Below are 55844 nucleotides of genomic sequence, written 5' to 3' on the forward strand. Positions count from 1 at the left end.
CACTGATAGACCAGTGTGAAGATCAGTATGGCGGTGGTCGAGAAGCCCAACGCGAAGACCGGCAGGAACGAGGCCGATTTGGTCAGGATCTGGTCGACAGGATGGACGCGGTGCGCGGCCAGCCAATCCATCTCCTCGATGCTGTGGTGGATCGAATGGAAGCGCCACAGGAACGGAACGGCGTGAAAAGCGCCATGCGCCAGGTAGAAGCCGGTATCGGCCAGCACGAGAACCTCGATCGCCTGCAGCCAGACCGGTGCGACTGCACCGCTTGGTCAGCGCTGCCGGAACAAACCGGTGCAGCACCAGCATCGCTGTGCCGATCAAGGCGAGCAGGCCGATCTTGATGATGATGCCGTTGAACAAGAGGTAGACGACGTCGTTCAACCAATGCCGGCGCGTCGACGATTGCTCCGCATGCAGCGGCAACAGCCTCTCCAGCGGAATGAAGATAAGCGCGATGGCCAGCACCGCCTTGAGGTCTACGAGATCGGACACCCCTGCCCTCGTTGAAGCCGAAGATTGGTTCGGCAGAGATTAATGGCCAAGGGATGAACGGATTGTTGACGGTGGCTTGCCGCTACCGATCACCCAATTTTTAGAAAATCGAGATTCAATCCGTATAGCGATATTTTTGGCTCCATTTTTCTTTAATATCGCATCGAGTGCGGAGTTGATCTCAGAAACGATAGTTTTTTAAGAGCAACCAAAAACAAATATATTGGTCGGTGACCGCAACCAAAAATTGTACCCGTCCTCGATTTTAGCTTAGCGAAAGCTCTCATTCCAAGTATGTCGATTCATGATGTACATAACTCTCCAATGCGTATTGTGTGATCAAGCTTTGGGGTTTAACGTGCCTTTGTGAACCGGGAGGACGACCAAGCGACCTGTGCGCTGGACACGCTATTAAACGCAAATCCATAAGTATATCAGCGTATGAATGGGTGGGACCTTGCAGAATACACAAGGAATATTGACGTCTCGACTGGGCAACTTTTGGAATAGAAACAATCTTGGCTCTCTGGTCACGGTAGCCCGCCGGCTCGGCTTTCAACAGCTTTTTGCGCTTCGAAAACAACCTGCCCTGGACATATCCAACTCACTGCCTTCCGCGGCGCCGCCTCCCGAAGCACCGCCGTCCGCAGTACCGCCTCCCGAAGCACCGCTTGCCGGAAAATTTGTCCATATGATCGACAATCTCTGGTGCGATACATATGGCGTGTTCGTGAAAGGCTGGGCTCATGCTTGGGAACTCCCCATCACTGCGATGCGGTTGAGGAGCGGGGATTTTCAGGTAGAGGTTTTGGACTTCCACGACCGATCCGATCTGGCGCCCTTCTTCCCATCGCTAAATTCAATGAAATGCGGCTTCTCCGCCTACCTGGCCTGCAGTCCTTTCCGGCCGGTGGTTCTGGAAATCGAGACGCTCGATGGCTCAGCGGAGTTCGAAATCTCCGCACTTTCGGCCAATCACCCTGTCAATACTGCCCTTCCCGAGCCGGAGCTCGCGCACCAGCGTTTTGTCGAAGAGATGAAGAGGACCGGCGGTGTCGTTGTGGAAATCGGGGCGCGTGTCGTGGGACCGTCGTCTTCGCTACAGGCACGGCGGTTCGAGCCCGAGTGCAAATTCATCGGTGTCGACATCCATGAAGCGCCGGGCGTCGACGTTGTGGCGGACGCACATTTCCTGAGCGAGCATTTCGAACCCGGTTCAATAGACGGAATATTCTCTTACGCTGTGATGGAGCATCTTAGTTGTCCGTGGCTGCTGGCGGCCCAGATCAACAAGGTGCTGAAGGCAGGAGGCTTGACCCTGCACTCAGTGCCGCAAGCCTTCCCGATCCATGAAATGCCCAACGATTTCTGGCGGATTTCGAGCGAAGGCTTGAAAATCCTGTTCGCGCCCGAGATGGGCTTCGAGATCCTCGAAGTCGGAATGACGACGCCGGTGAAAATGTATGTGCACCCAACCTTCCGGAAAGGTCCCATGCTCGAATTTGCGCTCCATGATGGCATGGCGGCGTCCTATGTCCTGGCGCGCAAGACTTTCGATCTTCCGGATGGTGCGGTTTCCTGGCCCCTCAAGCGCAGCAAATCCATGGAACACAGCAAAGCTTATCCGAAGCACTGAGCACAACGATGCCAGAGAAGAAATTCATAAACTTCGACTGCCCGCCGGCCCCGGCGGAATTCGTTTGTCCAGCGTGTGGTGGCGCCAATGCCAAGGCGAAAGTTCTTAGTGCCGGAACGATGTCGCTTTACCGATGCGATCAATGTGCGTCGCTGATTTATCACCCGTTTCCGTCAATCGATTACACGGAACACACTGACCCGCTGGGTATCCGCAACTACGTCGAAATGAACGCCTCGATCGATACGGTCGCGCGGAACATCCTCAGGGTTGTTCCAGAAGGTCGCGCGGGCCGAATCGTCGATATCGGCTGCGGTTTCGGCTTTGCCTTGGATGCCGTTCGCACCATTGCCGGCTGGGAGGTCAAGGGTTTCGAGCCTTCCCAGTATGGCGGCGCGGGGCGAGATCAACTCGGCCTCGATATCCTCCGCGATTTTGCGCCGCTTAACGCCAACCCCCAATATCTGTATGATGTGGTGCATTGCTCGGAGGTGATCGAGCACATTCACGATGCGGCCGCCTTTCTGACAATCCTGACATCGTATTTGGCCGAGGACGGCGTAATCGTCCTGACCACGCCCAACCCCGAGCGGATCAATCCAGCCACCGAACGAAGCACCCTTTTGGCGCTGCTGTCACCTGGAGCTCACACGATCCTCTTCAGCGCTGAAGCGCTGATACGGCTGTTCAATGAAGCGGGATTGCCATTCGTGTCCGTCGACAAAAGCTCAGACAGCACCTTGTTCTATGCGTCGCGCAAACCGATCAAATTCCAACCCACCGAAAATTGGGAGAGTAAGGTTCTAGGGTATCTCGAGAATGCGCTTGCCCGCGCCATCCCTGGTTCCTCGTTGGCAATCGGCTTGCGCTATCGCCTTTTTCGTGGAGCCATCGACCACGGCAAGTACGGACTGGCCGAAGAGAACTTCGCTTCAATTCTTGCGGATGCCCGACCCAAACTGGATGACATAAATACCTTGGCCGAGTTTGCCGACCGGTGGCCGCTTTGCATAGCGGCTTCGACCTACTATCGCGGAATGCTGCTGCTCATCCACAAGGGCGACTATCTGAGCGCGGCCGAGCATCTCCATGCGGCACATCTGCTGTGCCGGAAGAAGCTCTCAATCGATTCCTCGGTAGCGGGCGTCGAAGCCGATTTGATCTGGCGGGCGAAGTACCACGAAGCGCTTTCGCTAAAATATGCAGGCCAGAACCGTCGAGCCCTCTCGGTTCTTGACGCATTGGAGAATAAGGATCTCATGGTGAAAGTACCGTCGAACCTTGTTCAGGACGTTATAAACCTTCGATCCTATCTCACAAATTTACTTCCTCAATATGAAAGACTCAATGCTTGATGTCTTTTGTCCACGGACCGGAATGAAGGTTTAATTTGATGGAACGATCGATCGTTGCCTGCATACCGCTCTATAATGGTCGGGATTTCATTGGAGCGTCACTGAAAAGTGTCCTCGAGCAGACTCGTCCGCCAGATGAGGTGATCATCGTCGACGATGGCTCCACCGACGATGGTGCCGAAGTCGCACGGGACATAGCCAAGGGCGACAATCGGGTTTGTATCCTGACAAAACAGAATGGCGGCCAATCGTCGGCCCGCAACATGGGCGTCCGCAACTCCAAGAGCGACCTGATCGCCTTTCTTGATCAGGACGACTGGTGGTACCCAAAACATCTGGAGACTCTGGAAGCTGCGGCAAGGCCTGAACCTCAGATAGGTCCATTCGGATGGGTCTACAGTGACCTCGACGAATACGATCGGGATGGAAATCTCGTGGTTCGGCAGATGCTCAAGCGACTTGGTTCAGAACATCCGAAACGGACCATCTACAACTGCCTGTCCCAGAACATGTACGTTCTCCCATCTGCCTCCCTAATCTCTCGCGAAGCGTTCGAGGCGGTAGGTGGATTTGACGAGCGGCTTTCCGGTTACGAGGACGACGATCTTTTCCTGCGCCTGTTCAGGGCGGGCTACACCAACAGGTTTCTGAGAGAGGCCTTGTCGGCGTGGCGCATTCATGGTGAGTCCGCGTCATACAGCGCAAGAATGGCAAGGTCGGCTCTAATCTACGCAGACAAGCTTCTGGAGACATTTCCAGACGACGTTTCTTTGCGACGCTACTACGCCAGAGACTTGATAACGCCGCGTTTCTTTCGAAGTGCGGCTGGCACCTACCGGATTGCAGGTCGGTGCGGAAGCTCGGAACTGATGACGCCAGCACTTGCGCTTATCGACAGGATCACGCCTACAATGAGGATCAGGCGATGGCTGATCATGCGCGCGATACGGCCTTTCCTCGGCAGTCATTTGGTTGCGAAACTGGCATCTTTGGAATTCACACGTGGCTTTGTAAGCCGGGTCCTCGCAATTTAGGGGCGTCACGCAATTAGTTTGTCGGACTATGCAAGCCTGTTTCAGCGCATTCTTTGCGCGATGGCCAGGAGGTAGATAGTTCCTCCCCGCTCCGGTGTTCCTGTAGCACCGCGCACGCATACAGGCTCGCCGCTCAGTGAAACGTCGTATCCCCTGCCAGCAGGCCGCGCGGCCCGGTTGTCTCGAAACTGACCTGGTCGCGGCCATTCGATTTGGCCTTGTAGAGGTGCCGGTCGGCCGTCAGGAACATGTCGGCATAGGTGGTGGGTCCGTTGAACGCGACGCCGCCGATGCTCACCGAGAGCGGACAAGGGCGGCCGCCCGGGGCAAATTCGACCTCGCGGATTCTGCGCCTTATCCCCTCGGCGACCAGCCAGGACTGCGACGGGTCGGCGCCAGGCAGGAAGATGGCAAATTCCTCGCCGCCTATGCGCCCGACGATATCGGCGCCGCGCAGCTGAGCCTTGATCGTCTGAGCGATCAGCTTGAGCGCCTGATCGCCGCAATCATGGCCGAGACGGTCGTTGATAGTCTTGAAATGATCGGCATCGACGATCAGCAGGGCGCCGGCATCGACGACGGCCTGGCTGCGGGCCTGTTCGAGATAGGCTTCGACCAGCATCGAAAACGCGCCGCGGTTGAACACCGCCGTCAGGCTGTCGGTCGCCGCGACGATGGCCAAGTTCTTCTGGGCAATTGCCAGCTGGCGCATCTTGTACATCAGGAAAGAGAAGAACGATCCACCCAGCACGAGCGGCAGCAAAAGGTCGGTGAGTTGCGCCCAGCGCAGCGCTTCAGGCGACAGCGACGGAAAATTGTAGGAATCGACAAAGAAGGCAGCCGCGATACAGATCGCTGTGCCGACAACTGTAACCGCTATGACCCTGCCCCAGCTCGTGGGCGACAGATCGATCCGCATTCCATTCTCCCACCGTGTCCGCCATTTTGCAGTGGGAACACAAATGAAACCCTAAAACCTTGCCTTCAATTGTAATGTGGTTAACAGCCCGTAGAAAGCACGGCCGGTCGCCGTGAAGATGCCGGCGGTCGCAAAAAGCCCGCCACTTGCGTAGCGGGCTTTCCGACTGGCCGGAGGCTTCTCGTCAGCATATGTCCCTCGGGGCATGCGGTAGGAGAGTGCCGTAAAGCCTCACGGCTGGTTTCGACACTCCCGCGAAACCCGTCTCAGCGACGGGAGATCAGCAGGCAGAGCTGCCGTAGATCGCTGTCGTAGGTGCCCTCGCTGCTGAGCACATCGATGCAGCGCTTCTTCATGCGTGCGATCTGGCTGCTCGACATGTCGGCGACGACGCCGGGGATACCCCGAGTGCCGGGGGTCCCCGGAGTGCCAGGCGTTCCAACGCCGACTCCGACATTGACGCCGTTGTTGGTACCAACCGATACGTTGGCAGTGGTGCCGTTTGTGCCGATGGAAGCCGTGGCACCGCCACCGCCAATGGTGGCGTTCGCACCTGCGCCGCCAGCGCCGCCGATCGAAGCGTTGGCACTGGTGCTGTTACCACCAAACGACACACTGCCGTTGGCCCCGTTGGCGCCGCCCACATTCGCGCTGGCTCCGCTATTGCCAACGGAAGCGCTCCCGATGCCACCAATGCCAACATTTTGGGCGTTTGCGGGAATGGCAAAAATAACGACAATCACGCCGCTTGCAAGTGTTCTGGCGAGTTTCTTTCCAATACTAGTCATGACACTCTCCTTTGTGACACTTCTATTTATTGCACTGCAACAATCCGGGATCGGTCCCGCGTTTTTGTTTGTGCAGCTTAAGTACGCGCGCGAAGTTCTCAAAGTTTCTTAATTTTTTCCAACTTACTTCATCGTAGTTTGCAACTGTTGCACTGTTGTTCTAAAAATAAATACGAGTCTTCTTAAAGATTTAAATTTTATCAAATCGGCCAACAAAAAATCCATGCTAAAACCGGTGTTGCGAACTTCTCTTCCCACAAGCGGCTACGAGCGACCCGGAATCGTCAATGACGGAAGCTCCAGCGTGGCGCGAAAACGGGCACTATGGGGATGTCGTCACGGGCCACGCCGCTTGCGGCGTGGCCATAAAGCGAAAGCCGTTTTCTCAGACGCGCGGCAAGGCACACCCGTCGCCAGGCCGGCGACTGCCGCGCGCACCTGTCGTCAGGCGTAGGCGCGGCCTTCGTCAGTGCGCTGAAAAAACGCCAGGTCGAGCGGCACCGAAGGCCGCCCGAGAATGGTCAGAATGGCGTGCGCCTGACCGCGGTGATGGGTCTGGTGGTTGAAGACGTGACCCAGCGCCGGCGCCAGCCGCTGCGAGACGGTGCGCATGTCGGAAACGGTCATATAGGAGAAACGTCCGGACAAGGCCCTTTCGCTCAAGGTCCCGACCCAGTCGACGATCCGCCTGTCCTCGGCCTCGCGCGCCAGCTTCAAGCCAGGCAAAGCGCGGTGCAGAATTGCGTCAAGCTTTGCCGGTGCATCGCCCTCGCCGGTGAAGCGTTTCATCCAGATGCGGTCGGCGGCAAGCAGATGGTTGAGGGTGCCCATCATCGAGCCGAAAAACACGCCGACGTCGCGGTTGAACTCTTCCTCGTCAAGTTCGGCGACGGCACCGTAGATGCGGCCATTGGCCCATTGATTGTAGGCCGCAAACATCATGAAATGCTGTTTCATCTTTTCTTCCCGCCGACGAGTTCCGCTTCAACCGCAGGCGCCTAATTAGACCGCGAGGACGCAGCCGCCAATGACCATTCTGTTCTATGAACTCGTCGGACGCGACACGACCCGTCCGTTCAGCCCGCATTGCTGGAAGATTGCCATGGCGCTTGCGCATAAAGGGCTGGACAGATCCAGCCTGCCGACGCGCTTCCTCGACGTACCCGGGGTCGAAGGCGGCATCTCGAAGACCGTGCCGGTGATCCGCGACGGCGATCGTGTGGTGGCCGATTCCTTCGCCATCGCGCTTTACCTGGACGAGACCTATCCCGAGCGGCCGACGCTGTTTGCCGGCGACGGCGGCAAGGCGATGGCGCGTTTCATCGAGCGCTGGTCGCAGCTCACCATCCATCCTTATGTCACCACGGCCGCGCTGCTCGACATCCACGCCATGCAGGACGACGAGAACGCCGCCTATTTCCGCGCCAGCCGCGAGCAGCGCTTCGGCAAGCCGCTGGAAGCGGTGACGGCCGGACGCGATGCCGGACTCTCAGGTTTCCATGCCGCGCTGGAACCGCTGCGTTCGATGCTCGGCTATCAGCCGTTTATCGGCGGCGCCTCGCCGCTCTTTGCCGACTATATCGTCTTTGGCGCGCTGCAATGGGCGCGCATCACCTCGCCCTACCGCTTGCTCGACGACAGCGACATCGTTGCGCAATGGTTCGAACGCTGCCTCGACCTTCATGGCAGCCTCGGCCGCACGGTGGAGGCGGCAGCCGCCTAGGGATCAGGGAATAGGCAGTAGGCAATAAGGTCTCCGCGCTGTATGCCTGCTGCCTATTCCCAACAAAAGCCTCCCAATCGCCATGCCACCACCCCCCGATTTCACCGACGATTTTCGCGCCGGGCTTGTCACGCTGCTGCGCTGGCGCAGGGATGTGCGGCGCTTCGAGCGGACGGCTTTGCCCGAAGGGACACTCGAGCGGCTGCTGGAGCTTGCCAGCATCGCTCCGTCCGTCGGGCTGAGCCAGCCGTGGCGCTTCGTGGTGGTCGAGAGCGCCGAACGGCGCGCGGCCGTGAGAGACTCTTTCGAGCGCTGCAATGCCGAGGCGCTGTCCTGCTTTTCGGGCGAGCGCGCAGCGCTCTATGCCCGGCTGAAGCTTGCCGGCCTCAATGAAGCACCCTGCCAGTTCGCGGTTTTCGCCGACCGCACGACCGAACAGGGCCACGGGCTCGGCCGCATGACCATGCCGGCGACCATCGACTACTCGGCCGTCATGGCGGTGCATACGCTGTGGCTGGCGGCGCGGGCGGAGGGCATCGGAATGGGTTGGGTGTCGATCCTCGATGCGGCCGAGATGGCCGCAATCCTCGACACGCCGCCCGAATGGACGCTGATCGGCTATTTCTGCCTCGGCTATCCCAGCGAGGAACATGATGTGCCGACGCTGGAACGCGAGGGCTGGGAACGGCGGCGGCCGCCGGTGACGATCAGGCGGTAGTGCCGGTCACTTTCTGGCTAAAAGTCATTTGGCCTCATCCCCAGGGATGAGCTTGACACAGATCGGGTCGCCCTTCGCAATCGGGGTACACTGCCATTCCGGACCGAAGCCGAAGTCCGTGTTCTTGCCGAGGCCGAGCAGCATCGCAGCGACCAGGCCGCCGAAGACGGCAAGCATCAGCAGGATTGCCTTGATGTCTCCAGGCCTGCGATCGTGCCAGCTCATTTTCCGCCAACCGACCTCCTTCGGAGATAGTACCTCAACCCGGAGAGCCGTCCAACGTCTCGCCGCGGCCGAACAGCGCTGCCAAGCGCATCGTTGGCGCCTCCCCTTGGCAATGGGCCGGGCGGCTTGTATAGAGCCCGCCACTCCCAATTCCACTCTTATTCCTCTCTTCATCACAAGGACGACCAATGGCGATCGAACGCACCTTTTCCATGATCAAGCCGGACGCGACGCGGCGCAACCTCACCGGCGCCATCACCAGGATGCTGGAAGAGGCCGGCCTGCGCGTCATCGCTTCGCGCCGTGTGTGGATGAGCCGCCGTGAGGCCGAAGGCTTTTACGCCGTCCACAAGGATCGCCCGTTCTTCGGCGAACTGGTGGAGTTCATGTCGTCGGCACCGACCATCGTGCAGGTGCTGGAAGGCGAAAACGCCATCGCCCGGAACCGCGAAGTGATGGGCGCCACCAACCCGGCCAACGCCGCCGAAGGCACTATCCGCAAGGTGCATGCGCTGTCGATCGGCGAAAATTCGGTGCACGGCTCCGATGCGCCGGAAACCGCCGCCGAAGAGATCAAATACTGGTTCTCCGACACCGAGATCGTCGGCTGAGCCGACGCGAACGGAATTCATGCAAAAGGCCGGCGTTTCGCCGGCCTTTTTCTTTGGCGTCGGACCTCGCTGCACTCCCCCCGAAGATCGGCCTCAGCTAAGGTCGGTCCAGGCACCAGCGGATCCGACCCGACCATGACCAGCGCCATCCCCGGCTTCTTCCAGGGCACCGAGATGCCGTCGAGCGGCTGGTGGGAGGCGCTGTGGCCGGATCCCGCCGGCGTGCTTGCGGCAACCGGGCTGAAGCCGGGCATGGCGGTGGTCGACCTGTGCTGCGGCGACGGCTGGTTCACGCTGCCGCTCGCCACCGTCGCCCGCCATGTCATCGCCATCGACATCGACGCCGACCAGCTGGAGGCCGCGCAGCGCCGGCTGACCGGCGCCGGCGCGACCAATTGCGAATTCGTCACCGGCGACGCCTACGAACTGGCCAGCCTAGTGTCCCGGCCCATCGACTTCGTCTTCATGGCCAACGCCTTCCACGGCGTGCCGGACCGGCCGCGCCTGGTACGTGCGGTGCGCGAAGCGCTCGCCCCCGACGGCCATTTTGCCATCGTCAACTGGCACCAGCAGCCGCGCGAGACGACGACAGTGCTTGGCGAGCCGCGCGGCCCACGAACCGAACTCAGGCTGTCGCCGAAACAGACCATCGCGGATGCCGAAGCCGGCGGCCTGAAGCTTGTCAAACTGGTCGAGGTGCCGCCCTATCACTATGGGGCGATGTTCGGCTCGGCGAAGCCGGTCTGAGCTCAACGGATGAGCGGTGTGTCCCAGAGGTCTCCGAGCAGCGTTTTCAGTTCGGTGAACCGCTTCTCGCCCAGCTCCTCGGCCCATTCCCGCTCGACGTCGAGCAATATGTCGGCCATCTTCTGGTAGGCGGCGCGGCCACGGTCGGTGAAGTGGACGATGGTCCCGCCGCTTTCATCGGGTGCCGCCGAGCGGGTGATGTAACCCATCGCTTCCAACGTCTTGAGCAACTGGTTCATGGCCTGCTTGCTGATCGCGGCGCGCTCGGCGAGCGCGCTCGGACGCATTCCATCCGGGCCGGGATACTGAATGACCGCCATGTGCGGCGGGCTGATATCGTCGAAGCCCGCTGCTCTGAGTTCCCGGATCAGCTTGCGGTGGATGGCCATGGCCGGCACGCGCAGCAGCGCTCCGATCAGCGGCGGCTTCCTGGGCGGATCTTCCGGTGGCGATGGCATTGACACCTTGGTAAATTTAGTTTACTCATTTTGGTAAATTCGATTTACCACATAGGAGGATGAAATGCTAGACAAAGCCAGCCAGGTTCGCGTCAATCCTGCGGACGAGACGATCAGCCACGGCGGTCTTGCCGTGCGCTTCCTGCTCACCGGCGAGCAGTCGAACGGCAGCATCGCAACCTTCGAGCTCACGGTCCCCGGCTCGCAGAGCCTGCTCGCCCCGGCGCACAGCCACGACCACTACGAAGAGACGATGTACGGGATCGAGGGCGTGCTGACGCTGACTATCGACGGACACCGCCACGATATCGGCCCCGGCCAGGCGCTGTGCATTCCGCGCGGCGCGGTTCACCGCTTCGACAACGACACCGCCGAGACCGCCAAGGTGCTGTGCGTGGTGACGCCGGCGGCGATCGGTCCGGACTATTTTCGCGAAGCCTTCGCCATCTTCAGTGCCGGCGGCCCGCCCGACCGTGCCAGGCTGATGGACCTGATGCGCCGGTTCGGCCTGACGCCGGCACCGCCGCCGCAGGCGTGATTCTCAACTCGCGGCGTTGAACCGCAAAATGTCGCGGCCATCCTTGTCGGCGATGATCAGCTTGCCGCCGTCGATCTTGTAGGACGCCGCCTTGGCCAGCGCCTCGAACAACGCCTTCTCCTCAGCCATCACCTTAGGCTCACAGGCCATGCGGGTCGAACCGATGTCGCCAATGGCGATCGCCTGGCCATCAACGCTGACGGTGGCGAAATAGGTGTTGCACGGGCCTTTGCCGCCGGCCTTGCCGGCCTCGCTCACCCTGAATGTTGCTTTCGGTTGCGCGATCACACCGATGCCGTCGATATATTCGACCAGCCAGCTCTGTTCGAACAGGGAGGCCGAGGTCGGCTTGTCGCTCGGCGCTACCATCTTCAGCACGATGGTCTGCGGCACGTCGCTCAGCGGATCGACCTGATAGCGTGTGTCGGTGATGAACAGCAGCTTGTCGTCGGCGGTAATGCGCGCCTGTAACGCGTAGCTCATGTTGGCCCGGATCACCGTTGGGTCGAAGCTGATCTCGAACTTGATCGGCACCTGGCCGGCCGGCGCCACCTTGCGTTCCCCGACAATGGCGGCCGGCGCATCGGCCAGCGACACATCGGCCAGCTGAACCGACAGCACGGCGTTGGGCGGCAACGCGATACGCTCACGATACATCACCTCGCCCTTCAGGGTTCTCTCGGCGGCAACAGACATTTCGGGAACGGCCAGCATGCCGACGACCAGCGGCACGAAACCGAAGACGAAGAATTCGGCGATCCTGTCCAGCATGCCCTTGCTCCCTTTTGCCGAAGGCGATTTGGCCAAGGGATTGCGGTCGTTACATGGCTACGCAGAGATTATTCAGACCGCGCCTTCCAGCGTGCCGCAGCCTGATCATCGGCGTCCTTAGCCTCAACCCAGCCGCCGTCGGTGCCGTCCGCGCGGTGTTCCTTCTTCCAGAAGGGGGCGCGCGATTTCAGGAAATCCATCAGGAAATTCGCCGCTTCGAACGCCGCCTGCCGGTGCGCGGACGCCGCCACCACCAGCACGATGTTTTCGCCCGGTGTTATTTTGCCGTGGCGATGGATTACGGTCAGCCCTTGCAGCGGCCAGCGCTGAACCGCCTCGGCGGCAATGCGGGCGATTTCGGCTTCGGCCATGCCGGGGTAATGTTCGAGTTCGAGTGCCGACAATTGGCCCTGCTCGTCGCGGCAGAGGCCCTGGAAAGACACCACGGCGCCGATGTCCGCGCGACCCTCTGTCAGTTTCGCGATCTCGGCGGCAACGTCGAAATCCTCGCGCTGGATGCGCACCATTGGCGCGATCGCCATGGTGTCAGCCCCCGGTCATCGGCGGAAATAGCGCGATCTCGCGCGCGCCGGCTATCTTTTCCCGATGCTCGACATGTTCCTGGTTGATGGCGACGCGGATCACGTCAGGATATTGCAGCGCGTGCTCATACTCCTCGCCGCGCGATTTCAGCCAGCGCAAGAGGTCGGCCACCGTCTCGATGCCGGCGGGCAGATCGACATCCTCTTGCGGCTTGCCGATCCGTTCGCGCACCCAGGCAAAATAGATAAGCCGCATCTCACTCGTCCATGATGTGCTTGAGGCCGGCGCGAAAATAGTCGTAGCCGGTGTAAAGCGTGACCAGTGCGGCGATCCACAGCAGCACCAGCCCGGTCTGCGTGGTGAGCGGGAAGATCCTGTCGCCGGCAGGTCCCGCAAGCAGGAAGGCGATGGCGACCATCTGGATGGCGGTCTTCCATTTGGCCAGCTGCGTCACCGGCACAGAGACCTTCAGCGCCGCCAGATATTCGCGCAAGCCCGAAACCAGGATCTCGCGGCACAGGATTATGATTGCCGCCCACAGCGACCAGCCGGCAATGCCGGCGTGGCGATCGGTGTCTGCGGCGAGCAGCAGCAGGCAGGTGGCGACCAGCAATTTGTCGGCTATCGGATCGAGCATCTTGCCGATGTTGGAAGTCTGCTGCCAGGCGCGCGCCAGATAGCCGTCGAGATAATCGGTGATCGAGGCCAGCAGAAAGATGATCAGCGCCGACCAGCGGGCGAAGTCGCTCGATTTCAGATGCCCTTCGAGAAAAAAGCACAGCACCACCAGCGGCACCGCGATGATGCGGGCGTAGGTGAGCATATTGGGCAGGTTGAACGCGCGCTTGGCCATATCTCAGGGACTCTTTCTGCCTGCGTACTCAAATCAGAAGCGGATGTAGGGGGTCAACAGCCGAGATTCGATTGGCCAGACGAAAATAGCGTGCTCTGTTTGAGGTGACACATGTCGTTGTCGCAAAACCGCTCCACACTTTTGGTCGACATGCGTCAGCTCTCGTGGAAATGGTTGTAGACCAGTTTCGCCACCTGCTCGGAAATGCCGTCGACCTTGACCAGATCCTCGACTGCCGCGCGGCTGACCGCCTTGGCGGTGCCGAAGGCAAGCAAAAGGGCCCGCTTGCGGCCGGGGCCGATGCCGGCGATCTCGTCCAGCGGGCTCTTGACCAGTTCCTTCTTGCGCCGTGCGCGGTGCGAACCGATGGCGAAACGGTGCACCTCGTCGCGCAGCCGCTGCACGAAATAGAGCACGGGGTCACGGACGGGGAGCGAAAACGAGTCCCTGCCCCTGACGAAGAAACGCTCACGGCCGGCATCGCGGTCCTGCCCCTTGGCAATGCCGATCGCCACGACACGGTCCTCGATGCCGAGATCGGCGAGGATCTTTCGCACCGCACTCATCTGGCCCTGGCCGCCGTCGATCAGGATGACGTCGGGCCAGGCCGGGAAGCTGCCGGAAATGTCGTCCTCGACGTCGTCGGCCGCCTCGCCTGCCGCCGCATCGTCGGCCACGGCGACATCCCCATGTTCCCTAAGCAGCCGCGAAAAGCGCCGTTCCATCACCTCGCGCATCATGCCGAAATCGTCGCCGGGCGTGATGTCGGTCGAGCGGATGTTGAACTTCCGGTACTGGTTCTTCACGAACCCTTCCGGGCCGGCGACCACCATGGCGCCGACGGCGTTGGTGCCCATGATGTGCGAATTGTCGTAGACCTCGATGCGCACGGGCGGCTTCGGCAAGCCAAAGGTCTCGGCAAAACCGGCAAGCAGCCGGCCTTGCGTCGAGGTTTCGGCCAGCCGCCGGCCGAGCGCCTCGCGGGCATTTTGCAGCGCGTTGTCGGTCAAATCCTTCTTCTCGCCGCGCTGCGGCACCGAGATCGACACTTTGCGGCCGGCGCGGGTGGACAGCGCCTCGGCCAGCAGGTCCTGGTCCTGGACGCCTCGTGACAGAAGAATGTTCCGTGGCGTCGGCTTGTCGTCATAGAATTGCGCCAGGAATGAGCCCAGCACCTCCGACCCTTCCAGGGCCGGATCGGCCTTGGGGAAATAGGCGCGGTTGCCCCAGTTCTGGCCGGTGCGGAAGAAGAACACCTGGATGCAGACCTGGCCGCCCTCCAGGTGGATGGCGAAGACATCGGCCTCGTCGACCGTGGCCGGATTGATGCCTTGGTGGCTTTGCACATGCGACAGTGCGGCCAGCCGGTCGCGATAAATGGCGGCGCGCTCGAAATCCAGCTCCTGTGACGCCTGCTGCATGCCTTCAGAGATTTCGGTCTTCACCTTCTGGCTGCGGCCGGACAGAAAATCCTTCGCCTCGGCGACCAGCTCGGCATAGTCACCATGCGAGATCTCGCCGGTGCAGGGACCGGCGCAGCGCTTGATCTGGTAGAGCAGGCACGGCCGCGTGCGGTTTTCGTAGAAGGAGTTGGTGCAGCTCCTGAGCAGGAAGGCGCGCTGCAGCGAATTGATGGTGCGCCCGACCGCACCGGCGGAGGCAAACGGGCCGAAATAGTCGCCCTTGCGCGAGCGCGCACCGCGGTGCTTGTAGATGCCGGGCGAGACGTGATCGCCGGTCAACAGGATGTAGGGGAACGATTTGTCGTCCCGCATTAACACATTGAATCGCGGCCGCAAGCGCTTGATAAGATTGGCCTCAAGCAGCAGCGCTTCGATCTCGGTGCGGGTGACGACGAACTCCATCGTCGAGGTCTCGCGCACCATGCGGCCGATGCGGGCGGTGTGGAACCGGCCTTGTGCGTAGTTGGTCACCCGCTTCTTCAGGCTGCGTGCCTTGCCGACATAAAGCACGTCGCCGGCGGCGTTCATCATGCGGTAGACGCCCGGCGCATTGGGCAGCCGCTTGACCAGCGTCTGGATGACCTCGGCGCCGACCATGCCGTCGGCGTCGCCGGCATGAGGCGCCCAGTCGATGGTGGTGAAGGCGACATCGGGGCCTGCGGTCTCCGGCTCGACGATCTCCTCTGCCGCCTCATCCTCGAGGTCGATGTCGGGCGGCATATCGTCAGCGGCGCCGGCGCGCGTCTTGTGTTTCTGGTCTGCGGAACTCATTCCACCATGCCTGTCACATCCGGCGTCTGCCATGCAAGATGCTGGCCGCCGTCGAGCGCGATCATCTGGCCGGTCACCGAGCGCGCATCCCAGAGATAGCGGATGGTGGCGCCGAATTCGGCCAGGTGCGGGCCACGCTGCAGGATCAGGCCATCGACCTGCTTTTGGAAGTCATGATCTTCCTGGCTCGCATTCTTCAGCGTCGGGCCTGGGCCAATGGCGTTGACGCGGATGCGCGGACCGAGTGCCTGCGCCAGCATCTGCGTCTGCGTCCACAAGGCCGACTTCGACAGCGCGTAGGAGAAATAGCGCGGAGTCGGCCGCCAGACACGCTGGTCGATGACGTTGACGATCAGTCCCTCCTGGCCTTGCGGCAAGGCGCGGGCGAAGTTCTGCGCCAACAGCGCCGGCGTCTTCACATGGATGGCGAAGTGGCGGTCCCACGCCGCCCAATCGAAATCCTCGACGCTGTCGTCGACGAACAGCGACGCATTGTTGACCAGAAGGGTGATCGGGCCGAGCGCTGCCTCGGCGCAGCCGACCAGATCGCCAACGGCGTCCATGTCGGTCAGGTCGGCGGCGACGACGGCTGCGCGGCCGCCCTCGCCCCTGATGCGCGCGGCCTGCGCGTCGGCTTCGGCGCCTGAGCGGTTGGCATGGATGGCGACGGCAAAACCGTGCGCGGCCAGATCCTCGACGATCGCCTTGCCGATCCGCTTTGCCCCGCCCGTCACCAGCGCCGTTCCGGCGGCTTCGATCATCTGTCAATCCTCAATCTGCGCCTCAATTCCGCTAGCCGGCACATTGTGACGGGTCCAGGTGTTACATGCCGTTTCCACCTGGGGCAGGAATGTGGCGAAACGGCTTTTTCGGCACTTGGCTCCGCCCCGGACTCGGGTCGGCAGGTCCGCAATATAGGACGCTGGACTCCTTGCACCAAGCCGAGTGCAGTGCAGCATCGCAAGCGTGCTGACATTTCGCTGTTGCGAAGATGCAACGTCAAGCTTCGGCCTCATTCGCGCCGGGGAATGACCCAGTTTCAGGTTCGCTGCCGCCGCATTTTGACACGACATTCGGAACCGTTGAGTGCCAGATCCGTTTCATCCCCCGGACGGGTTGATGGCGTTCAAGACAAACAAGCCTACGTGTCTTGTGGCTTAAGGAGTAAACAACAATGCAAGCCAATCTCAAATTCGCGCCGCTCGCGGTCGCGCTCGGGCTTTTCGCCCTCAGCGGTACCGCTTTTGCTGCCGATGTCGTCTCGGAAGAGCCCCCGGCACCGGCGCCGATCGCCGAACTCCCCGTCGCTTCCTGGGCCGGCCCCTATGCCGGTATCAGCGCAGGCTACGGTTTCAGCGGTCATGCCAAAGTCCATGACGGCGGCCCCGACATCAAGACCAAGGGCTTCGTCGGCGGCGTCTTCGGCGGCTACCAGTGGCAGCAGGAGAACTTCGTGTACGGTGCTGAAGCCGATCTCGGCTACAACGGCGTCAAGGGTGACAGCGGCGGCGTCAATTCCAAGGGCGGCTTCGAAGGCTCGCTGCGCGCTCGTCTGGGCTACGCTGTGACCCCGGAAATCCTGCTCTACGGCACCGGCGGTGGCGCCCTGAAGAACCAGAAGATCTCGGTTCCGGGCGACAGCGACAGCAATACCATGCTCGGCTGGACGGCCGGTGTCGGCACCGACATCAAGATCACCGACAATGTGTTCGGCCGTGTCGAGTATCGCTACACCGACTTCGGTTCGAAGAGCTTCGACAGCGTCGGCACCAAGGTCAAGGAGAGCGACAACCGCGTCACCTTCGGCGTCGGTATGAAGTTCTAACTGTCGTTCAAGCCACGACACAAGAAAGCCGGGCCTCGCGCCCGGCTTTTTTTGTTCTTGCCCTCAAGCCGGCACGGCCCCCTTCAGCTCCGGGAACTTCTCGTCGAAGCGCGCTGCCCAGCGGGTCAGCCGGCTGCGGCCCTTTTCCCATTTGCCGGCGAATCGCAGCGAGAGATAGCCAAGGCAGGCGCGCAGCGCCAGCTGGCCAAGCGTGATCTTCTTCGGCAGTTTCGGCGGATTGGCATTGAGGAGGTCGAGTGCGGCGGTGATCTTCGTCCACTGGCGATCGAGCCAGGGCTGATAGACCATCTCCTCGGGCCGCGTGCGCCGCTCATAGACCATCGACAGCGCGCAGTCGCAAATGCCGTCGGCCAGCGCTTCCAGCACTTCGGCCTCGAGGCGCTTGTCGGGATTGCGCGGCAACAACATATTCTTCGACGCGCGGTTGAGATGCTGGGTGATGGCCCGGCTGTCGTGGATCGAGCGGCCGTCGTCGAGCACCAGCACCGGGATCTTGCCCAGCGGATTGGCCGTTAGCAGTTCGGCCGGCTTGTCCTCGGTCTTGACCGGCACCAGCTCGACGGCGATGCCGGCATAGAGTGCTGCCATGCGCACCTTGGAGCTGTAGGGAGATGAGGACGCGTAGAGCAGCTTCGGCATGATCGGTTCCTGTTTCGCAGACAGTGAGTTTCTACCGATCGACGTCTACAGGCAAATGCCAGCAGAAGAAAAACTGACCGCCAGAACAACCGGCAATCGAGAGCTGTGCGGTCTGCTCAGGGCAACAAAAAAGCCCCCACCGGACTTCGCCGTGAGGCGAAGTCCTGGGAGCTGCGAAAGATAGAATACGTTCGCCCCTCTTTTCGTGCGCCTTAACACCAGATCGGAGGGCGCGGCGTATCCAAGGCGCCCGCCCTCATATGTCCCGGCATCGTCCCCGGCGCGCGAAGAAACGCGACTACTTTTTCGCGGCCTTCGCAGGCGCTGCCTTCTTGGCAGGCGCTGCTTTCTTCACGGCTGCCGTAGACTTCGCAGCAGCAAGTTTGGCCGGAGCCTTGGCGGGTGCCTTCTTCGCAGCGGGTTTTGCCGCAACCTTGGCAGCCGGCTTCTTGGCAGGCGCCGCCTTCTTTGCCGGCGCAGCCTTGGCCTTGGCCGGTGCTGCTTTCTTCACTGCCGGCTTGGCAGCGGCTTTCGCAGCCGGCTTCTTAGCCGGTGCTGCCTTTGCCTTGGGCGCTGCCGCCTTCGGCTTGGCAGCAGGTGCTGCCTTCTTCACTGCAGTTGCCGCTTTCGCCGCCGCTGCCTTTACTGGTGCTTTCTTTGCCGGTGCCTTGGATGCCGGCGCTTTGGATGACGTCTTAGCCATGCGATGCCCCTTGCGTTTGTGCCGTTGGCCGTTAGTGACCCGGCGAGCCTATGCATATCTGACTCGCGCGTGTCTAGCCAGCGAAGCATTACACTGAATTTTGCAGATTAAATTTCGGTTACACCGGGAGCATATTGGCGCTGATCGACAGCGAAATCGGCAAAGAATCTTCGCGCGACAGAGCGAACTTTTGCAGCAGAATTTCTGGGCGTTGCGACTCATGCGTTCTTCTCGTCAAGCTCACAATCTCTTGCGGCGGCGTCGATCGCGCGTGGTCATCAGCGGCTTATCGGGTCGCAGAAAAGCACCGCATCACAGAGCCTGATCTTGCTTCATCTTGGCAGCGGTAGAAACAGCACCAAATTTAATGTGAGCTTTTTACTCGTATAGTGACAAAGGTTGGATGGGAGCAATGAAAGACGGCATTTGAGGGGACTGTATCCACGCCGTTGTGTGCCGGTCATCTTCCAGACGAGAAGGGAGAGTGCCCGCGTCAGTGCCGGAGATGCCCAGCGAACAAAGAGACGTGAAGGATCGCGGCAATCCTCATCCTTGTTAAGCCGCGCAGCCCTTGGCAACCAAGGGGTACAGCACTACACCCCAACAGGCTCACGCATCACCTGCAGCCGGCGCGAAGGCTCGGTCTGATGCAGATGTACGGCAAATGTATCCCATGGCGGCGTGACACCGACCTGCATCAGGATCCGCCCGATCTCACCGCGATGGTAACCGCTGTGGGTGACGACATGCGTCAGCATTTCCCGGCGCGACATCATCGCCTTGTCACCGTCAGTGAAGACGAAGGGCACCGACTCCGACAGGAGCTTTGGCGACACGGTTTGCAGATAGTCGAGATACCAGCGATCCATGGCGGCGACATCGGCGCTGAGTTCATCGAGTGCCGGCGTGTCCTCGGAATTGTCGGACGCGTATTCATGACGCGTGCCGGAAAGATGCGCCGAAAATATTTTCGACACGACGAGATTGTGGTTGAGCAGACGGATCGCCGCATGACGCTCGTCCGCATGCTTCCGCTGGTCGAGACCCGCGAGCTTCTCCAGCAATTCGCCATTGGCCCAGGCTTGATAGACGAAGAGACTGCGAAGCAGATCCAGCGCGCTCATGGTCTGTACCCTCTCCACAAAATGTGAGTATGTTGTCCATATTCTTGGCTGATGGAGCGGACATGTCTACTCGCATTGCAAAGCCGCGCTCGCGCATGCGCAAGCAGCCGCGCCAGGCGCGTTCGCGCGCAACGGTCGAGGCGATCATCGAAGCCGGTGCTCATGTTCTGAGCGCGCTCGGCTGGGCCGGCTTCACCACCAACAAGGTGGCCGATGCCGCCGGCGTCAGCATCGGCTCGCTCTATCAATATTTTCCCGACAAGCTGTCGCTGGTCGAGGCAATCCGGCGGCGACATTTCGATCAGGTGCTGTCGGTGATCGCCGAATCAGCAGAAGGCGACAAGCCGCTCAAGCGGTTCGCGCAAGAGCTGGTTCGCGGCATGATCGATGCGCACAGCATCCATCCGACTCTGCATCAGGTGCTGCTCGACGAGGCGCCAGGCGATCGCAGCTCACGCGCCGCCCATGCCTCGTTCCAATCGCGTTATCTCGACCACTACACGGCGGCGGTGGCGCAGTTTCGCAGGCGCAGGAAGGACAATGAGACCGTGGCGCGCGTGCTGTCCTCGGCGGTCGAGGGCGTCATCCACAATGCCGCAAGGCGAGACATGCTTGAGGCGCCGGAGCTGCAGAAGCAACTCGTCGAGCTGATCTGCGCTTACCTCTCAGGCGCGGGCCGCATCGCGTGAGCAGGATGGCGCGATCGGGATCCCTCGCCGCTCACGGCTGATAGCCGAGGCAGATGGCGCCAAGCGCGACGACGGCGCAGGCGCCGACGCGCCGCGGTGTCAGTTGCTCGCCGAGGAAGAACCGGCCGATGAAGGCGGCAAAGACAACGCTGGTTTCGCGGATGGCGGTGATGGGGCCGGCCGGGCCGAGTGCGAAAGCGGCGACCACGACGGCATAAGCAAGCAGTGCGAACAAGCCACCGGCGAGAGCCTTACGGGTTTCGGGCGCGCTGAAGTTGACGACGAGCCTGCCGCGCAGGGCGACGAAGGTCGCCGGCAGCAAGGCGCCGTAGATCAGCAGCACCCAGGCGGTGTAGGCGCCGCTGTCGCCCGCCACACTCACGCCGATGGCGTCGACCGTCGCGTAGGCCGCGATGATCGCGCCGGTCGCCAGCGCGTAAAGGATCGAGGTCGTCGATGCCCTGCCCCTGCCAAGCGACAGGCCCATGATGCCGCAGGCGACCAGCGTGACGCCGACGATCTCGGGCATTGTGAGCTGCTGGCCGGCCAGCGCGAAACCACTCAGTGTAACCAGCAGCGGCACGCTGCCGCGCACGATCGGATAGACCTGCCCCAGTTCGCCATAGCGGTAGGCGGCGACCAGGAACACGCTGTAGCCGACCTGGAGGCCGGCAGAGAGCGCGACATAGAGCCAGGCGCCGGTCGCGGGAAGCGCGTGGAAAAGCGCCATTGGAATGGCGATAAGCGTGCTTGAAAAGCTCATGACGGTGACCGTCCACAGCCTGTCGGCACCAGTCCGCAGGAAGGCGTTCCAGCTGGCGTGCAGAATGGCCGCGAACAGCGCGAGCGCAATGACCGTCGCGCTCATTGCGCTTTACGCGCGCTGGCTATGACGGCGTCGGCCGCCTTGCGGGCGCTATCGATGGCGGCTTCAGCCTCGCCCATCTGCGCCATCAGCGTCGCGCCCTCGATCAGCATCAGCAGCGCCGCCGCAGCACCCTCAGCCTGCTTCGGAGGCATTATGTCCTCGAGGATTGCCTGCATGCGCCGCTTGAGACCATTTTTCTGTCGGGCGACGGCCTGGAACACCGGATGGGTGGGATCGCCGAACTCGGCCAACGCATGCGCGAACAGGCAGCCGTGGAAATCAGGGCTGCCGAACCATCGCTCGTGCCAGTCGATGATTTTTGCGATCTTCCGCTCCGGCGTGGCGGCCTCTTGCGCAAGCTGGTCGAGCTGACGCTCGAAGCGCCGGGCGCGATAGTCGAGTACCTCGACGATCAGTTCGTCCTTGCTGGGAAAGTGGCGATACATCGTCATCTTGGCCACCTCGGCCTCGGCGATGATCCGGTCGATACCGGTGGCATGGAACCCGGCGCGCTTGAACAGGGCGTAGGCCGTTTCGACGACGTGCTGGCGTTTGTCTGTTGTGGGCGACGATGCCATGGCCTTACCGGTGATGAGACAGGTCTGTCTCATATCTATGCGACCAATCAGCGTCGTCTGTCAACATCCCAAATGAAAACGCCTGCGGCCGATGTCGCCGCAGGCGCGAAAATAGAAGAAAGTGATGCGCTCAGCGCAGGACGCGGCAGCGGCCGTTGTAGACCATCCAGCGGTCGAAGCCTGCAACGCAGAACTCGACATTGTCGCCGATCGAGGCAAAACCCTGGCCTTCCTCGATGAGGTACCAGATGGTGCGGGCACGGCCATCGGAGAGGCTGACGGTGGCGCCGCAATAGCGGCGGCCGATCGGCCATTCTTCGCTCGCCGGCAGATAGCGATGCTGGTGAATGCGCTGGAAATCGGTGATCGAGACATCAGGCAGATGCGGCACGTGATGCACCTGATAGGAGAAGCGGCTGGAGATCTTGTTCAGCACCCACGCCTGCCCGCAGACACCGCTGTCCTCGTCGGAATAGACGGAAAGGTCGGCAGCCTGCGCCGCCTGGGTGATGCCAAGGGGTGCGGCCAGCGGCGTGCAAAGCGAAATCAGGGCAGCAAGAGCGGATTTGGCAAAGCGAGTCATGGCAGCCTCTCAAAGGTCGACTGCGCGCACTGTGCGGATTCGGCGGCGCGCGGTCAAGCGGTCGCGCGGAGGAAAGGTTTACGGCTTCGCAGTTGGTTTTGCCGGTGCGAAGCTGTCAAACTGCTGCCCTGAGCCTTTGACGAACCCGCCTTCCCTATGTCTGGGAAAGCGACCTGCTGTCAAATGTTTAGCTACTTTGCATCGCTGCTGCGGCCGAGGACGCGGTCGCGAACTAACCGTTCCTTTGAACGACCTAGAGCTGCTCCCCGGCCAGCCATTCCAGCGACCAGTGCGCGGGTTTCTCGACCGCCAGCAATCTGTGCAGAGCCGGCAGCACGATGCACAGGTCACGCTCCAAGGTGAAGGGCGGATTGACCACCACCATGCCGCTGCCGTCGAGGCTCGGCTCGCGCGATGCAGGCCGGATCTCGAACTCGATGTCGAGCAGCTTCGGGACACCGGATTGCTTGAGGGCCTTGCGGAAGGCGATGATCGCCTTGCGGTCCTTGATCGGATACCACAGCGCATAGATGCCGCCCGGCCAGCGCTTGTGCGCTTTTTGCATCCCCTCGACGAGGCGGTCGAATTCGCCGGCTTCCTCGAACGGCGGATCGATAAGAACCACGCCGCGCTTTTCCTTCGGCGGCAAATGCGCGCCGAGCGCCAGCCAGCCGTCGAGCTCGATCACCCTCGTCTGGAAATCGCCGGCAAACAGCGTTTTCAGCCTGGCGGCATCATCGCCATGCAGTTCGATCGCCGACAGCCGGTCCTGCTTGCGCATGAGATGGCGGGCGATGAGCGGCGAGCCAGGATATTTCTTCACGCCGCCATCGGCATTGAGCGAACGCACCACTTCGAGATAGGGAGCAAGCAGCGCGGCCGCCGATTTGTCCAACGGGGCGCCGATCAGGCGGCCGATGCCGCCTTGCCATTCGCCGGTCTTTTGCGCCTCCGCCGACGACAGGTCGTAGCGGCCGATGCCGGCATGGGTGTCGATGACACGGAACGCCTTGTCCTTCTGCTTCAGATAGTCGAGCAGAAGGCTGAGCACGACATGCTTGACGACATCGGCGAAATTTCCAGCGTGATAGGCGTGACGGTAATTCATGCCGCACTCACGTCGAGGAGCCCCTGCCCCAGCGCGGCGGTGGCGGCTTCGAGTTCGGGTTTTCCGGCCGGCTGCCGCCGAAACGCAACGAGAGCAGAAAACCGACTAGGCCGACGGCCATCAGCCCATAGCCGACCGGCCGGGCGCGGCTGTCGATCTCACCGGCGCCGGAGCGCAGCACCAGCTCCACCGCCCGCATCGGGATATCATCGGCATCGCCCGGGCCGACGGTGAAGAGATAGGCGCCGGGGCTGACGGTCGCGATCACGCCCGCCTCGTCGCGAAAGATCTTGTCGGGCAGCTGCGGGCTGACCTGGCGCGGATTGTCTGAATGGTTGAATTGCAGCGCCGACGCGAGCACCGTCTTGCCGGTAGTAGCCGCGGTCAAGGTCAAGACGGTGCGCTGCTGCGAGACGATGCGCTCGGCCCGCGCCGTCAGGTCGACCAGCACCCTGACCGGCGCATCGCTTGACGAGAGCGCCACTGTCACCGGCTTGAAGCGGCCCTGCTCGTAGACCCTGTAGCTGCCGATCTCGTGGCCGGAGAAATTCGTCATCGCCCAGGGATAAACGACGCCGACGGCGATACCGGCGAGCAGGATCAGGAAGAACAGAAAGCGCATTGAGAATAACCTGTGTGTTCTACCAATTGCCAATAACGCTCCAGGGATCAAAAGGCGATGGCTTGCGCAGCGGTCCTCGTCTGTCCACGACAAAGGATGATCGCCAAATGGATGTTTGTGCGGATTTGGCCAAAGCGAACTGCCGCCGTCCAACCGTATCGGCGTTATGTCCGCGTCACAACGCCGACGGATTTCTACCTATGCGCTCAAAAGCTATAGCTAAATTAGTAAAGTCTACATAAGTGGATGAACGCTGAATCTTTCCGCATAAGAATTTATCGACAAAGCGCGATGTAACAATATTCTCGATATTTCTAAAACTAAATTACTTTTAAATGTACTCTGATACGCGTGCGACTATTATTGGCTATCAGCTAGCCATTTCCACCTATATCTGAGGTTATCCCGCTGAATCTCTGGGCTTTGGTGTAAAAAACTCCTGAGTATTCCTATTTTTTGTTGATATATTTCCAATTTCGCGATCAGCCCTCGGGATGCAGCGACGGACGCTGCGACCCCATGATTAACCACTCCCAAATGATGACGGTTAACGATTCGCTAATTTAGTTGACTATGTTCCGCGCAGGTATATTTTCGATACGTTGGGATGTGCAATTTGGGCGAGTAGTGGGCGATGGTGGCACCAGACGCGTAACCGCGATTTCGGGGCGTATCGAATGCTGAACGGCAGCTAATAAGCCGCATAGCGTCGACCAACGAACCCAAAAAGCAATCGACAGACATCAGGAGTGACGATTCCGCAGAAGCGGAAGGTTTGTGACGTTCTCAGGAACGTCGCCGGGCAACGCTATGTCCCGGTCCGGCGGTAGCGTGCGCAGTGCGTAAGGGCGAAGGGGTTGGCGTATGGGTAGGACTGTCAATGTTCTGAAACTCGAGTCCGGGAACAGCCGAAGGGGCGGCAAGTCCAATCGGGGCCGGGCCCTGGTTGCCGGTGGGGCAGGATTTCTGGGTTCGCATCTGTGCGAGCGTCTGGTGCTGGATGGATACGAGGTTGTCGCACTGGACAATTTCCACACCGGCAAAAGATACAATCTCCATGCCCTCCTGCGCGATCCGCGATTTACGTGCATCGAGCACGACATTGTCGACGCACTGCCTTCGGATCTTCAGGTCGATGAAATCTACAATCTCGCCTGCCCCGCCTCCCCGCCGCATTACCAGGCAGATCCGATCCATACGTTCAAGACAAGCGTGCTTGGTTCGCTGAACCTGCTCGAGCTCGCGCGGCGGAACAATGCCAAGATATTTCAGGCTTCGACGTCCGAGGTCTATGGTGACCCCTTGGTTCATCCGCAGCCGGAAGGCTACTTCGGCAACGTCAACCCGCATGGTCCGCGATCCTGCTATGACGAGGGCAAGCGTTCGGCCGAGACGCTGTTCTTCGATTATTCGAGAATGTATGGCCTCGATATCCGCGTCGCGCGGATCTTCAACACCTATGGCCGCCGCATGCAACCAGACGATGGCCGCGTCGTGTCGAACTTCATCGTCCAGGCTTTGCACGGTGACGACCTGACCGTCTACGGCAGCGGCCAGCAGACACGTTCATTCTGCTACGCGGACGACCTGATCGAGGGCTTCATCCGGCTGATGAACGCACCGAGCGCACCGCAGCACCCGGTCAATCTCGGCAACCCTACCGAATTCACCATTCTGGAGTTGGCAACACAGGTGATCGAATACACCAACTCGCGGTCGAAGATCGTGCATCGGCCGCTGCCCGTCGACGATCCCAAGCAGCGCAAGCCCGACATCTCCTTCGCCCGGAAAAATCTTGGCTGGGAGCCAAAAATCAGCCTGAGCCAGGGGCTCGCCCATACCACGGCGTATTTTGACGCCCTGCTCTACTCGAGCCGGCCCGTCAAAGAAGCTGCGATGTAAATGAGCCGGCCGGCAATCCTGGTGACGGGCGGAGCCGGATACATCGGCAGCCACACCTGCAAGCTGTTGTCAGCTGCCGGCTACCTGCCCGTCGTCTTCGACAATCTGAGCCGCGGCAACGAGAGATCCGTTGCCTGGGGGCCGCTTGTCGTTGGCGATATCCGGGACCTGAACGCGCTGCAGCAGGCGATAAGGACCTATCAGCCGAAAGCGATAATCCACTTTGCAGCGCTGGCCTATGTCGGCGAGTCTGTTCATGAGCCCGCGGGGTATTATTCGACCAATGTGTCGGGCACCATCGCGGTGCTTGATGCGGCGCGCGCCAGCTTGATCGAAAACATCATCTTTTCAAGCAGCTGCGCGACATACGGTGTGCCCGAAACACTGCCCATTCGCGAGACCTCGGCGCAAAATCCAATCAGCCCCTATGGACGGACCAAGCTGATGGGCGAGCAAATCATCAGGGACTATGCCTCCGCCTACGGAATGAAATATGCGATCCTGCGCTATTTCAACGCTTGCGGCGCCGATCCGGAGGGCGAACTCGGCGAATGGCACACGCCGGAAACGCACCTGATCCCGCGAGTGCTCATGGCTGCATCCGGCACGATCGACGAGATCGAGGTTTTCGGCACGGACTATGACACTCCGGATGGCACCTGCGTGCGCGACTACATTCATGTCAGCGATCTGGCGCGCGCGCATCTGAGGGCTCTGATGCATCTGGAGGCGGGAGGCGAAAGCCTGTCAGTCAATCTCGGCACCGGACGCGGGGTGTCTATCAAGGAGATTCTCCAGGCGGTCACCCGGATGACGTCAAAATCGGTTCCGGCCGTCTTCAGGTCCCGGCGGCCGGGAGACCCGGCAGAGCTCTACGCCGACCCGGCCAGCGCACGCGAACATCTCGATTTCATGCCGGAACTTTCCGACATCGATACGATCGTCAGGACAGCCGCACCATTCTTCGGACTGGAGGCTGCCGCGTCCACAATTCCGATGCCGACGCCGAAGCGCCGGCGGGCAACTGCGCCAGGCACGCCAAATGCATCGGAAAGCAATACCAGCTCGCAAAGCTGGTAGCAGTCGTCCCGTTTGTCGTGTGTCGGGACGTGGGCTCGCTGAGGTGAGTGAGGGCTTCTCAGCGAACCTTTGATACGGCTCAGAACCTGAAACCAAAGCACGTCAACGCGCTTATCCTGTTCTTCATGCATGCCGTTGTCCCAAAATCGCTGCGCGCTTTGGGCCGCATGCATCAACTCCTGGAATCGATCAGGCTACGGATCTGGTCAAACTGCGCGCCCTTGGTGTCGCCTTCCTCGAATTTCCGTTGCTCGTCGGAAGGGTCGTCCGGAGAGTGCCTGAAACTGTACCAGGCACCGTCCGGATCCCTGCGCTGCTGGAGAGTCCCACCCCGGATGCGGTGGCTGAAACACGTGCGAATCGGCGCCGCGTAGCCCTTGGACCGCCAGACGAGATCCATGCACATCTTGCCATCGTTGCTCAGATGCCATCTGCCTTCGCCGACAGAAGCCGTGTCCTGCCCTGAGGTCCAGGCCCGGACCGGTCGATCCTTCTGTCCGAAATAGGCCGCTCCGTTATCCCATATCCACGTGCGGTCGGCATAAACAAGCTGAAGTTCGAAAGCCGTCGGGACGGTAACGGCAGGTCCGCTGTCTTCGGCACCAGTTGCGTGCGCGGCTCCGCAAAGCGCCATCTGGCACCAAATGGCCAGGAGGGGCGCAAGCGGGACACGCCAGGCGAGTCGATGGCGCCTCGCCCCGCTCACTGATTCAGATGGCAATCCGGTCTGGGTCGTCATGCCGAGCGATCGCATTCTATGTTCGCTTCCCAAGCGGGCGCAGACCAGCCGAGTATACCGCAAGAACGGGCCCGGTCCGTCCTGCGCTGACAAGTGGCTCCATGCCACAACCATCAGTATTTCGCATGCTATTGACTGCCGCGCGAAGATGTCAACCGGAAGCGCCGACAGTATCTGTCACGGCGCGCACGGGCTGTAAATCGAGGACGACGGTCAGGCACGCGGCACGCTATACGCATCCCTCGACGAAGGGACCGCTGACCCATAGCGAGCCGTTGCTGTACATAGCAGTCCCGTTGTCGTCGGTGTAGCCATGAGACTGCTCGTCGACATGCAGCCTGGCGTTTGGCACCAGCTGACCGTTCACCTTGACGCTCTTGATGAACAGGTTGCGATCACCTGGCTTGCCCTCTCCGCCCCACAGGTCGTTGATATAGCGAAGCTCGATTGTCTTCGGGTTCGGCACGCTGCTGAGATCGATGTGGAACGGCTTGGACTCGGTTGACGCCTGCATTAGCTCCGCCACGGCGGCTTCGGGCGTCGATGCGACGCTTTCCTTGCCCGGGACGTCGATCTCGGCGACGGTCTTTCCGTCGACCAGCACGTCGAACCGAGGCGCGCCCTGGAGATTAATGCCGGCAGCGTCGACCTCCAGACTGGTGATGGTGCAACGTCCTGTGTCTTTCGCCGCCGCGGCCACCAGGTCGGCCACGCGCTGCCTCTGCGATTGCACCCATCCGGCGATGGGCTGCAGCAGCGCGTTTCGGTCGCCGGTATCGACCTTGAAGAGGTTGGTTCGTTCACCGGAATCGGCCTTGAGGTCGTATTCCTCCACCTTGCCGGTGGTCGCGTTGAAGATGACCTTTCGATCGTTCTCGCGATAGCCGAACAGGAAACCGGCCCAGGGATTGAAGAAGAAGGTCTTGTTTGGCCGTTGCTCGCTGAACAGGCTGCGCCCCTGCCACTGCTTCGGCAGCGGGAGTCCGAGTATGTCGAAGATCGTCGGGGCGATATCGACGATGCCGCCGACCGGGTGCGCAACGTCGTCATGAAAGAGATACTTGTTGATCATGATGAGCGGGATGTGGATGTTTTCCTCGTAGATCGCGCTGGCATGAATGTAGTCGCCATGCTCCCCGAACGCCTCGCCATGATCGCCCAATATCACCACGAGCGTCGAATCGAGCTTGCCGGACTGCTTGAGCGATTCAAGGATTTCGCCAAGCGCCGCATCGCCGACCTTCAGGGCGTTGAGATAAGCATTGAATTTCTGGTCATCCGAGTAGTGGATCAGCGTGTTGCCATCGGAGGACGGCGCCATCTTCGAAAACATCGGGCTGTCGGTGATGTAGGGATAATGGGTCATCGCCGTGAACATTATGCCGAAGAAAGGTTTTCCCGCGTCCTTGTTCATCCAGTCGATGATCGACTGCGCCGTGCAAAGATCACTGTTGTAGTCCATGTTCTTCCACTGCTCGGAGCTGAGCTTGAAGGTCGGGGTACCGCATTTCTGCCCCCGGTAGTCCTGGATCACATCCAGTCCCTTGTTGAGGAAAAACTCATCGACCCGCTGGAATCGGGAATCCGCGCTCCAGAAAAACCCTGTACGGAAATTGTTCCTGGACAGGACGTTTGAGATCGAGTCCAGTGGCAGATAAGGATACCTGGTGGTCATGCCATAGTATGAAATGTCGTTGTACATAGAGGTGAGCAGAGAGAATATCGAGTAATGCGTGGACGGTGCGTGCGCATATACGTTGTCGAATCGTATGGAGTCCTTCGCATAATTCTTGATATTCGGTGTGACCGGATACTTGCCGCCAAACGTCTCGATGTATTTGGTTGGCACCGACTCCATCATGAAAATCAGCACGTTCTTGACCGGGTTTGGCGTCGGCGCCTTGAAGGTCGACGTTTCCGGCGGACGCTCGCCGACGCTCGCGACATCCGGGTCATTGGTATTGGCATTCATTGTCAGCACGACCGGCGTTGGACTGAGCACAGCCGATTCAACAAAATACAGGATCGGATTGACGATCTCGGCCGCCGGCAACGCCTGCGCACGCACGTGGTATCCGGTGCCGGCGATGGCCGCGCCGACACAGACAACGAGCACGCCCAGAAAGGCCCCGTAGCCAGCGGCGCTCATCAGCCGCTGGCACAAGCTGGCCGCGGCATAGCCAAGGATGAGCACCAGGATGACGGACCCGGAAAGGGTCGCGAAGTCCTTGATATTGAGCGCGTCGCCCATCGCGTTCCTGGCATCGGCATTCTGCAAGAAGTCGCCATAGACCAGCCACTGGAACGTGAACGGTTCGCCCAGCATCTTGACGAGATTGATGTTGGCAAACCCCCAGCCCAGAGAGACCAGGACAGCAACATAGAAGAGGAAGACAACGATTGCCGAGCCGAGACGGCTGGCCTTTGCCAGGAAAAGCAGGATCAGAGTCACCACGGTCAGGGACGCAACGACAATCAGGTCGTAGTAGCTTGACGCCAATCCTTGGGGGATGGCCCCCAAAAGACCTGGAAAAGTCGTTTGCGGATCAACGATTGCGCTGCGGTAGACACCCAAAAGCAGCCAGGACAACAGGCCCGTGCAAATGATCCGCAGGCTCCTGCGCCGAAAGCGCAAATCCTTCGACGAAGCCGTCCCCGCCTTCGATTCCATAAGGCCGCTCTCAGGTCGGCTCGCCGACCCCGTACCGCCGCCGATGCTCATACAACTACCCGCCGCCAGTTTGCGTTTCGGCCCAAACCACGGCCGATAGCCTTCAAACCCCCACCCGCAGAATCGGCTGGCGCTAAAAAAGAGTCAACAAAATCAAGTTTGCGTTAACCAAGCCTCTTGAGAACTGGTTAACCGAACGCATTGAACGGCGATGTGTTTGGCCAAGTGAGCTGTTCAAACAACTGTGCACCCGCCGTATGAATCGGCGACGGCGGGCGCTGTGGAGCACCCGCCGTCGTGATGTTTCAGTACCGCGTCAGCAATCAGCCGCCACGCAGACGCGTCGGGCTCAGGCTCGCGACGGTCATGCCCCGCTGCTCGGAAGGACACGTCGGCAGAAATCGGCTCGCATCCGCGTAAGTCATGGTCGCGATGGAGCTCTTCAGCCCCCCACGCTTTGCGATCCAGCCGCGAACCCAGCCAGGGTAGTTTTTCATCATGAAATTGGCGGCCACCTGATTGCCCCGCGCGGAAACGCCATATGGCAGGTGGAAGCCGAACGACGCGCTCTGCGTGATGCACACCTTGCTCCTGGGCATCGACAGATAAAGCGTGCAGGCCGAGTCGCACGAACCGTTGAACCGCACAAAAGTGCCGCTGCGGCGCATTTTCAGCGCACGGATGGCATAGTCGATCACATAGCCGCCGCGGTCGCCACTGATGGTCTTAACGTTGGCCGTGCCAAGGCTGATGCGCGGTCGCAGCAATTCTCCTGCGGAGCTTGCCGAGACCAGAGCGCCCATCAAACCGAGCGCACCCAGAAACTTCATTATCGTTTTCATTTGCGCCTCCTGCTATGCGTCAATGACTAGCTGGGAGGCGTAAAGATTGAATATTCCGCGTCGCTAAAGTTGTATCAGTCGATTGATTGTGCAGCCGTTTCAGGACCTGATTGACGATTGGGTTTACCAATGGCGCAGAAGGATGATCACTAAAAAGTAAACCCGGCGCGGGCATCGTTGCGGATCGACTGTGCTGCGGAGCGCACTCGGCGGAATTGGATCAGAGGAAGTCGAATGGCCGTTGGTGGCAAGGAGCGGAGGCCGGCAAAGGAAGGCAAGCCTCGCCGCGTCTGCGTCGTGACAAATGTAATCGATTCCGGTGGCGAGGACGGCGCCATGGTCGAACTGGCCCGGCTTTTCGCCGAAGATGGCGACGACGTCACCCTGCTATGGGTTCCAGGCAGGATTGCTCCAGCGCAGGAGGCAGCGCACCACCGCGACCTGGAGGCGGCCTCGGTGCGACTGGAAATTCTCGACAAGTCCGATCAGTTGCTTCCTTCGCTGGCGACGCCCGAGAGCCGGTCCGCCGCTGTGCTGCATTATCTCGAACGTTCCGGCCACGATTTGGTCTACGCGCCGCTTGAGGGCGGGTTGCCTTACTACACGCTGTTGGCGGTCGAGACTGCGGCCTTTGCCGCGCCGCCGATCGTGGTCGTCGCCCACGCTCCGGAAGAATGGGAACATGAAGCCGACAAGGCCTTCATGGACAGCACCGAGGCGATTGCCGTCGCCTACATGGAGAAATACTGCGCCGAGATGGCGAACAGGACGATCTGTGTGTCGGCAGCCTTGCGACAGTGGATGTTGTCGAAGGGCTGGAAGGTGAAGAAGGCGATCGTGACGCCGATGTTGCTGTTGCAGGATCGTCTCGCTTCAGCCGGAGCGCGGCCGCCGATTGCGACGAGAAGCGCCAGAGAACTTGCCGTCTTGGCCGGATGGCGCTTCCGCGATGGCCTGACGCTGCTTTGCGACGCGCTCGACATCATCGCGCCAACAGCGCCAAAAGAGCTGACGGTCACCGCATTCGGTCCATTCGGAAAGATCATGGGCGAGCACAGCGGTGGACTGCTTCTCAGACGCGCCGAGCGGTGGCCGTTCAAGCTCAACCTGTTGGCGCACGCAAGCCCCGCCGCAAAGCTCGACTACGTCGCGCGGAGCGGCGCGCTTGCCGTCATTCCCGCCCGCGCCGCATCGACGGGTGGCACTGTTGCCGCATGTATCGAGGCGGGACTGCCTTTCGTTGCGACCAATGTCGACGCGAACGCCGAGATCTGGAATGCGCAGGCGGGGCAACCGCGGCTGGTCGATCCTGACGCCGTCGCATTGGCGCTGGCGATTTTAGCGGCGCTCAATGACCCGCCTTGCCCGCAGCCCGCCGACAGGCTGAGCCAATGTCGGCAGTCCTGGCTGGATACGCGCAATTTGCCGACGCCGGCCAAGCGCAGACGCGTCCACAAAAGTGCCGGGCCATCACCCCTGGTCTCTGTTGTCATGGCCCATCGCAACCGGCCACTCTATCTGAAACAGGCAATCGCGGCGATCGAAGCGCAGACCTACGATCACCTGGAACTGGTTCTGGTCGACGACGGAAGCGACCTCGACGAAGCAAGGCGATTGCTGGATACGCTGGAGCCGACCTTCCGTCAGCGCGGATGGAATATCCTGCGCCGACCGCACAAGCATCTCGGCGCGGCGCGAAATGCCGGCATCCGCGCTTCGCATGGCGAGTTGATCCTGTTCGCCGACGATGACAACGCGCTGTTTGCGGAGGCCGTCGATCATTTCGTGCGTGCGATGGCTACATCGGATGCCGACATCTGCACTGCGTTCCAACTGATCTTCTACGAGGATTTCGTGCCGGAGGATCGCGCCGACGGGCTGATCCAGTACCTGCCTCTGGGTGGTCCCGACGCGCTCGGCCTGATCCATAACGTCTACGGTGACGCGAATGCGATGATACGCCGATCTGTGTTCTCGCAGATCGGGTTCTTGATCGAGAAGCCCGACTACGCCATGCACGACTGGGAATTCTTTGCGCGAGCCTCTCTGGCAGGTCTCAAGATCAGGACGATTCCAAAGCCGCTATATTGGTATCGCTCGAAACCGGATGGAATGTTCCGGCAGTCGAATTGGTACGACAACCGGCTTCCCGTCCTGGAGGCGTTCAGGTCGAGCCAATCCGATGACGTCCGCCTGCTGCATCATCTGGCCATCGCCCAGAACACGCACCGGTCCGAAATTGAGAGTGGCCGCGAAAATCTGAAATACACCCCCGGCAATCGAAAATATCTGGAGCTGTGCGACATCGAACCGAACAGCAATACAGCCGTAGAGAAACTTGCGAGCATTGCTGGGTCGATCGGCCGTCCCGATACGGCTGCAACCTTGCTTGGACGCCCCGCCGTCACATACCCCAATGCCCCGGATTGTCCTGATGCTAGCGGCAGTTCGATCATCCTCGACCACGACATACTGAGGAGCGCACGGTTGCTTACCCCACGCGTCTCGGCTCTCCCGCTGCTGCTTGTCGCACCGGATGACGGCGGGGTGTTCTTGCGTCCGCATGCGGACGGCGCGGTCGCTGCATCGCTTGATCATCAATTTCCAGCCTTCTTCCGCAAGGTGGAAGCAACCGTTGAAATCGCTCATGCCGATGCGCCGGCGATGGATTTCGGTCTGGCCCTTGCTCGCCCCGACCAAACCATAGATTGGCAACAGGACATTGGCGCGCAAACGATTGCCTTTTCGGGCTGGATGAGCATCGATGACAGATTTGTGCGTCATTCCTTGGTGGCAGCGCTTCGCACACGACGGAAGATGCCGCTTTCGATCGTTCTCGCCGTTCGCTTCACCGGAACGTTCAATGGTTTTCCGACCAATGCGTTTTTCCGCAAGCTGACCCTGTTCAGCGACTAAAGCTATTCCAGGAAAAGTGTGAAACCGTTTTCCCGGGAAAAGCGCATAGCGCTTTCCCTTGGGAATTGCGTCAAAACAAGAGCGGTTTGCCGTTTCCGTGAAACGGTGAACTGCTCCAGCGGCGATCCAACCAAGCAAATGAAATTCCCGAGCTCCAGCGAAGCCCGGTCCGGTCAACTGCGCGCGTTAACCATGTTGGCCGAACCTTGCCAGAATGGTTGACAAAACGTTAACAGATGCTAATATTTTCAGTGGGTTGTTTTGTGTGTGGGGTGTGTTATGCGCAAGGTTCATTCGTTGCTTTTGGGCGGACTTAGTCTGCTTGGGTTGAGTGTCGCTTTCACCGGCGCGGCACAGGCGAAAATCGACGTTGGCGTCCAGGAAGCCGAGCTTGCCTGCGAGCAGGCCCTCAAAATCGGCACCATCGAGGCGCTTGAGGATTATCTGCACCGTTACCCAGATGCTCCGTCAGCCTGCAAGGCGCTTGCGCTCAACAGTTTGGGCCAGTTTGGGCCAGAAGGTGGGGACCCGAAGGGTGGTGACGGTGGCCACCGCTACGGCGGATAAGCACGGGTCGGATTTTTCACTTCAACAATTCGGGCACATCAGGTGGCCTTGTCACTGCGCTGATGCGATGTGGCCACGGTTGATACGAATCCGGCATAGCGCTCCGAGGTTTTCATCCAACCAAGCTCCACGAGTTGCGCGGCGTCACCGCGATAGCGGACAGACCTCTGGTTTCGGAGCGCCAGTTTTGGATCGCGCTCCAGGGCTTCCATGTAGGCGGCGCGCTCTTCGAGCGTCTTTTCCTTGAGTTGCGCATTTTCACTCAGAGACGACGCCGATTTCTGGCGGAAGCCCCAGACGAATTTGAAGTGCAGCAATGCGACGCGGAGTTCGCTGAACCGCACCTTGCTGATTGTGTGCTGTGCGACGTGATAGTGCGTGCCCCGCCCCCATTTTACGATCGGCACCTTTGTCAAGCACGGGGGAAAGGTTTGCTTGAACCGGCCGTGCCAGAAGACCCGTTCCCTCACGCCACCGAACATCTGCTCCGGTGGATACATTCCGTCGCGGGCGCGCAGCCACCCTGGCTCCGGGTCGAAGTAGGGTGAAGCTTCAACAAGCGAGATCGTGCCGTCATAGCTGTATTCGGCCAACGGGCCGTCGGCATACATGTCGATCATCGAGCCTATCACGGCGTCCGCGCCGGTCGAATCGAGATAGCTGCAAAGCTGCCCCAGGTTGACCCGTTCAAAATCGGGATAGACGAGAAGCTCGTCAGCGTCGATCGAAAGGCACCAATGGCCGGTGCCGAACACATTCATGAGCGTGTTGATCCATCGCGGCGGATCGATGTTTTCAGCGAAATGCGATCCTTCCGTGTGGAAGCAGTGGCTGTCCGGCTGCTCTAGGATCAGTTCGCGCGTCCCGTCCGTGGAACCATTGTCCAGGAAGAAAAACCGATCGACGCCAAGGCCGCGGTAATGGTCGAGAAGTTGCGCTAGCAGCTTCGCTTCGTTGCGCAGCCCGACAAAGCACAAGATCTCGCCATCGCTCACGTCGATCGGCCGGTCGTCCAGTCGCGCGAGATGTTTTGGGGATCGAAGTTCAACCATCCGAACGTCATCAAACCAGTTTGCGCGAAAGGCAGGTGCCCGCGAGACGATTATCAAAGTATTATCCAACTGTTGGCAAGACTGTTTCGAACGAAGCGGACTGACAAGGGGGGACTCGTTGAGCGTTGGTTCCAAGGCAGGCGCTATGCCTAGGGGCAAGCGACAGGCAAGCCAGAAGCCTCGCAATGTGTGTGTCGTTTCGGAGGTTGAGTTCGGCTCGACGGTGACTGGCGATCACGGGTCGGTGACCTACGCGCTGGCGCAGCATCTGGCGGGAACCGGTGACACCGTGACCCTGCTTTGGGCGCCGAGCCCGCTCGGCAGCCAGCCCGATGATCAGGAAATCGCCAGGCTGGGCAAATGGTGCTTCGACAATTTCCTTGTGCGGCTCGAATTGTTGCCGCAGTCGCCCGAGTTGCTGCGCGGCATGGATTCCAGCGACAAGAACTCATTGGCCGTCTACCACTACCTCAAGCAGAATGCATTCGACGTCGTCTATTTTGCACTTGAAGGCGGACTGGCGCATTTCTCTGCCCTTGCGAAGCGCACAGGCGTCTTTCCCGACCCTCCTGCGATCGTCGTGCTCGCGCATGAGCCGCTTATGTGGAAGCTGGAAGCCAATTCCCGGGCGGTCGAACGAAAAGAGCAGATGACCGTCGCACACATGGAAAAGATGTCGGCCGAGACGTGCGACCACCTTGTCATCGCTGGCCAGTCGCTGCTCGACTGGATGGCCAAGGCGGCATGGAAGCTGCCCACCAGCCGTCACATTGCTGCGCCCTTGGAGCCGGAGGAGTGGCGTTCGAACTTCGCTGTCGATCACTACAGGCCGCGGGAGCGGCCCGCCGCCGAAGTGGTTCATTTCTCAGGCACCGAGGCGCGTGATGGCCTGACGCTGTTCTGCGATGCGCTCGATCGTCTGGCCGACAGCGGTGTCACCGATCTGACAGTGACGGTTGTCGGCGCGTTTGGTCATGTCCTGGGCGAGCATTCGGGCGGCATGATCGTTCGGCGTGCACGGCAATGGCCGTTCAAATTGAAGCTCCTGCCCATTCGAGATGAGCCTGATATCTACAGATACCTGCGGCAGAGTCATGCTCTGGTGGCGATGACGCACTCGGCGGCTCAGCTCCCGCTGGAAGTGATGACGTGCCTCGACGAAGAGATTCCGTTCGTCGCCACGGATGTCGGCAGCATTCGTGACGTGCTCCATCCGAAGTCAGCTGATGCCGTCCTGATGGCGGCGTCAGCTTCCGCAATCGCGGCCAAGATTGCGTCTGCGTTGGAAAGCCGATCGTTCGGTCCGGCAAAGCCCCTGCAAAAACGGGAAGCGCGCGAGAAAGCCTGGAGCAGGCTGCACGCAATATTCGCCGGTGATCCCGCTAAGGTCTCCAGCCGCAGCCGGAGCCGGCCACCGCTCGTTTCGATCATAACGGCGCACTACAACCGGGCGCGCCTGTTGCCGCAGGCGATTGCCTCGGTTCGACGCCAGGACTATCCCAACATCGAATTGATCGTCGTCGATGACGGCAGCACCGATCCCGATGCAATTAATCTGTTGGCGGAGCTCGAACCGGAGTTCGAGCAGCGAGGCTGGCGGATCATCCGGCAGAAGAACGGCTTTCTCGGCAAGGCGCGCAACACGGGAATCCGCGCCGCCAAGGGTTCGCTGATCCTGTTCCTGGACGACGACAACGTTCTGTTCCCAAACGCCGTCAGTACGTTCGTCGCCGGCATGCAAAACTCCGGCGCCGACATCTGCACAACCTTCGCCAAGTGGCTCAACGAGCCCTTCGTGCCGCCGGACACCAAGAGCGGCTACATGCTTTACTTTCCGGTCGGCGGACCTACGGACATCGCCTTGCTCAACAATCCGTATGGCGATGCCAATGCGATGTTCCGGCGTGAGGTGTTCGACAAGATAGGTTACCTGAACGAAGAGCGGGGGTTTTCCGCAAGCGATTGGGAGTTTTTCCTTCGCGCAGACCTGGCAGGTCTGGAGATCGTCCCCGTCCCGGAGCCGCTCTATTGGTACCGGTCGGCACCGACGGGGATGAATCGCAATGCCGAGTGGCTGAGGAACCGCAAGCCGATCATCGCTGTCTTTCGAAAGCATAGATTCGCGAAAACGGACATGTTCGTGCAGCTCGGCATCAGCTCGAACACCGACAATCATGAGAAGGAGCTCAACCTCTGGAATTTGGAACTGCGCGTCAACGACGAGCGGTATCTCAGGTTGAGTACGGGTCCCGCCAATACCCCGGACGCAATGCAGTTGCTGGCCGAGATCGCGGCACGCGAAGGCAGGGCTGATACCGCAATTTCGCTTCTCGCCCATGCCGGGCGAACCGACTTCGCCCTGGGTGTGGTCGAAATACTCAACGCGGCGACCGAAGAGACCGTGCCGGAGCTGCATTCCTCCCTTTACCGCGAGCAGTATCTTTCCGCCGAGCCCATGCGCCTGGCTCATGTCAGTTCGTATCCGGATGCCGATCCGGACCTGCTGAGCTATGTCGAACAATCGCCGGACCAATTGTTCCTCGAAGCCAAGGGCAGCAATGTCACCATGGCTGTGCTGAAAGGCGCCTGCCCGCCGGGCGCCATAGGCGCGAGTTGTTGGGTTTACCTCGACGAGGAGCTGACGGGCTCTGCGCAGTTTCAGCTCGCGATCGTGGACGCAGAAAACCAGACCACAAGCGATCTCGCGCAGCTGCTTGAGGAAGGGAGCGGGAGCGGTTGGGCTGATGTAAGCCGACGGCACGAGGCGCGTGAGATAACGGCGACCGTTAGTTCGCCATCAACCGGCCGACGCGATTTGTTGTTTGCAGTCAAATGCGGCGGCAGCCGCCCGGACGCGCGCGTCCTCGGCGGCTTTTCGAGCGTCCAGATACGCCATGTCGTTTCGACCGATGCGAGGCGCCCGCGCCTCAACGCACCGCAACAGCGCCAACGCACGCGTCGAATGACCAATGATGAACTGAAGCGTGCGACGCTTGTGACCAACTATCCGTCCGAGCTGCCGACGCTGCTCATCGCCGCTGACAATGGCGGCATATTCCTGCGGCCGAACACGCATGGCCCGGTTGTTGCCGCCCTCAATTCGGCTTTCCCGGCCTTTGCCAGAAGTGTCATCGCGACGGTGGAGATCGCTCACGATGACGCATCCCCGTTCGAGTTCGCCATGGCGCTGGGCAGGCAGGAAGAAAAACTCGTGTGGAAACACGATGCTCCTGTCGGCGCCTTGTCCTTCTCCGGATGGACGCGCGTTTCGAGACCTTTCGAACTGCATGACTTGAAAGTTTCGATCCGGGAGATAGATCGCAAGTGGCTGACGATCTATCTGGCAATCCGATTGCCGCGCGGGTCGAAGCCGATGCCGTCCAATGCTTTCTGGCGCAAGTTGTTGTTGCTGTGGGACTGACATGCAGGCGTCGTCGGTCGCGAGAACGTTACCTTGTCGAAGCACTGAATGCGATACTAAACTGAGCAAGTCCAGGAGGTGCCAAGAAGATGAAGAAGTCATTCAGTCTTGTTCTGGCCCTTATTATCCTTGTCGGCAGCGCAGTATTTTTCGGTGCGATCGCCCAGGAACGCGACGTGGGGCCGAAATGCGTCCAGTGGAACTCATACCGCGTCCTGTTCAATAAGGGCGTCGGCACGATATCCGAAGAATCCGCGAAGGCCTTGGCGGCCTTCATAAAGGATGCTGGGAACGATTGCGGCTACCGGCTCTACGCAACGGCGAGCAAGGAAGGCAACTACAACAAAGCCTACGACATCGCTGGTCGCAGGCTCGATGCAACCGGCGATTTTCTCAAGGCGCAAGGCGTCAAGCCCGAAATGGTGCTGGCGCTTTCGCATTGGGTTGATGACGGCGCCGCCAATACCAATACGGCGCGGAGCGCGATACTGTACACGCTGCCAAAGCAAGGAATATCGTGCCGGCAATATGAGAAGCGCAGCCCTGTGCAGGTCGACCTGTTTTTCTACAGCCAGTCCTACGTGATTTCACCGCGGATCAAGGCTGACCTTGAGAAGTTCGCCGCCAGCATCCGAGACTCACGTTGCAATGTCGAACTGACGGCTTTTGCGGCTGCGGAATTCACCGGAGCCAACGCCGCAAAGACGAACAAGGAACTGGCCAAGCAGCGCGCGAAGGCGATCGAGGATATCTTGACCGCGGCCGGGATCGACAGCGACCGTCTGGTGGACACGCACGTCGAGTATGTCGGCGACCAGAAGCCGAACGTCGTTGGCAGCCGTCTGGCAACCGCATCGCTGATGTAACGGCTCGCGAAATCTGGATTGGCCGGCGCCTTTCGGACGCGCCTTGCCTACCTTGTGTTGGCGCTGTCGCGCAGGCGTTCCATCTCATCCAGCAGCATGTCGAGGCCGAGCTCGAATGTCGCGTCGAATTCGGCGGTGCCGAAATAGCGTCCGGCGGCCATGACTTTGGGAAAATCGCGCGCCAGTTGCTCGTCGCTGACCGTGCTGACCGCGGACGGACCCGTAGCATAGCCTGATGTCTCGTCGAGGATGGCGCCCATAAGGTAGTATCCGGCAGTGCGGAATAACCGCGCCCCCAACTCGGTGCCGAAGCCGCCGGCTTCGAACAGACCGATAACGCTGTTTAGCCAGGCAAGGCAGGTTGGCGAATTCATCCGGTAGGTAACGAGGAACGGCGCAAACGCCGGATGCTCGCGGCCGACGCGGCGGAAATCCTGCATGGCCATGCGCATCCTTTGCCGCCACGGCAGGCCGGCGTCGGGGATTTCGAGCGCACCGACCAGCCGGTCGACCAGCGCTTCGTGCAGATGCGCCAGCGAGGGGAAGTGATGATAGATGCTCATCGCCTCGCAGCCGAGCGCGGCAGCGAGCTTGCGCATCGAAAAACCGGCAAGCCCTTCCCGCTCAATCACCTCGAAGGCGGCATCCTCGATCATCTGTCGGGAGAGCCGGCCACGTGTTCGCGTTTTTTTGATCGGTGAGTCCATGGCGCTGCTTGACAACTTACACTGTAAGGTTCACGGTCCGCACGACCTTACACCGTAAGGCTAACGAACACCAGAGGAGAAAAACATGTTTGCCACGCTTTCATCGAGCCATTCCCGCGTTCCGTCGCTGCTCGCGGCCGCTGCTTGCGCGCTGACCTTGACGCTCGCCGCCCCGGCCCACGCCGATGACTATGATGCGACCATCAACGACATCCAGTCGACTATGGGCGGCGTACCGAGCTTCGTGAAGCAATTCCCGAAGGCTGGTCTGCCCGGTGCATGGGCCGAGGTCAAGGCTATCGAGCTCAGCGACAAGACGGCGCTGCCGCCGAAGGTCAAGTCGCTGATCTCGTTGGCGGTGGCGGCACAGATCCCGTGCAATTACTGCGTCTGGGCGGACACCCGGGACGCCAAGCGTGCCGGCGCGACCGACGAGGAAATCCAGGAGGCGGTTGCGATGGCGGCTCTGACCCGCCACTGGAGCACCATCTTCAACGGCATGCAGGTCGATTTCGACACGTTCAAGAAAGAGATGGGCGGCGAGTAGCGCCGATTTGGCCAGCACACAGCCGGCATGATGCGTCATCGACGTGCCATGTCGGCGGCTTCGATGGCGGCGTGCTCCACATCGCGCCAATTGCATCGGGACGTTGTCAACACCGCCGATTTCGCGCAAGCCTGAGTGGGAGAGTCGCGATGGACGGGCGGGCTTGATGCAGATCTTCGATGGCAGGTAGCACAGTGCTGGTCACGGGCGCCCGCGCGCCGGCGGCGCTGCATCTGGCGCGGCTGCTGCACGGTGCCGGACGGCGGGTGATCCTCGCCGACAGCCCTGCCCGGCCGATCGCCGCGGCGAGCACGGCATGCGCCGCCTACCATCGCCTGCCGGCGCCACGCTTTGCTGGCGACGACTATTGCAAGGCCATGGAAGCGCTTGTCCGCGCCGAAGGCATCGAACTCGTTATCCCGACTTGCGAGGAAGTGTTTTATCTCGGCCAGCTCTGGCGCGACCGCGCCATGCCGGCCCGCCTGTTCGCGCCCGATATGGCGATGCTTTCCCGTGTTCACGACAAGCATGCCTTCATCCGGCTGGCGCAAAGCCTCGGCCTTGACGCGCCGGAGACAACGCTGCTGCAGAGCGACGCCGATCTGGCGGGTGTGGGCGAGCGTTCGCGCGAGTTGGTGTTCAAACCGGTATGGTCGCGCTTCGCCAGACACGTGCTGCTGCGACCATCGCCAGGCGAACTCGACGCCGTCCGCCCCTCACCTGCCGCCCCGTGGGTGGCGCAGCGCTTCATCGCCGGCGACGAGATCAGTGCCTATGCGGTGGCGCTGGACGGCAAGCTCAAGGCGCTGGCGCCCTATCGTTCGCTCTACCGCGCCGGCGAGGGTGCCGGCATCTGTTTCGAGCCGGTCGAGGATGCGGCTGCCCGTCGCTTTGTCGAAACCTTCGTCGCCGGCACCAGTTGGACCGGCCAGATCTCCTTCGACCTGATGCGCGAGAAGGACGGAACGGTACTGCCGCTGGAGTGCAATCCCCGCGCCGTGAGCGGCTTGCATTTCTTTCGCGATCCGCAGCGATTTGCGGATGCCGTGCTGGACGACGGCGCCGAGGTGAAACCCGATGTGACGGCGCCGCAAACGGTGCGGCTGGCGATGTGGATCTATGGATTGCCGGCGGCGCTGCGATCGGGTGGTCTTGGCCGCTTCCGCCAAACCATGCGCGAGGCCGACGAATTGCTCGACTGGCCGGGCGACCTCGCGCCCCACAAAGCGCAATGGCGCGCACTAGCCGAGATCGCCGGCACAGCACTGCGCCAGCGCATCAGCATGCAGGCCGCGTCGACGCGCGACATCGAGTGGAATGGGCCGGATCAGACGTAGAAGAGATCTCGCAGTTTCTTACAGTTCGATCTGATACACCCTTGGCTCCGCTGCGGCCGGCGGCATCTTGCCTGCCATGATTGCCGATATGTCGCGGCGCAGGAAATCCAGCGGGCCGATCGCCGGCAGCACTTGCGGCGGGATGCGGGCATTGTCGCTTGCCGATTTCAGCACGCGCCGGTCCTGCTGCAGCGCGAAGGCAAAGAGCGGCCGGAAGGCCAGCGCCTTGAGCTCGCCGAACAGGCCCTGGCGCGGGCCGATGAGCCAGCCGACGCCTTCGACGGTCCGTTCGTCGGCCTGACGCAAATGGAAGGTCGTCGCCAGCGCCAGACCGCCCTTGCCCCAATATTCCAGTTCGACGATGCCGGGATGACGGTAGCGGCCGATGGTTCTGGCGCGTTCGCCTTCCAGAAGCCGACTAACCAGCCCTTGCTGGCGATCCTCGCCGGTGTAGCAGCTTTCGACCCAGCCCTCGCCGCCGGTCACCTCGACGCGCACGAGATGGCGCTTTGCGGTGAGACCGCGCAGCACACCTTTGTGGGTGAAGTGGGTGTGGGTGGCGTCGAGAATGTTCTCGGCCGCGTCGAGCACGCTCGATTGCGCCGAACTGCGCACACGCTTCACGACGACATCCTGGCCTTGCATGCAGTGGAGATAGGGCTCGGCCTCGGGTGTGCCCGACGACACGAAGACGACGCCGTCGCGCTCGATGGCGCTGTAGCGGCGGACACGGTAGTGCGGGATATCTCCGACATGGCCGGGAATGGCGGTGCAGCGTCCCCCGCCATTGTAGCGCCAGCCATGATAGGGGCATTCGATCTCACCGCCGACGACCTTGCCGGTCGACAGTTCGACCAGCCGGTGGGCGCAGCGGTCGAACAGCGCTGCTATTCCCTGCGCCGAGCGGAACAGAACCAGCGGCGCGCCGTCGAACAGGATGCGCTTCGGCTTGGCTTTGATATCGGCGGACCGCATCACCGCCTGCCAATAGTCTTTGTCCTGTTGCCGGGTTTCGCTCAAAGTTCGAATCTCCTGAGCAGGGGAATGCCTATCCGCGCCAGAACGGTTTCCATGATCCGCACCGCCACGCGTTGGTGGCGCGGCAGATGGCCGACATAGACGGCGTTGTATTCGACTGTCGCCACCGCGCCGCGCAAGCGTTTGAAGGCGGCGGCACCGGCGCTCATATTGAAGAACAGGCCGTGCGCCATGGCATGGTCCTGCGCCAGCGCCATCATCATGCGGTAGAGACCTTCGCTCACAGGCAGGCCGGTGTCATAGCCGACGATGGGCTGCGTCAATGTCCTGCCGTTCTTCGACAGCGCGGTGACTGCGACCAGTTCCCCGCCGGGACGGCGCAGACCCGCCAGCTTGAGGACGCCGCGACGGTGCATCTCGCCGATATAGCGGGCGGTATAGTGTGGGTTCAGCGGCGTGTATTTGTCGAGATAGAGCATCCGGTAGAGCGCCTCGCAGCGGGCATAGTCGGCCTCGGTGAAATCGGCATTGCCGACCGTCTCGAAAGGCGTCGTGCGCAGCCGCTTGCGGTCGCGCTTCATATCATTGGACATGGCGGAACCGCGGCCGGCAAAAATGTAGACCTGCCGCGCTGCCAGCAGGCGAAACCCTTCCTGCTTCAGCGCCGCGATGGTCCAGGGATCGGCGGTCTCGTTCAGCGAGCGGATGACAATGGAGCGATCGGGAAAACGCGTCGTGAGATCGTCGCGGATCGCCGAGATCGCCTTGCGGTCGAGCTGCGGCACGGGATTGGTCGAATAGAGCCAGTTGTTGACCTGCACCTGATGGTCGAGGCCGCTGGCCCGTACCAGCGGTGCGCACAGGCCGATCAGCACCCGGATTGCCTTTTGCAACAAGGGCGATGAGACGAAATTGCGGGTCTCGTCGATGGCGTAGTCGATATAGGCGCTGGACGGGCAGCAGATATAGCAGTTGGGCGCTCCCTCAGCGTCGTTCAGCGTCAGCGGGAAGGAACGGCCGGCGATCTCGAAAGCCTCGACCTTCACAGTCAAATTGCGGACGAGGTCGCGCACCGGCACTTCGTTGAAAAGCCGCACGAAGGCTTCGACCTCGCGCGGGTTGTTCTCAACCTGGTCCAGTTGACCGAGTGGCAATGCGGCAGGCCCGTTCACAGCGGCACCCGGCATTCGACGCGGCGCAGCTTGCGGGCTGTCTCCAGCGGCAGGTCTCTGCGCGCAAGACTGACCGTTGCTGTCGCCTGGCGGGCCGCCAGCAGCGTGCGCACCGCCTGATGCGCGGCAGCAGCGGCTTCGTCGGCAAGCTTGGGCTCGAGACTGAGTTCGATCGCGTCAGGCGCGGTCTGGACCAGGCGGAAATCGTCGATGCGCCGGTCGGCCTTCAACACAGCATTGCGCAATATGTCGGGCGTCACAAGAATCTTCCCGTGCGGCGAGGCGAGCCGGAAGGCATCGTCCATGCGGCCGACGATCTCATCCACGCTGCGCAGCGGCGAACCGCAGCGGCATGGTGTTTGCGAAAGCCGCAACAGATCATTCATCCGGTAGCGCGCCATGATCTGGGTTTGGCGGCGAAAGGCGGTGACGAGTGGCATGACCAGGCCGTCGCCGGCCGGTTGGAACTCGAAGTACACCGAATCCTCGGCCAGATGCAGCCCGCCCTTTCGGCACGTGACGGCGAACAGCCCTTCCGTCGCCATGTAGATCTGATCGAGCGGGCGGCCGAAGAATTTTTCGATAACTGGCCGGTCAATGGGATCGAGCGTTTCGGCAGCTGAAAACACACGCTGCGGTTTCAGCCGAAAATTCTCGGCCGCAAAATATCGCAGCATTTTCGGCGGCGCGATGATCACCCTCGGCGCAAAATCCTCGAGCGCCGCGCGCCAATTCTCCGGGCCGCGCGTCAGGTCGAAGAAGGCGAGCTTGACCAAGCGCGATTTGCGGGCACTATCGTAAAGCCCGGTGTTTTGCGGCAGGACGACGGCGACGCGCATGCCGCGCAACAGAAGATCGGCGGCCGCCTTGGCCAGGATCGTGCCCAGCCAGCGGTATTTTTCCGCTTCCGAAATGACGAACAGGCCGCGATTGCCCGACGTGCCGGTGCTGGCGCCGACAGTCTGATCGCCGATGCGGCCATCGCCACCTTGAGCTTTCCAGGCTTCGGCGGCCGAGATGCCGTGGATGTTGAAGCGCTCGAAATTGGCCATCAGCGTCGCCTTGTCCGTCACCGGCAGGTCGCCGAGATGGAGCGGCGCCTTGCCGTAGAACAGCGCACGCGGCAGGTCGCGATCGAGAAAGCGGCGCAAGGCTTGAGCCTGCCAGCGCTCGAAACTCTCTCGGCCCTTGCGCGAGACCCATTGCGTCAGCGCGAATGAGCCGATCGCCTCGGCCGGCCCGTTCATGCGCCTTCTCCATCCAGGTCATAGGCCGTCTTCGCCGCGTCATGGCAAAGCACGACCTCGCCGCCGGTCGCCAGAAACCGGCGCACCATCGCGCTGGTTGGCTCGAGCGCGGCGGCATCTTTGGCCAGCAGGGTAGCCGGAAGACCGGGCGTCCGGTTTTCGACCAGAGCCCTGATCAACCATTGCGCATCGACGGCGTAGAGCAGCGGCCGCTCCAGATCGGGGAACAGCAGGCCGAACTGGCCATCGGCATGGCCGGGCAGATCGACGGCGACGACGCTACCGTCTCCGAACAGGTCGGCGCCACCGGGCACGCCGTCGCGCGGCTCGATTCGCCGCTTCGACGACAGCCGGTCGAGCCGGGTCTCGAAATCAGTGGGAAACAGTTCCTTGAACACGCCATGGCGCAGATTCTGCCGAGCTGTCTTGGCCCTGACCCTCGCCCAGGCGGCGTCATTGGCGATGAAGCGGGCGTGGGGGAACAGCGACAGGCCCGACATGTGGTCGGCATGGAAGTGGGTGACGATGACCGTGCGCACATCTTCCAGCGACAGGCCGAAGCGCGCCAGCAGCGGCTGCGGTTGTTCGGTTTGGTTGAGTTCCGGTTTCAGGACTGCACTGTAGATACGAAGCGCCATGCTGCGCGCATTGCCTTGGGTGACATGCGGCGTATAGCCGGTGTCGATCAACACGGGGCCGGCCTGCGGATGCAGGATCAACCCATAGCGGACCCTGAGCCGCACGCTCGTCCAGCTCCCGCCTCGCAGGACCAGGCGCTCGGCCGCATTGACCCAGGCACTGTTGGCGAAGACGATCTTCACGCAGCCCCCTCCGTCGCCTTGCCGAATGTGCGGTCGAGCCCTTCCTCGAACGACACTTTCGGCACCCAGCCGAGGATGCAGCCGGCCTTGGCAATGTCCAGGCTCTGCGCATAGGCGAACAAGCCGAGACCGTAGCGCGTCACCGGCGGTTCAGGCGGGCCGGGCAGAAGCTCAGCCACCGTCTCCGCCAGCCCGGCTGCCAGCATTGCGGGCAAAAGCGGCATTTTGCGCCAGCGCGCCCGCACGCCCGCGCGGGCGCAGGCCGCCTCGCTAATGCGGCGCACCGGCACCACCTCGCCGCCGGAGATGTTGAAAATCTGACCCTCGGCGGCACTACCGGCAGACAGTGCGGCAAGCACCGCGTCGACGACGTCCTCGATGTAAGTGAGATCGATGCGCGCCCGACCATCGCGAAACAGCGGCAGCGGGCGCTGCCGCGCCACCTGCAGCAGGCGCGGCAGCAATGTGCGGTCGCCGACGCCATAGATGCCGCGCGGACGCAGCACCACCGGGCCGATTTCGGGCACCGCTAGCACGATCTCCTCGCCCTGCCGCTTGGTGCGGGCATAGTGGTTGACCGGAGGGGGCAAAGCAGCATCTTCGCTGACGCCGAGCTGGTCGCGATAGGCGAAACAAACCGTCGGGCTGGAGATATGGACGAAGCGGCTTACGCCTTTCCGGCGGGCGAAATCGGCGAGGTTGCGCGTTGCCGTGACATTGGCCGTCTCGAAGTCCGCTAGCCTGCCGAAGGGCGCTGAAAGGGCAGCGCAATGGACGATCGCATCGACGGTTCCGAGAGCGCGTTCGGCAGCAGCGTCGAATGGTTGGGACAGATCGAGCCGAACGACCCGATGGCCGACGGCTTCGAGCGCAGCGCAACGTCCGGTGTCGCGGCCGGTGCCGAGCGCCGGTGTGCCCAATGCCGCCAGCCGCGCCATGACCTGTGCCCCGAGGAAGCCGCTGGCGCCGGTGACGAGCACGCGCCCCACGGTCAGGCTTCCAGCGCCATGCCGCCGAGCGATACGCCGGCCGAGGTGCCGAGGAACAGCACTTTGGCGCCTGGCGCAATGCGTCGCTCACAGCGCGCGACATCGAGCGCGAACGGAATGGACGCCGCGATCTGGTTGCCAAAATTGGCCGCGATATTGACGAGTTTCTCCGGTGCAAAACCGGTCTGGCGCGCCATATGGGCGAGCGCAAACGGACTTGCCTGATGTGGCACGACGACATCGACATCGTCGCGCCGCCAGCCGGCTCGATCGAGCAACTCGGCTACGAATCCGCTGAAATGGCGCGAGGTGACGCGGAACAGTTCCCTGCCGTCCATGTGAAACAGGCTGTGGCGGGCGAATTCCTCCGGCTGGCGATGAAAGTCGAAACGCGTGCCGCCGGAGCCGATGCCGCAGGCCTCATAGGCGGAAGGGTAAGTGCGCATCAAATTGGCGGCCACCCTGCCCTCGCCGGGTGCGGCCAGTTGCAGGACGGCGGCCGCCGCACCGTCGCCGAACAGCGCCGCGATGTCCGGTTGGTCCTGCCACGGCAGGGCACGCGAGGCGATCTCCGAGGAAAACACCAGCGCGGTCCGGCATTGCCCTGCCTCGATCAGGCGCGATGCGGTCTCGAAGGCGGTGAGGAAGCCGAGGCAGGTGCTGTTGACGTCGAAGGCGGCGGCCGATCCATCCGCCACGCCCAGGCGCTGCATGACCAGCGGTGCGGTCGCCGGCAGCGGCTGGTAAGGCACACCGCAGCCGCCGATGACCAGATCGACGCTGCCGGCTTCAAGCCCGGCATCTGCAAGTGCCAGCCGCGCCGCAGTGCTGGCGAGGTCGACTTGCGATTCCGCTTCGCAGACATAGCGTTCGACGACGCCGGTGGCGGCTTCGATATGGCCATCGCCAAGCCCCAGCCGTGCGTCGAGAGAACGCGACGTCACGCATTGGGCCGGCACGGCCCGACCGGTTCCGATGATCTTGACCCGCATTCTCAGCCCGCCAAATGAGCCTGCATCTGCCTAATCCATAAGACGGATCCAGCGTTATGGCCATCATCGGAACAAGACGAATGCGCGGGAAATATGGAAATACATATTGAATTTTGACCGGAGTCTCGTGCAAGTATAGGCTCGGCACGGAGGCAGCTATGGCCAGTTCTTTTTCCCGCTTTGTTTCATCAATTTTCGGCGGATCCAAAACTGAGGCGAAGACGAGCGGCGAAACAATTGAAGCCAACACAAAAGGCTTGGTCAGGGCCGAATGGCCGGGTGAACTTCAATTCCTGTTTATCGAACCATCCGCCGAGGATGTTGCGGAGGCTCTGGATGGCTGGAAATGGATCGGGCTGGATGGGTTGGAACCTGCCGTGGTTTCGACCTTCGGTGACATATTTTTCCGTGCCCGCGATGGGTCAATTCACCATCTCGACATGCTTGACGGACAATTGGGCAGAGTCGCCAGAAACTGGGCGGAATTTCAGGCCATCCTACAGAACGAAACGCGCCGCGATGAACTGCTGTTGGCGGGTCTTGTCATTGCCGCCCAAAAGAACGGACTAATTCCCGCAGCTGGCCAATGCTATGATTTTAAAAAGCCGCCAGTGCTCGGTGGCGAAATGAACGTCCGCGAGATGGAAACCACGTTTTTCGTGGTGAAGGTTCATATCGCAGGCCAGATTCACCGGCAGGTGAAGGATCTTCCGCAAGGCACTAAAATAAACAAGGTTACAATCAGCGACAGCTGACCTCCCTACGCCTTGCGCTCCCAGCGCCGGTCGGGCGTCTGCTGCCAGTAGGTCACGGCGTGGCCGGCCTCTTTCAACGTTTTCCAATGCGCGCGGGCGCCTTCGACCTGCGCCGCGTCATGGCCGTCGAACAGGAACACGGCGCGTTCGTAGCCGGCGAGATCCGCGGGTGCTGCGCCATCGACGAGGAAGCGTATCTGCGCCTGGTTGGGATTGGCCTCGCTCGTGGTCAGGAGGATCGGCTGCTCGGCCGGATAGGCTTCGCGGTCGGTCGCATGCGCCAGGAACGAATCGTCCCTGAATGTCCACAAATGCTGGTCGAGCGCGTCGCGCCGCTCTTCGGTGCCGGTTTGCACCACGGCGCGCCAGCCGCGATCGACGCTGCGCTCGAGCAGGCCGGGCAGCGCATCCTCAAGCGTCGATTCGGTCAGGTGATAAAACAGGACATCGGCCATGGCTGGAAAGGCTTTATCCCTCGTAATTGTCGCGCACCAGGCGATCGAGCAGCCTGACGCCGAAACCCGAGCCCCACGACTGGTTGATCTCGCTCGGCGGCGAGCCCATCGCGGTGCCGGCGATGTCGAGATGCGCCCACGGCGTTTCCTTGACGAAGCGCTGCAGGAACTGCGCGGCGATGATGGCGCCGCCATAACGGCCGCCGATGTTTTTCATGTCAGCGTTCTTGGAATCGATCAGCTTGTCGTATTCGGCGCCGAGCGGCATGCGCCACAGCCGCTCCTGTGTCGCCTGGCCGGCCGCCGTCAACCTGTCCGACAGTTCGTCATTGTTGGAAAACAGGCCGGCATAGTGCTGGCCGAGCGCGACCATGATGGCGCCGGTCAGCGTCGCCAGATTGACCATGAATTTCGGCTGGAAGCGGTCGTTGCAATACCACAGCGCATCGGCCAGCACGAGGCGGCCTTCAGCATCGGTGTTGAGCACTTCGATGGTCTGGCCCGACATCGAGGTGACGATGTCGCCCGGGCGCTGGGCGTGGCCGTCGACGGCATTTTCCGCCAGCCCTATGATGCCGACAACATTGGCTTTGGCCTTGCGCGCGGCCAGCGCCTGGATGAGCCCGATGACGGCCGCGGCACCGCCCATGTCGCCCTTCATGTCCTCCATGCCGGAGGCCGGCTTCATGGAATTGCCGCCAGTGTCGAAGGTGACGCCCTTGCCGACGAAGGCGACGGGTGCGTCCTTGGCCTTGCCGCCCTTCCATTGCATGACGGCCATGCGGGCGCCGCGCGGCGAGCCCTGCGCGACACCGAGCAGCGAGCCCATGCCGAGCTTCTTCATTTCCTTCTCGGTGAGGATCTCTACCTCGACGCCGAGCGCTTCCAGTTCCTTGGCGCGGGCGGCGAATTCGACCGGGCCGAGCGCATTGGCGGGTTCGTTGACCAGGTCGCGCGCGAGAAGCACGCCGTCGATGACAGCCACTTCGTCGGTGAACGCCTTTTTCGCGGCGGCCGGATCCGCAGTGTGGATGGTCACCTTGATCGGCTTCTTCGGCTCGGCGTCTTCCTTGTCCTTCCTGGTTTTGTATTTGTCGAAGGAGTAGCTGCGCAGGATGATGCCGGCGGCAAGGTTCGCCGCTTGCCTGCCGCCGATTTTTGCGCCCGGTACATCGAGAATGACGGCCACTTCGGTCGCCTTGCGCAGGGATGCGGCAATGGTGCCGCCAAGCTTCAGCCAGGCAAAGTCATCGAGGCTGGAGAGTTTGCCGGTGCCGACCGCCAACAGCCGGTCGAGCGATGTCCCCTGCGGCGCCAGCACTTCGACCACGCTGGCGAATTTTCCGGAAAAATCCGCCACCGGAAACGCCCGCGCCAGCGTTGCGTCCGGATCGCAAGCCTTTGCCGGCTCGCCAAGACCGCCATCGTCGGCCGCCAGCACGAAGACGCTGCCCTTTTTGGGCGCGGCAAATTTGGCGAAGGCGATCAACGGTCTCAAAGTCATCAGGTCCTGCTTTCGGAAACGGCTCGGATTTTCAGGGAAGATGCGCGACATTTGGTCGTTTTCCTTCATTTGGCAAGACTTTGCCGGAATCGGGGCCCATATGCGCTGTGGAATCGATGACGATTCGTCGCGGCACGGCCCCGCTTTCCTGCCGCAACCTGTTGTTAACCATCGATGTTCTCGCTTTCTTATCCATTGCCGCCGACACTCCGGCCCGCGGGACGGGCGATGTGGGACGGAAATCGGATCGATCCGCCTGAAGGAAATGGCCAAACACACCCAGTTGTACAGGCGCAGCCGGACGACTACCTTGTCTGCGGGCATGATGCCGTTCGGCAAATCGAGAAAAGCCTTACATGAAGGTCGTTGAACGCTACATCATGCGTCGCGCGCTGGCGGTGTTTCTCGCTGCGCTGATCTGGACGCTGGCCATTGTCTGGACGACGCAGGTGCTCGCCCGCATCGACCTCGTCACCGACAACGGTCAATCGGCGCTGACTTTCTTCGAGGTCGCGGCCCTGATCATCCCCTCCATCATCCCGATCGTGGTGCCGTTCGCCCTGGTGGTGGCGGTTGCCCAGACGCTCAGCGTCATGAACTCCGATTCGGAACTGGCCGTCATCAACGCCGCCGGCGCCTCGCGCTGGACGATCGTGCGGCCGGTCCTGCTGATCGCGCTGGCGGCCAGCGTCTTTTCGTTCGCTGTCGACAATGGCGTCGAACCCTATGCCAGGCAGAAGAACCGCCAGCTGATCGCATCCTCGCGCGCCGATCTTTTGTCGCTGATCATCCAGGAAGGCACCTTCCGCAAGATCGACGACGGGCTGTTCCTGCAGGTCGGCGAGCGGCTGCCGGACAACCGGCTTGGCGGCATCTTCGTCGCCGATTCGCGCGAGGAAGGCGCCAATCTGATCTATTATGCCAAGAGCGGCAGCATCGTCGAAAAGGGTGACGAGAAGGTGCTGATGATGAATGACGGCGTCATTCATCGCAAGTCGCTGACCGGCGACCTGTCGGTCATCCGCTTCACCTCCTACGCCTTCGATCTGTCCGCCTTCATGTCGGCAGCGAACGACATCCTGCTCCTGCCCAAGGACCGAACGACGCAGTACCTGCTCAACCCGGACCCCAACGACAAAATCTTCCAGCGCCGGCCCGGCGCCTACAAGGCCGAGCTCGACCAGCGCTTTTCCGAATGGTCATACTCGCTGGTGTTCGCGCTGATCGCTCTGGCCGTGGCAGGCGATGCGCGCTCGCACCGCGAGGCGCGTATCCATCCGCTGATCACAGCCATTGCCATTGCGCTGTTCGTACGCTGGCTGGGCTTTTTTGCCGCCGGGAAAGCCGACAAGGTCCCGCAATATGCATACATGGTCTATGGCGTGCCGATCGTGGCCTCGGCGGTCGCCATCTGGTTCATCGTCACCTCGCGCAGCATGGAACTGCCCGGCACCTGGGCCGACTGGCTGACGACTCTCGCCGGCCGAGTCAGCGATGGCTGGACCGCGCTCAAGCTGCGCCTGAGCCGGCGCTACACATCCGGCCAGGGAGCCTGACGATGGGCTGGACCTTGGGCCGCTACTTCTTCTTTCGCTACGTGTCGATCACGATCTGGTTCTTTATCGGCCTTCTGGCGCTGGTGTTCCTGATCGACTTCACCGAACTGTCCGGCCGCATCACAGGCCTGCCGGGCTTCACCTACGGTACGGCGGTCGCCATCTCGGCGCTGAGGATGCCGATGATCATGCTGCAGACGGTTCCGTTTGTCGGCCTGTTTTCGGCGATGGCGACGCTGGTCTCGCTCAACCGCAAATACGAGCTGGTGATTGCGCGTTCGGCCGGCGTGTCGGCCTGGCAGTTCCTGTTGCCCTGCTGCATCGGTGCGTTGTTATTCGGCGCCCTGTCGGTCGGCGTGCTCAATCCGATCGCGGCGCACGGCTTTTCCTGGTCGGAGCAGATGGAAAACCAGTTGCGGTCCGGCAATTCGAACGCGGTGGCGGCCGATGCCACGCCGTGGATCCGCCAGAAAACCAGTTCCGGTGACACCATCATCGGCGCCCGCGCCATCCTCAACCAGGGCCTGGAGATGGCCGACGCTGTGTTCTTCGTTCTCGATCCGCAAGGCAATATCGTCGAGCGCAAGGACGCTGTGCGGGCTTTCCTGCGTGACGGCTACTGGGAATTGCAGGACGTCAAGGTGTTCAAGGACGGCAACATCCGCTCGGAAGCGACCGACCAGTTGCCGACCAACCTCAAGCCGGAGTTCGTGCAGGAACGGCTGGCGCGCCCCGAAACCATTCCGTTTTACGAGCTTCCCGGCAAGATTGAGGTTGCCCGCTCCTTCGGCCTCAAGGCAAATGCCTTCGCCATGCAGTTCGATTCGCTCGTGGCGTTACCGTTTCTGCTTGTGGCCATGACGCTGATTGCGGCAACAGTTTCAATGCGATTTGCGAGGATGGGGCAGTCGGCAACGATGATTCTGGGTGGCGTCCTCGCCGGCTTTCTGCTTTATGTCGTTTCGGTATTGGTCAAGGCATTCGGCGTGGCGGGATTCGTGCCCACAGCCGTGGCTGCATGGGTTCCGGTTGTCGTGGCTATGTTCTTTGGGGTGACATTCCTGCTATACAAGGAAGACGGCTAGTGAGGGAAGCGGCTTTGCGCAGCCATAGGCAGGCCGGTTTGGCGCGCCTTTATTCGGCGAGCGCCTTGGCATGTCTGCTCGCTTGCGGTGTGCCCATGGCTCCAGCGCTGGCGCAGGACGTCACCGACGTGGCAACGAAGGTTCCCTCCGGCACCCAGATGCTGCTGGCGGCCGACACGCTCGTCTATAACAACGACAACCAGACGGTCACCGCCATCGGCGGCGTCCAGATCGACTACGGCGGCAACAAGCTCGTCGCCCAGCGCGTCGTGTATGATCGCAACACCAAGCGGCTCGTCGCCAGCGGCAATGTCGAGATCGTCAACAGCGACGGCACCAAGATCAACTCGCAGCACATCGACATTACCGACGATTTCGCCGACGGCTTCGTCAATGCGCTGCGCGTCGAAACACCCGAAAAGGCCTATTTCGCCGCCGAAAGCGCCGAGCGCATGGGCGGCGTGCTGACAACGTTCCACAATGGCGTCTATACGGCCTGCGAGCCTTGCGAGGACAAGCCGGACAAGGCGCCGACCTGGCGAGTCAAAGCCAGGAAGATCATCTGGAACGGCGAAAAGAAGACGGTTCGCTTCGAGAACGCGAATTTCGAATTCTTCGGCTTCCCGCTGGCCTATCTGCCGGCATTCGAGATCGCCGATCCGACGGTCAAGCGCAAAAGCGGCTTCCTGATCCCCAGCATTGCCTACAACACCGATCTGGGCGTGGGCGTCAAAGTCCCTTACTATTTCGCTTTGTCGCCGACCTACGACCTCACCGTCACCGGCAGCGGCTATACCAAGCAGGGTTTCCTCGGCGAGGCCGAGTGGCGCCAGCGCTTCAACAATGGCCAGTACACGCTGAAGATCGCCGGCATCCGTCAGGAGAATCCGGACGAATTCATCGACGATTTCGGGCACAACGTTAACTCGGGTGAACCGGGCGACCCCAACAAGTTCCGCGGCATGATGGGCACCAAGGGCCAGTTCGCCATCAATCCGCGCTGGGACTTCGGCTGGGACATCCTGCTGCAGAGCGACAAGAATTTCTCGCGCACCTATACGATCGACGGCTACAACGATTACGTCCATCAATCCTCGGTCTACCTGACCGGCCTCAACGACCGCAATTATTTCGATGTGCGCGCCATGCGCTTCCAGGTTCAGGAAAACACGCTGGACAGCAACATTGCGGCGCGCAGCGACAAGCAGCCCTGGGTGCTGCCGTCGCTCGAT

General features: G+C 61.3%; 55 protein-coding genes (2 of these 55 running past the window's edge). 22 read left to right on the forward strand and 33 right to left on the reverse strand.

The window, feature by feature from the left end; all coding sequences use genetic code 11:
* Positions 1-227, reverse strand: the 5' portion of a protein-coding gene (locus ACWGTI_RS17560) for a sterol desaturase family protein (RefSeq protein ID WP_454588279.1). Its footprint begins 424 nt before the window's first position; only the first 227 of its 651 coding nucleotides appear in the window; its start codon is at positions 225-227; its stop codon lies beyond the left edge, outside the window.
* A gap of 962 nt (positions 228-1189) precedes the next feature.
* On the opposite strand from ACWGTI_RS17560, the gene ACWGTI_RS17565 reads away from it, so the two are divergent.
* The 3 genes from ACWGTI_RS17565 to ACWGTI_RS17575 are packed head-to-tail and all read left to right on the forward strand — an operon-like array spanning position 1190 to position 4523.
* Complete coding sequence (locus ACWGTI_RS17565; RefSeq protein ID WP_454588280.1) at positions 1190-2134, forward strand: methyltransferase domain-containing protein; 945 nt, start codon at positions 1190-1192, stop codon at positions 2132-2134.
* An 8-nt stretch (positions 2135-2142) separates the two neighbouring features.
* A complete protein-coding gene (locus ACWGTI_RS17570; protein WP_454588281.1) occupies positions 2143-3489 on the forward strand; it encodes a class I SAM-dependent methyltransferase in 1347 nt (448 codons plus the stop codon).
* Positions 3490-3527: 38 nt separating this feature from the next.
* Entirely contained in the window at positions 3528-4523 is a 996-nt protein-coding gene (locus ACWGTI_RS17575) for a glycosyltransferase family 2 protein (RefSeq protein WP_454588282.1), read from the forward strand.
* A 133-nt stretch (positions 4524-4656) separates the two neighbouring features.
* Here the strand turns inward: ACWGTI_RS17575 and ACWGTI_RS17580 are convergent, their stop codons facing one another.
* From ACWGTI_RS17580 to ACWGTI_RS17590, 3 genes are all read right to left on the reverse strand, one after another.
* Positions 4657-5442 (reverse strand): GGDEF domain-containing protein, encoded by a 786-nt coding sequence (locus tag ACWGTI_RS17580; protein WP_454588283.1) that lies wholly within the window; start codon positions 5440-5442, stop codon positions 4657-4659.
* A 266-nt stretch (positions 5443-5708) separates the two neighbouring features.
* A complete protein-coding gene (locus ACWGTI_RS17585; protein ID WP_454588284.1) occupies positions 5709-6230 on the reverse strand; it encodes a hypothetical protein in 522 nt (173 codons plus the stop codon).
* 444 nt (positions 6231-6674) lie between these two features.
* Complete coding sequence (locus ACWGTI_RS17590) at positions 6675-7187, reverse strand: DinB family protein (RefSeq protein ID WP_454588285.1); 513 nt, start codon at positions 7185-7187, stop codon at positions 6675-6677.
* A 70-nt stretch (positions 7188-7257) separates the two neighbouring features.
* Between ACWGTI_RS17590 and ACWGTI_RS17595 the strand changes: the two genes are divergently transcribed.
* The gene (locus ACWGTI_RS17595; RefSeq protein WP_454588286.1) at positions 7258-7953 is read left to right on the forward strand and encodes a glutathione S-transferase family protein; all 696 of its coding nucleotides are present in this window, start codon (positions 7258-7260) and stop codon (positions 7951-7953) included.
* A gap of 82 nt (positions 7954-8035) precedes the next feature.
* A complete protein-coding gene (bluB, locus tag ACWGTI_RS17600; protein WP_454588287.1) occupies positions 8036-8671 on the forward strand; it encodes a 5,6-dimethylbenzimidazole synthase in 636 nt (211 codons plus the stop codon).
* Positions 8672-8695: 24 nt separating this feature from the next.
* Here bluB and ACWGTI_RS17605 read toward each other — a convergent pair whose 3' ends face one another.
* Positions 8696-8896, reverse strand: a complete 201-nt coding sequence (locus tag ACWGTI_RS17605) for a hypothetical protein (RefSeq protein ID WP_454588288.1) — start codon at positions 8894-8896, stop codon at positions 8696-8698.
* A 188-nt stretch (positions 8897-9084) separates the two neighbouring features.
* Here ACWGTI_RS17605 and ndk point away from each other — a divergent pair, with 188 nt between their 5' ends.
* Positions 9085-9507 (forward strand): nucleoside-diphosphate kinase, encoded by a 423-nt coding sequence (ndk, locus tag ACWGTI_RS17610; RefSeq protein ID WP_142867808.1) that lies wholly within the window; start codon positions 9085-9087, stop codon positions 9505-9507.
* A 135-nt stretch (positions 9508-9642) separates the two neighbouring features.
* Positions 9643-10254 (forward strand): class I SAM-dependent methyltransferase, encoded by a 612-nt coding sequence (locus ACWGTI_RS17615; RefSeq protein WP_454588289.1) that lies wholly within the window; start codon positions 9643-9645, stop codon positions 10252-10254.
* A gap of 2 nt (positions 10255-10256) precedes the next feature.
* Here the strand turns inward: ACWGTI_RS17615 and ACWGTI_RS17620 are convergent, their stop codons facing one another.
* Positions 10257-10712 carry a MarR family winged helix-turn-helix transcriptional regulator gene (locus tag ACWGTI_RS17620; RefSeq protein ID WP_454588290.1) on the reverse strand — a complete coding sequence of 152 codons (456 nt, stop codon included), beginning with the start codon at positions 10710-10712 and terminating at the stop codon, positions 10257-10259.
* Between the two features lie 64 nt (positions 10713-10776).
* Between ACWGTI_RS17620 and ACWGTI_RS17625 the strand changes: the two genes are divergently transcribed.
* Positions 10777-11250 (forward strand): cupin domain-containing protein, encoded by a 474-nt coding sequence (locus ACWGTI_RS17625; RefSeq protein ID WP_454588291.1) that lies wholly within the window; start codon positions 10777-10779, stop codon positions 11248-11250.
* 3 nt (positions 11251-11253) lie between these two features.
* Here ACWGTI_RS17625 and ACWGTI_RS17630 read toward each other — a convergent pair whose 3' ends face one another.
* The 6 genes from ACWGTI_RS17630 to ACWGTI_RS17655 form a co-directional block, all read right to left on the reverse strand.
* Positions 11254-12021, reverse strand: a complete 768-nt coding sequence (locus tag ACWGTI_RS17630) for a YbaY family lipoprotein (RefSeq protein WP_454588292.1) — start codon at positions 12019-12021, stop codon at positions 11254-11256.
* Between the two features lie 68 nt (positions 12022-12089).
* Positions 12090-12563 (reverse strand): molybdenum cofactor biosynthesis protein MoaE, encoded by a 474-nt coding sequence (locus ACWGTI_RS17635; protein ID WP_454588293.1) that lies wholly within the window; start codon positions 12561-12563, stop codon positions 12090-12092.
* Between the two features lie 4 nt (positions 12564-12567).
* A complete protein-coding gene (moaD, locus tag ACWGTI_RS17640) occupies positions 12568-12819 on the reverse strand; it encodes a molybdopterin converting factor subunit 1 (protein WP_454588294.1) in 252 nt (83 codons plus the stop codon).
* A gap of 1 nt (position 12820) precedes the next feature.
* Positions 12821-13417 (reverse strand): CDP-diacylglycerol--glycerol-3-phosphate 3-phosphatidyltransferase, encoded by a 597-nt coding sequence (pgsA, locus tag ACWGTI_RS17645; protein ID WP_454588295.1) that lies wholly within the window; start codon positions 13415-13417, stop codon positions 12821-12823.
* 155 nt (positions 13418-13572) lie between these two features.
* Positions 13573-15651 (reverse strand): excinuclease ABC subunit UvrC, encoded by a 2079-nt coding sequence (gene uvrC / locus ACWGTI_RS17650; protein WP_454588296.1) that lies wholly within the window; start codon positions 15649-15651, stop codon positions 13573-13575.
* Positions 15648-16412: an SDR family oxidoreductase gene (locus ACWGTI_RS17655; protein ID WP_454588297.1), complete on the reverse strand. Its 765-nt coding sequence runs from the start codon at positions 16410-16412 to the stop codon at positions 15648-15650. Before ACWGTI_RS17655 ends, uvrC begins: the two co-directional genes overlap by 4 nt.
* A gap of 413 nt (positions 16413-16825) precedes the next feature.
* Here ACWGTI_RS17655 and ACWGTI_RS17660 point away from each other — a divergent pair, with 413 nt between their 5' ends.
* Positions 16826-17476, forward strand: coding sequence for an outer membrane protein (locus ACWGTI_RS17660; protein WP_454588298.1), 651 nt, complete (start codon positions 16826-16828; stop codon positions 17474-17476).
* Between the two features lie 63 nt (positions 17477-17539).
* Here the strand turns inward: ACWGTI_RS17660 and ACWGTI_RS17665 are convergent, their stop codons facing one another.
* The 3 genes from ACWGTI_RS17665 to ACWGTI_RS17675 form a co-directional block, all read right to left on the reverse strand.
* Positions 17540-18136: a glutathione S-transferase family protein gene (locus tag ACWGTI_RS17665; RefSeq protein WP_454588299.1), complete on the reverse strand. Its 597-nt coding sequence runs from the start codon at positions 18134-18136 to the stop codon at positions 17540-17542.
* 298 nt (positions 18137-18434) lie between these two features.
* Positions 18435-18839, reverse strand: a complete 405-nt coding sequence (locus ACWGTI_RS17670; protein WP_454588300.1) for a hypothetical protein — start codon at positions 18837-18839, stop codon at positions 18435-18437.
* Positions 18840-19432: 593 nt separating this feature from the next.
* A complete protein-coding gene (locus ACWGTI_RS17675; protein ID WP_454588301.1) occupies positions 19433-19963 on the reverse strand; it encodes a DinB family protein in 531 nt (176 codons plus the stop codon).
* Between the two features lie 62 nt (positions 19964-20025).
* Here ACWGTI_RS17675 and ACWGTI_RS17680 point away from each other — a divergent pair, with 62 nt between their 5' ends.
* Entirely contained in the window at positions 20026-20652 is a 627-nt protein-coding gene (locus ACWGTI_RS17680) for a TetR/AcrR family transcriptional regulator (protein WP_454588302.1), read from the forward strand.
* A gap of 31 nt (positions 20653-20683) precedes the next feature.
* Here the strand turns inward: ACWGTI_RS17680 and ACWGTI_RS17685 are convergent, their stop codons facing one another.
* The 5 genes from ACWGTI_RS17685 to ACWGTI_RS17705 form a co-directional block, all read right to left on the reverse strand.
* On the reverse strand, positions 20684-21520 hold the full coding sequence (locus tag ACWGTI_RS17685) for an EamA family transporter (protein WP_454588303.1): 837 nt from the start codon (positions 21518-21520) through the stop codon (positions 20684-20686).
* Complete coding sequence (locus tag ACWGTI_RS17690; RefSeq protein ID WP_454588409.1) at positions 21517-22098, reverse strand: TetR/AcrR family transcriptional regulator; 582 nt, start codon at positions 22096-22098, stop codon at positions 21517-21519. Before ACWGTI_RS17690 ends, ACWGTI_RS17685 begins: the two co-directional genes overlap by 4 nt.
* A 130-nt stretch (positions 22099-22228) precedes the next feature.
* On the reverse strand, positions 22229-22681 hold the full coding sequence (locus tag ACWGTI_RS17695; RefSeq protein WP_454588304.1) for a hypothetical protein: 453 nt from the start codon (positions 22679-22681) through the stop codon (positions 22229-22231).
* 253 nt (positions 22682-22934) lie between these two features.
* Positions 22935-23789 carry a 23S rRNA (adenine(2030)-N(6))-methyltransferase RlmJ gene (locus tag ACWGTI_RS17700; RefSeq protein WP_454588305.1) on the reverse strand — a complete coding sequence of 285 codons (855 nt, stop codon included), beginning with the start codon at positions 23787-23789 and terminating at the stop codon, positions 22935-22937.
* A 7-nt stretch (positions 23790-23796) separates the two neighbouring features.
* Positions 23797-24411 carry a hypothetical protein gene (locus tag ACWGTI_RS17705; RefSeq protein WP_454588306.1) on the reverse strand — a complete coding sequence of 205 codons (615 nt, stop codon included), beginning with the start codon at positions 24409-24411 and terminating at the stop codon, positions 23797-23799.
* Between the two features lie 864 nt (positions 24412-25275).
* Here ACWGTI_RS17705 and ACWGTI_RS17710 point away from each other — a divergent pair.
* Both ACWGTI_RS17710 and galE read left to right on the forward strand, forming a co-directional pair.
* On the forward strand, positions 25276-26313 hold the full coding sequence (locus tag ACWGTI_RS17710) for a UDP-glucuronic acid decarboxylase family protein (RefSeq protein ID WP_454588307.1): 1038 nt from the start codon (positions 25276-25278) through the stop codon (positions 26311-26313).
* Entirely contained in the window at positions 26314-27393 is a 1080-nt protein-coding gene (galE, locus tag ACWGTI_RS17715; RefSeq protein WP_454588308.1) for a UDP-glucose 4-epimerase GalE, read from the forward strand.
* Positions 27394-27565: 172 nt separating this feature from the next.
* Here the strand turns inward: galE and ACWGTI_RS17720 are convergent, their stop codons facing one another.
* The 3 genes from ACWGTI_RS17720 to ACWGTI_RS17730 form a co-directional block, all read right to left on the reverse strand.
* Entirely contained in the window at positions 27566-28132 is a 567-nt protein-coding gene (locus ACWGTI_RS17720) for a DUF995 domain-containing protein (RefSeq protein ID WP_454588309.1), read from the reverse strand.
* Positions 28133-28361: 229 nt separating this feature from the next.
* Positions 28362-30854 (reverse strand): sulfatase-like hydrolase/transferase, encoded by a 2493-nt coding sequence (locus ACWGTI_RS17725; RefSeq protein ID WP_454588310.1) that lies wholly within the window; start codon positions 30852-30854, stop codon positions 28362-28364.
* A gap of 272 nt (positions 30855-31126) precedes the next feature.
* Positions 31127-31645, reverse strand: a complete 519-nt coding sequence (locus ACWGTI_RS17730; protein ID WP_454588311.1) for a hypothetical protein — start codon at positions 31643-31645, stop codon at positions 31127-31129.
* A gap of 234 nt (positions 31646-31879) precedes the next feature.
* On the opposite strand from ACWGTI_RS17730, the gene ACWGTI_RS17735 reads away from it, so the two are divergent.
* Together ACWGTI_RS17735 and ACWGTI_RS17740 are read left to right on the forward strand one after the other, a co-directional pair.
* Positions 31880-34561 (forward strand): DUF6212 domain-containing protein, encoded by a 2682-nt coding sequence (locus ACWGTI_RS17735; RefSeq protein WP_454588312.1) that lies wholly within the window; start codon positions 31880-31882, stop codon positions 34559-34561.
* A 279-nt stretch (positions 34562-34840) separates the two neighbouring features.
* On the forward strand, positions 34841-35128 hold the full coding sequence (locus ACWGTI_RS17740; RefSeq protein WP_454577126.1) for a hypothetical protein: 288 nt from the start codon (positions 34841-34843) through the stop codon (positions 35126-35128).
* A gap of 38 nt (positions 35129-35166) precedes the next feature.
* On the opposite strand, the gene ACWGTI_RS17745 is transcribed toward ACWGTI_RS17740, so the two are convergent.
* Positions 35167-36180 carry a glycosyltransferase family 2 protein gene (locus ACWGTI_RS17745; RefSeq protein ID WP_454588313.1) on the reverse strand — a complete coding sequence of 338 codons (1014 nt, stop codon included), beginning with the start codon at positions 36178-36180 and terminating at the stop codon, positions 35167-35169.
* Between the two features lie 382 nt (positions 36181-36562).
* Here ACWGTI_RS17745 and ACWGTI_RS17750 point away from each other — a divergent pair, with 382 nt between their 5' ends.
* Together ACWGTI_RS17750 and ACWGTI_RS17755 are read left to right on the forward strand one after the other, a co-directional pair.
* Entirely contained in the window at positions 36563-39601 is a 3039-nt protein-coding gene (locus ACWGTI_RS17750; protein ID WP_454588314.1) for a DUF6212 domain-containing protein, read from the forward strand.
* 89 nt (positions 39602-39690) lie between these two features.
* A complete protein-coding gene (locus ACWGTI_RS17755) occupies positions 39691-40467 on the forward strand; it encodes an OmpA family protein (RefSeq protein ID WP_454588315.1) in 777 nt (258 codons plus the stop codon).
* 47 nt (positions 40468-40514) lie between these two features.
* Here the strand turns inward: ACWGTI_RS17755 and ACWGTI_RS17760 are convergent, their stop codons facing one another.
* The gene (locus ACWGTI_RS17760) at positions 40515-41174 is read right to left on the reverse strand and encodes a TetR/AcrR family transcriptional regulator (protein WP_454588316.1); all 660 of its coding nucleotides are present in this window, start codon (positions 41172-41174) and stop codon (positions 40515-40517) included.
* A gap of 85 nt (positions 41175-41259) precedes the next feature.
* On the opposite strand from ACWGTI_RS17760, the gene ACWGTI_RS17765 reads away from it, so the two are divergent.
* On the forward strand, positions 41260-41721 hold the full coding sequence (locus ACWGTI_RS17765; protein ID WP_454588317.1) for a carboxymuconolactone decarboxylase family protein: 462 nt from the start codon (positions 41260-41262) through the stop codon (positions 41719-41721).
* Between the two features lie 179 nt (positions 41722-41900).
* The gene (locus tag ACWGTI_RS17770) at positions 41901-43058 is read left to right on the forward strand and encodes a hypothetical protein (RefSeq protein WP_454588318.1); all 1158 of its coding nucleotides are present in this window, start codon (positions 41901-41903) and stop codon (positions 43056-43058) included.
* 18 nt (positions 43059-43076) lie between these two features.
* Here the strand turns inward: ACWGTI_RS17770 and ACWGTI_RS17775 are convergent, their stop codons facing one another.
* The 6 genes from ACWGTI_RS17775 to ACWGTI_RS17800 are packed head-to-tail and all read right to left on the reverse strand — an operon-like array spanning position 43077 to position 49257.
* On the reverse strand, positions 43077-44078 hold the full coding sequence (locus ACWGTI_RS17775) for a Rieske 2Fe-2S domain-containing protein (RefSeq protein ID WP_454588319.1): 1002 nt from the start codon (positions 44076-44078) through the stop codon (positions 43077-43079).
* Positions 44075-45208 (reverse strand): GNAT family N-acetyltransferase, encoded by a 1134-nt coding sequence (locus ACWGTI_RS17780; RefSeq protein WP_454588320.1) that lies wholly within the window; start codon positions 45206-45208, stop codon positions 44075-44077. Before ACWGTI_RS17780 ends, ACWGTI_RS17775 begins: the two co-directional genes overlap by 4 nt.
* On the reverse strand, positions 45205-46455 hold the full coding sequence (locus ACWGTI_RS17785) for a F390 synthetase-related protein (RefSeq protein WP_454588321.1): 1251 nt from the start codon (positions 46453-46455) through the stop codon (positions 45205-45207). The genes ACWGTI_RS17780 and ACWGTI_RS17785 overlap by 4 nt, the downstream gene beginning before the upstream one ends.
* A complete protein-coding gene (locus ACWGTI_RS17790) occupies positions 46452-47276 on the reverse strand; it encodes an MBL fold metallo-hydrolase (RefSeq protein ID WP_454588322.1) in 825 nt (274 codons plus the stop codon). The genes ACWGTI_RS17785 and ACWGTI_RS17790 overlap by 4 nt, the downstream gene beginning before the upstream one ends.
* Positions 47273-48265 carry an NAD-dependent epimerase/dehydratase family protein gene (locus tag ACWGTI_RS17795; RefSeq protein WP_454588323.1) on the reverse strand — a complete coding sequence of 331 codons (993 nt, stop codon included), beginning with the start codon at positions 48263-48265 and terminating at the stop codon, positions 47273-47275. The genes ACWGTI_RS17790 and ACWGTI_RS17795 overlap by 4 nt, the downstream gene beginning before the upstream one ends.
* A gap of 2 nt (positions 48266-48267) precedes the next feature.
* Positions 48268-49257, reverse strand: coding sequence for a 3-oxoacyl-ACP synthase III family protein (locus tag ACWGTI_RS17800; RefSeq protein ID WP_454588324.1), 990 nt, complete (start codon positions 49255-49257; stop codon positions 48268-48270).
* 158 nt (positions 49258-49415) lie between these two features.
* Here ACWGTI_RS17800 and ACWGTI_RS17805 point away from each other — a divergent pair, with 158 nt between their 5' ends.
* Positions 49416-50012, forward strand: a complete 597-nt coding sequence (locus ACWGTI_RS17805) for a T6SS immunity protein Tdi1 domain-containing protein (protein WP_454588325.1) — start codon at positions 49416-49418, stop codon at positions 50010-50012.
* 5 nt (positions 50013-50017) lie between these two features.
* On the opposite strand, the gene ACWGTI_RS17810 is transcribed toward ACWGTI_RS17805, so the two are convergent.
* Positions 50018-50467 carry a DNA polymerase III subunit chi gene (locus tag ACWGTI_RS17810; RefSeq protein WP_454588326.1) on the reverse strand — a complete coding sequence of 150 codons (450 nt, stop codon included), beginning with the start codon at positions 50465-50467 and terminating at the stop codon, positions 50018-50020.
* 13 nt (positions 50468-50480) lie between these two features.
* Positions 50481-51971, reverse strand: coding sequence for a leucyl aminopeptidase (locus ACWGTI_RS17815; RefSeq protein WP_454588410.1), 1491 nt, complete (start codon positions 51969-51971; stop codon positions 50481-50483).
* Between the two features lie 356 nt (positions 51972-52327).
* On the opposite strand from ACWGTI_RS17815, the gene lptF reads away from it, so the two are divergent.
* The 3 genes in view from lptF to ACWGTI_RS17830 are tightly spaced (at most 2 nt apart) and all read left to right on the forward strand, a layout consistent with a single transcriptional unit that may run on beyond the window.
* The gene (gene lptF, locus ACWGTI_RS17820; protein ID WP_454588327.1) at positions 52328-53527 is read left to right on the forward strand and encodes an LPS export ABC transporter permease LptF; all 1200 of its coding nucleotides are present in this window, start codon (positions 52328-52330) and stop codon (positions 53525-53527) included.
* 2 nt (positions 53528-53529) lie between these two features.
* A complete protein-coding gene (lptG, locus tag ACWGTI_RS17825) occupies positions 53530-54612 on the forward strand; it encodes an LPS export ABC transporter permease LptG (RefSeq protein ID WP_454588328.1) in 1083 nt (360 codons plus the stop codon).
* On the forward strand, positions 54612-55844 hold the 5' portion of the coding sequence (locus ACWGTI_RS17830; RefSeq protein WP_454588329.1) for an LPS-assembly protein LptD. 1191 nt of this gene lie beyond the right edge of the window; only the first 1233 of its 2424 coding nucleotides appear in the window; the start codon lies at positions 54612-54614; the stop codon falls past the right edge of the window. Before lptG ends, ACWGTI_RS17830 begins: the two co-directional genes overlap by 1 nt.

The sequence above is a fragment of the Mesorhizobium sp. ArgA1 genome (assembly GCF_053714375.1).

Coding starts and splice junctions, on each gene's coding strand:
- ACWGTI_RS17565 (WP_454588280.1), top strand. CDS start 1,190: ATGATCGACAATCTCTGGTGCGATACATATGGCGTGTTCGTGAAAGGC.
- ACWGTI_RS17570 (WP_454588281.1), top strand. CDS start 2,143: ATGCCAGAGAAGAAATTCATAAACTTCGACTGCCCGCCGGCCCCGGCG.
- ACWGTI_RS17575 (WP_454588282.1), top strand. CDS start 3,528: ATGGAACGATCGATCGTTGCCTGCATACCGCTCTATAATGGTCGGGAT.
- ACWGTI_RS17580 (WP_454588283.1), bottom strand. CDS start 5,442: ATGCGGATCGATCTGTCGCCCACGAGCTGGGGCAGGGTCATAGCGGTT.
- ACWGTI_RS17585 (WP_454588284.1), bottom strand. CDS start 6,230: ATGACTAGTATTGGAAAGAAACTCGCCAGAACACTTGCAAGCGGCGTG.
- ACWGTI_RS17590 (WP_454588285.1), bottom strand. CDS start 7,187: ATGAAACAGCATTTCATGATGTTTGCGGCCTACAATCAATGGGCCAAT.
- ACWGTI_RS17595 (WP_454588286.1), top strand. CDS start 7,258: ATGACCATTCTGTTCTATGAACTCGTCGGACGCGACACGACCCGTCCG.
- bluB (WP_454588287.1), top strand. CDS start 8,036: ATGCCACCACCCCCCGATTTCACCGACGATTTTCGCGCCGGGCTTGTC.
- ACWGTI_RS17605 (WP_454588288.1), bottom strand. CDS start 8,896: ATGAGCTGGCACGATCGCAGGCCTGGAGACATCAAGGCAATCCTGCTG.
- ndk (WP_142867808.1), top strand. CDS start 9,085: ATGGCGATCGAACGCACCTTTTCCATGATCAAGCCGGACGCGACGCGG.
- ACWGTI_RS17615 (WP_454588289.1), top strand. CDS start 9,643: ATGACCAGCGCCATCCCCGGCTTCTTCCAGGGCACCGAGATGCCGTCG.
- ACWGTI_RS17620 (WP_454588290.1), bottom strand. CDS start 10,712: ATGCCATCGCCACCGGAAGATCCGCCCAGGAAGCCGCCGCTGATCGGA.
- ACWGTI_RS17625 (WP_454588291.1), top strand. CDS start 10,777: ATGCTAGACAAAGCCAGCCAGGTTCGCGTCAATCCTGCGGACGAGACG.
- ACWGTI_RS17630 (WP_454588292.1), bottom strand. CDS start 12,021: ATGCTGGACAGGATCGCCGAATTCTTCGTCTTCGGTTTCGTGCCGCTG.
- ACWGTI_RS17635 (WP_454588293.1), bottom strand. CDS start 12,563: ATGGCGATCGCGCCAATGGTGCGCATCCAGCGCGAGGATTTCGACGTT.
- moaD (WP_454588294.1), bottom strand. CDS start 12,819: ATGCGGCTTATCTATTTTGCCTGGGTGCGCGAACGGATCGGCAAGCCG.
- pgsA (WP_454588295.1), bottom strand. CDS start 13,417: ATGGCCAAGCGCGCGTTCAACCTGCCCAATATGCTCACCTACGCCCGC.
- uvrC (WP_454588296.1), bottom strand. CDS start 15,651: ATGAGTTCCGCAGACCAGAAACACAAGACGCGCGCCGGCGCCGCTGAC.
- ACWGTI_RS17655 (WP_454588297.1), bottom strand. CDS start 16,412: ATGATCGAAGCCGCCGGAACGGCGCTGGTGACGGGCGGGGCAAAGCGG.
- ACWGTI_RS17660 (WP_454588298.1), top strand. CDS start 16,826: ATGCAAGCCAATCTCAAATTCGCGCCGCTCGCGGTCGCGCTCGGGCTT.
- ACWGTI_RS17665 (WP_454588299.1), bottom strand. CDS start 18,136: ATGCCGAAGCTGCTCTACGCGTCCTCATCTCCCTACAGCTCCAAGGTG.
- ACWGTI_RS17670 (WP_454588300.1), bottom strand. CDS start 18,839: ATGGCTAAGACGTCATCCAAAGCGCCGGCATCCAAGGCACCGGCAAAG.
- ACWGTI_RS17675 (WP_454588301.1), bottom strand. CDS start 19,963: ATGAGCGCGCTGGATCTGCTTCGCAGTCTCTTCGTCTATCAAGCCTGG.
- ACWGTI_RS17680 (WP_454588302.1), top strand. CDS start 20,026: ATGTCTACTCGCATTGCAAAGCCGCGCTCGCGCATGCGCAAGCAGCCG.
- ACWGTI_RS17685 (WP_454588303.1), bottom strand. CDS start 21,520: ATGAGCGCGACGGTCATTGCGCTCGCGCTGTTCGCGGCCATTCTGCAC.
- ACWGTI_RS17690 (WP_454588409.1), bottom strand. CDS start 22,098: ATGGCATCGTCGCCCACAACAGACAAACGCCAGCACGTCGTCGAAACG.
- ACWGTI_RS17695 (WP_454588304.1), bottom strand. CDS start 22,681: ATGACTCGCTTTGCCAAATCCGCTCTTGCTGCCCTGATTTCGCTTTGC.
- ACWGTI_RS17700 (WP_454588305.1), bottom strand. CDS start 23,789: ATGAATTACCGTCACGCCTATCACGCTGGAAATTTCGCCGATGTCGTC.
- ACWGTI_RS17705 (WP_454588306.1), bottom strand. CDS start 24,411: ATGCGCTTTCTGTTCTTCCTGATCCTGCTCGCCGGTATCGCCGTCGGC.
- ACWGTI_RS17710 (WP_454588307.1), top strand. CDS start 25,276: ATGGGTAGGACTGTCAATGTTCTGAAACTCGAGTCCGGGAACAGCCGA.
- galE (WP_454588308.1), top strand. CDS start 26,314: ATGAGCCGGCCGGCAATCCTGGTGACGGGCGGAGCCGGATACATCGGC.
- ACWGTI_RS17720 (WP_454588309.1), bottom strand. CDS start 28,132: ATGACGACCCAGACCGGATTGCCATCTGAATCAGTGAGCGGGGCGAGG.
- ACWGTI_RS17725 (WP_454588310.1), bottom strand. CDS start 30,854: ATGAGCATCGGCGGCGGTACGGGGTCGGCGAGCCGACCTGAGAGCGGC.
- ACWGTI_RS17730 (WP_454588311.1), bottom strand. CDS start 31,645: ATGAAAACGATAATGAAGTTTCTGGGTGCGCTCGGTTTGATGGGCGCT.
- ACWGTI_RS17735 (WP_454588312.1), top strand. CDS start 31,880: ATGGCCGTTGGTGGCAAGGAGCGGAGGCCGGCAAAGGAAGGCAAGCCT.
- ACWGTI_RS17740 (WP_454577126.1), top strand. CDS start 34,841: ATGCGCAAGGTTCATTCGTTGCTTTTGGGCGGACTTAGTCTGCTTGGG.
- ACWGTI_RS17745 (WP_454588313.1), bottom strand. CDS start 36,180: ATGGTTGAACTTCGATCCCCAAAACATCTCGCGCGACTGGACGACCGG.
- ACWGTI_RS17755 (WP_454588315.1), top strand. CDS start 39,691: ATGAAGAAGTCATTCAGTCTTGTTCTGGCCCTTATTATCCTTGTCGGC.
- ACWGTI_RS17760 (WP_454588316.1), bottom strand. CDS start 41,174: ATGGACTCACCGATCAAAAAAACGCGAACACGTGGCCGGCTCTCCCGA.
- ACWGTI_RS17765 (WP_454588317.1), top strand. CDS start 41,260: ATGTTTGCCACGCTTTCATCGAGCCATTCCCGCGTTCCGTCGCTGCTC.
- ACWGTI_RS17770 (WP_454588318.1), top strand. CDS start 41,901: ATGGCAGGTAGCACAGTGCTGGTCACGGGCGCCCGCGCGCCGGCGGCG.
- ACWGTI_RS17785 (WP_454588321.1), bottom strand. CDS start 46,455: ATGAACGGGCCGGCCGAGGCGATCGGCTCATTCGCGCTGACGCAATGG.
- ACWGTI_RS17800 (WP_454588324.1), bottom strand. CDS start 49,257: ATGCGGGTCAAGATCATCGGAACCGGTCGGGCCGTGCCGGCCCAATGC.
- ACWGTI_RS17805 (WP_454588325.1), top strand. CDS start 49,416: ATGGCCAGTTCTTTTTCCCGCTTTGTTTCATCAATTTTCGGCGGATCC.
- ACWGTI_RS17810 (WP_454588326.1), bottom strand. CDS start 50,467: ATGGCCGATGTCCTGTTTTATCACCTGACCGAATCGACGCTTGAGGAT.
- ACWGTI_RS17815 (WP_454588410.1), bottom strand. CDS start 51,971: ATGACTTTGAGACCGTTGATCGCCTTCGCCAAATTTGCCGCGCCCAAA.
- lptF (WP_454588327.1), top strand. CDS start 52,328: ATGAAGGTCGTTGAACGCTACATCATGCGTCGCGCGCTGGCGGTGTTT.
- lptG (WP_454588328.1), top strand. CDS start 53,530: ATGGGCTGGACCTTGGGCCGCTACTTCTTCTTTCGCTACGTGTCGATC.